Consider the following 57,671-nt stretch of genomic DNA (forward strand, 5'->3'; position numbering starts at 1 on the left):
CCTTCACCGCCGATATAGGCAATCACTTCCTGTCCTGTTGACAGACGTACCCAAGCAACCTTTCTCAACGCAGAGTTGGGTTTCTTCGGTGTTTTAGTCTTCACCTGTAAACAAACACCGCGTCTTTGCGGGCATTTGCGGAGGGCAGGAGATTTCCTTTTTTTCCTTTTCGCTTTTCGAGGATTGCGAACTAGTTGGTTAATCGTTGGCATGTATGCCTTCTCCTTAATCATTCAATTACAAGTTAATTTTCTGCGTAACACAAAAAAGTTACACAAGAGAATAGGGGTATTATAAGGAATTAAGAGGATTAATGTATAGCTTCTTCAGAGACTTTTTTTAAGAAGTAGTATTCTTTTTTTGATCTCAAGAGCCATGGCTTCTTGTGCAGATTTTTTATCCATTTCCTTGAATGTATCGGGATAGATAGGTTCTCCAAAAATGCAACACGTTTTTCCCCATAGTTTGGGAAACTTTCTTTGACGGTTCCAAATTTCAAATGTTCCTTGGATATAAACGGGAATAATCGGAACTTGGGCGCGCATGGCGAGCATGCAGATGCCCGGCTTAATCTCGGCGAGTTCTCCGTCATGGGAGCGGATTCCTTCGGGAAAAATCATCACTTTTTTGTTGTCCTTAAGGATGTTGAGCACAACTTTCATTGAAGAAAGATCTTTAATTTTTCCCGAAACAGGGTAGGCGTTTAACTTGCGGATTAGAGTGCCTAGAAAAGGTTTGCTGAAAAGAGTCTCTCTTGCCAGAAAGGCCACGGGCTCGGGACAGGAAGCGCCGACAAGAGGAGGGTCTAAAAACGAGATGTGGTTAGGAGCGATAATTGCCGGTCCTTGGACAAATTTGTCGGCGTTCAGGATGCGGTGGCGGTAAAAAATACGGAAAAAAATGCGTAGGAAAGTGTGTGTGGTTTTATAAAGAAGGCTCATTTTCGTTTAAATTCAACTTAATAGGATCTTAATTTGGTTATATTAACATTTCAATTCATAAAATTTCAACCAGGAGTATTTTCATGAATATAGATTTTTCTTATACACATGGTGCCTCGGATTGGCTTCATGAGAAAAAAGCCAATCTTTTTTATTCGATTTCTGATGGATATCCAAAAGAGCAGGATAACTCTTACGATGGATATAAGAATGTAGTAGGAACCAAATGGACTTATTTATCCGGGTTCCCTAAAGGCGCGCATTGTGCTTTGCTTTCGATAGCTGCTCGAATCACAGCTGTTGGAGAGTGCCTTATCAAAGGTGTTGGCAATGTTTTCGGATCACCCTTTTCGAAGAAATTTTCTGTATCAACAGGGGTGAAACAACTGGGAGTGGATCTTCCGTTGAGCATTTTCAAACTCATTTTTCTCATGCCTGTAGAGGTGATTGCAGATGCAGTGATCTCTCCATTTGCTGTCATGATTGATAAAAATTATGCGGAAGCAAGAGGTGACTTTGAAAGAAATTTTTTTCCTGATGCGTGGTATGATGAATCTAGCAAGAGTGAGTTTTCGGAAGATGAAGAAGACATAGATCTCAGAAAGAGCTTTTAATCATTCGGTATCACTCATCTCATTTGGAAAGAGGAATTGATTTTAGAAGCGCTGATCGTCGCCCGGTCAATTCCTTCCTTTCCATTTTTACCCCTGATTGCGACCTAATCCCCGGACAAACATCTGATAGCTGAACGTCATCTTTTTCATTTTGCTCCTCGGGAATGTAGGAACATTCCCTTCATCACAAACTAAAAAATCTGCCGTCCGTCTACAGCGTTTGTCCGGGGATTAGGTCGCAATCAGGGGGTTTATTCACAATGCTTTTTGTAAAGAAGCAAAATGGCATTGAGAACTTCATCTGGCGAAAGTTTGGATGAATCGATGATATACGCATCTGTAGCAGGCTTAAGCGGGGAGTGCGCGCGGAGAGTGTCCCGTTCATCACGTTCTTTGACCTGTTTTAAAATATCTGCATAAGAAGTTTTCTGATCGGGAAATTTTTCTTCAACTTCCCTGAATCTTCTCTTTGCACGGATTTCTGGACTAGCCGTCAGGTAAATTTTCAGTTCAGCGTTGGGAAAAACAACGGTTCCCATGTCTCTTCCTTCAAACACGGCGTCCACTCCTTCTCCAATGCTGCGCTGCAACTCGACAAGCTTGTTTCTCACGAAGGGGGAGGCAGAAATTTGAGAAACTTGCGAAGTTACTTCTTCCTGACGGATTTTTATAGTGATATCCTCATTTTCGTAATAGTAACGTTTCTGACCGTCGACCTCTTTAATTTCAAAGGTAAATGCCGGAACAAATTTTTTGAGATCGGTCACTTTGTGCTTAAGCAATGCGTAGGTTAGGCAGCGGTACATGGCGCCTGTATCAATGAATTGAAAACCGATGGTTTCGGCTACCATTTTCGCAAGAGTGCTTTTCCCTGTCCCTACGGGACCGTCTATTGTGATGATCATGCTTTTAAATACAAGTAAAGCAGCGGTGCTGTGAAAACGAGGGAATCCACAACATCCAGCATGCCGCCAAGTCCGGGGATTTTGGAGCTGTCTTTAACGCCAACATCACGTTTAAGCAGAGATTCCGCCAAATCGCCCACCTGCGCGATTGTGCCGATACACGCACCAAGGATGATGCTTTGGACAACACTTAAGCTAATGGGGGCATAAAGGGAGAAAATCAGGCTGGCGATGATCGATGCAAGCAGTCCGCCGGCAGCACCTTCCCAGGTTTTTTTGGGGCTGATCACAGGAGCCATTTTGTGCTTTCCAAAAGTCTGTCCGGCGAAAAGTCCGCACGCGTCGGTCAAGTATGTTGTGCAAAGGAGGTAAAGCACCCACCATCTACCGTCTTCGGCTGACTCAGGGGGGAAAAAATAGTTGATTTGCAGTGTGCAGCTCAATGGGATAATTAGGTAAACGATGCCGAATAGAGTAATTGCGATATTGACCAATGGGTTTTTCCCATCGAAGAAAAAAGCCGAAAAGAGAACGAACAGACCGATTGCCAAAGCATAAAGGGGAAAAGAATCTTGATGACCGGAGAGTGATCCCAAATAGATGGCAAGAATGTAGGCGAGTCCTAAGGAATAAGCGGTTTTTTCCCGCGGTTTGAATCCTTTCCGTCTTGCAATGCTGTAATACTCTTTAAGTGCTGCTCCAAAACAAACGATTGCTAAAATTGGAACGAGCAGCGATAGGTAGGGGGTAAAAGAAAAATAGAGCGCAAAAAGTAAAAAAGCAGTGGCAATGGTGCTGGCAATCACTCTTTGAAAAATTGGTGGAAAGGAGGCTAACATCTAAGAACCTCCCAGGCGCCGTTCGCGGTGTTGGAACTCGATCACAGCTTCCAAAAAATCCCGTGGGGAAAATTCAGGCCAATGTTTCTTGGTTAGGTAGATTTCTGCATAGGATAATTGCCAAAGAAGGAAGTTGCTGATGCGCGATTCACCACTTGTGCGGATGAGAAGATCTGGATCGCTCCATTCACAAGTGTCAAGATATTCACTAATCAGGTTTTCAGAGATCTCTTCTTTAGTGAATATGCGATGCTCGTAAGCGTTAAGCATTTTGATAAATGCACGTTTAATATCGTCCCTTCCTCCATAGTTCATGGCAAACACAACATTGATATTGTCGAGGTGGGCAGTTTCCTGTTCGGTACGATTGATCAGCTCGATTAAATAGGGAGGGAATTTTGATAGGTCTCCAATTGGACGGAAGCGGACTCCGTTTTCCAACATGCGCGGTTTCTGCAGAGTCAGCGATTTTTCAAGCAGTTTCATTTGCGCGTTGATTTCTTTTTTCGGTCTCAGCCAATTCTCAGTGGAAAAAATGAAAAATGTCAATGTTTCAATCCCGATCTGGTGGCCGGCTTTGATGATATTGAGCAGAGAGTCGGCGCCTAGCTTATGTCCTTGTTCGGGAAGGATGCAGTGTTTTTTTGCCCATCTTCGATTGCCGTCCGGAATCAAGGCGACATGCTTGGGAATCGGGGAAGCGTGAAGCTCCTCAAGCTCTTTATCGGAAATGACCGGGCTTTCTTTCCAGCTTTTGACAGCGTTTGCGGCGGTCATTTAAACAGACTCCTTGGATTTGAATAGATCCATCAATGTAATGGTTTGCTCCCTCTCTGGTCCGACAGAAACCATGCTGATCTCTACGCCGGTAAGCTCTCCTAAACGTTGAATGTACTGTTTTGCTTCAGAAGGAAGGGCGTCGTAGCTTGTTATCTCTGTGGTTTTTTGTTTCCATCCAGGAAGTTCTTCGTAAACGGGTTTTAATTGAGCAAATTGCTCAGCTAAATAAGGGACGCTCTCGACACGTTCGCCGTCAAGTTCATAGGCAACGCAAATTTTAATTTTATCCACTTTGTCGAAAATATCGAGCTTTGTAATCGCAATGGAGTTCAATCCGTTGATCTTAGCTGCCTTTTGAGCTAACACGGCATCGAACCAACCAATCCGCCTTTTTCTTCTTGTCGTCGTTCCGAATTCCCGTGCTGTGAAGTGGTCGAGAAATTGATCGTTTTCCTTCACTTCGGAAGGGAGAGGGCCGTGTCCAACTCTTGTCGTGTACGCTTTGATTACTCCAACAGTGTGGTCGATCTGGCTGGGACCAATTCCTGATCCGGTGCAGATTCCTCCTGAAATGGTGCTTGAAGAGGTTACATAGGGGTAGGTGCCCATTGTCGTATCAAGAAAGGTTCCTTGAGCTCCCTCAAAGAGGACGTTCTCCTGTTGCTGAAGCGCAGCCTGAATTTTGTCTTCGACATGGGAAATATGGGGAGCCAGGTATTGGCCGTATCGGGTATATTCTGAGAAAATCTCCTCAAAGGAGAGAGGATCTGAGTTGTAAAGTTTTGTGATCTCTTCGTTTTTTAATTCAAGGGCATTTTTTAGAAGAGAGGGGAAGAGATTGGGATCCATCAATTCTGCCATGCGAATCCCTAAGCGATGGGCTTTGTCCGCATAGCAAGGGCCGATACCCCTGCCGGTTGTTCCTACCGCTTGCGACCCTTTTTTCTGTTCCAGCAATAAATCGAGTTTGCGGTGATAAGGAAAGATAATGTGGGCTGCAGGAGAGATCCAAAGCCGCCCGGTGAGATCGATTCCTCTTGATTGCAAAGTATTCATCTCAAAAACCAGCACTTCAGGGTCAATGACCGTCCCCGCTCCGATGTAGCATTGCGTATGCGGATGGAGAATACCAGATGGCGTGAGATGGAGTTTGTACTCGTCTTCGCCGATAATGATTGTATGGCCTGCGTTGTTGCCTCCTTGTGCACGCACGATGTGCTTAGCTTTGGAGGTAAGGATATCGATGATTTTTCCTTTTCCTTCATCGCCCCATTGGGCGCCGACGACAATGACACCAGGCATGATTGGCTACTAGTTCCTCTTAAAATAAAGTTTTCATTCCACTTTCGGTGGAAACTTAGATGAAATTATAACTGCCATCCATTAAATTGCACGAGTAAAATTTTCTTTACAGAGTACTAGTCGGACTCAGCTTTTAAGACAGCCATAAATGCGCTTTGAGGGATATTGACCTTTCCGATCTCTTTCATCTTCTTTTTACCCTTCTTTTGCTTTTCCCAAAGTTTTCGCTTACGGGAGATGTCTCCGCCGTAACATTTAGCTGTCACGTTTTTTGATAGGGCGCGAATCGTTTCCCTGGCAACGATCTTTCCTCCGATTGCGGCTTGAATCGGGATTTTAAACAGCTGCATTGGGATGACATCTTTTAGTTTTTCGCAGATCGCTCTTCCTTTAGATTCAGCTTTGCTGCGGTGGACGAGGCAGGAAAAGGCGTCAACCGGTTCGTCATTGACGCGGATCTCGAGTTTGATGATCTCTCCTTTTTCATAGGAATCGGGCTCATAGTCAAAAGATCCATACCCTTTGGTCACTGATTTCAGCTTATCGCTAAAGTCGGTGATGATTTCGTTTAGAGGAAAACGGTATGTCAGGAGCAGGTGCTTATCGTTCATGTTTTCGGTTTTGACGCAGTTTCCCCGTTTTTCAAGTCCCAAGCTCATGATTGCTCCCAAATATTCAGAGGGTGCCATGATCATGCATTTGATCCAAGGCTCTTCAATAGTGTCGATATGGGTGGGATCGGGGTAGTGAGCAGGATTGTCGATCTCTTTGACGGTGCCGTCGTTCATGATGCAGCGGTAAATCACGCTGGGGGCAGTCGAGATGATGTCGAGGTCGAATTCCCTTTGCAACCGTTCAAAAACAATTTCCAAATGAAGCAATCCGAGAAATCCGCAGCGGAATCCAAATCCAAGAGCCAAGCTGCTTTCCTGCTCGATATGCAGTGAAGCATCGTTGAGTTGAAGTTTAACAAGAGCGTCTCTAAGGTTTTGAAAATCGGAAGAGTCGATGGGGTAGATTCCTGCAAAAACCACCGGTTTGATATGTTTGAATCCGGGTAGAGGTTCCTTAGCTGGGAATTTCTGCAAGGTGACGGTGTCTCCGATTTTGACGTCGGATGTATTCTTGATGTTGCCGATCAGGTAGCCGACTTCTCCGGCGCGCAAGGATGAAGTGGGTTTTTCCTTAGGAGAAAAGACCCCCACTTCAAGCACTTCATAAGAGCGGTTGGTCTCCATCATTTTGATTTGAGAGCCTTTTTTGATCTCGCCGCTCACAACGCGGATATAGACCATGACGCCGCGGTAGGTGTCGTAAAAAGAGTCGAAAACAAGCGCGCGCAAAAGATCGTCTTCCATTGTTTTAGGAGACGGGATATCCTGAACGATTCTTTCTAAAATCTCTTCAATTCCAACTCCAGTTTTAGCCGAACAACCGATTGCATGGCTGGCATCGAGGCCGATCACTTCTTCAATTTGTCTTTTTGCTTCCTCAGTATCAGCTGCGGGTAGGTCGATCTTGTTGAGTATGGGAAGAATTTCGCAGTCGCGGTCGATTGCCAGATGAACGTTGGCAAGGGTCTGCGCTTGAACTCCTTGGGCAGCGTCGACAACTAAAAGAGCCCCTTCGCATGCAGCTAGCGAGCGCGACACCTCATAGGTAAAATCGACGTGCCCTGGGGTATCGATCAGGTTGAGTTGATAAAACTCGCCGTTTTTTGCCTGATAGAACATGGTCACGGGATGGGATTTGATGGTGATCCCTCGTTCCCGTTCAAGTTCCATATCGTCGAGGAGCTGTTCCTGCATCTCTCTTTTTGAGACCGTTTGAGTCAATTCCATCAGCCGGTCGGCCAATGTAGATTTTCCATGATCGATATGAGCGATGATGGAAAAATTGCGGATTTTTTTAATGTCGTACGTATACATATTTATCTATTTGATGAGAAAACAAAGAAGCTCCCCTTCTTTGATTGAAAGACTAAAGGCGTCTCCTAAACAAATGTTTGAAATGCTTGCAAATGTTCCGTTAAGCGTTGCGTTTTCCAATTCCCACTTTAAACCTTTGGAAACGACCCCTTTTGCCGGTATCCCTAGTGGGAGTAGAGAAACTGTTTGACCTGGTGTACAAGGAATAGAGCAGTTTCCCTCAACAAAAAAAAGTGTTTCATAATCGGTTTCTATGGTCAATATTTCTTTGTAGCGGCTAAGCAGATGGAGATTGTAAAGGGAATGGTCGGTGCGCATCTTCAACGCGCAGAAAAGAGTGGCACGGTTAATTTTCTGCTTTTTGATTTCCAGAATTGCAAGTTCAAGATCTGTTTGGTCTTTTTCAGGGGAAAATGTTTTTTTTGGAATTTCAGGATAGGAAGCCAGCAGCTCAGAGCCTGCGGAATCCATGTCGCCGATGATAAAGTTGGGGCGCACGCCTAATTTGTGGCAAGTGTGCAGGCCGCCGTCAACTGCAATGATCGTTTTGAATCTAGCTAATTGATTCTTTAGAACCTCTCCGCTGCCGATTGGTCCATTGGCAACTAAGGCTACGGGAGCAGTAAATCTCGGAGTCATCGGTTCTTGAATTTTTCCTAAATAAATTGCGGCCAAGATGACTCGAACATCCACCGAGTTGCCTCGACTAGAACCTGAATCTAGCGCGTCTACCAATTCCGCCATGGCCGCATGATGAAGGGTTTACTATACAAGCTTTTATTAATAAAAGAAATCTTAAAATAAATTTTTTATAAATGTTGAGATAAATTAAGAAGGTCTGTATAATTTTGTATCGAAAACTACTTTAAGTTAATGATGAATCAAAACTACAGTCGCCTAAATCCTTATTTAGCTAAAATTATCGAAAGAGTTCCTCTTTGTTCAATCGATTCTGGAAAAGAGATCTATCACATCGTGATCGATATCAAAGGATCGGGAATTTCTTACGAGGTAGGAGACTGTCTGGCAATTTTGCCGTCGAATCATCCGGAAAGGGTTCAGAAGGTTTTGTCTGTACTTGGTTTGCGCGAGACCGATCGGTTAATTGATACACGTGCGAATGAAGATGTCGATGCGATTGAATTATTTAGTAAGCGGCTCAACATCAACGACTGTCCTCTTGCTTTGGTCAAAAAAGCCGCGGAATCTTCTACAGATGAGGATTTGCTGGCGATTGCTCAGGATAAACAGCAAGTCAAAGAGCTCGATCTTGTTTTATTTCTTGAGCGGTGCGGCATAGGGTCTTTAACGGCACAGGATGTGGCAGATCTTTTACGTCCGATGATGCCTAGATTTTATTCGATCGCATCGTCCATGGATGTTGTCGGAGAAGAGGTCCATTTGACTGTTGCTCTTGGGAAATGTGTGATCGACGGGATCAAAAGGCACGGTGTTTGCACCGATTATTTATGCCATCAAGCTCCTGTTGAGCGACCGGAGCTGCCTGTTTATCTCCATCCGCATCGTGGATTTACTCTACCGGAAAACCCTGAAACTCCGATCATTATGGTAGGGCCGGGAACGGGTATTGCTCCATTCCGCGGGTTCATGCAACAGAGGGAAAGGCGTGCATCGCACCACAAACATTGGCTGTTTTTTGGCGACTGGACCAAAAAGTCTCACTATTACTATAGTGATTATTGGGAAAATTTGTCGTCGAAAGGGATGTTGAAGCTTGATCTGGCTTTTTCTAGAGATCAAGAGGAGAAAATTTATGTCCAGCATCTCATGCGTCAAAACGGCAGGGAATTAGTCGACTGGTTAAGGGAAGGCGCTTACTTTTATGTCTGTGGAAATGCATCCAAGATGGCAAAAGATGTCGATCTTGCTCTCCATCAGGTATTGGAAGATCATGGAAATTTGACTGCTGAAGAGGCAAGAGCCTACGTTAAGCAGATGCGGGCAGATAAAAGATATTTGCGGGATGTTTATTGACCGGTATGGATTGGATTGCAGATCCGAACGGCTGGATCTCTTTGAGCATTTTAACGCTCTTAGAAGTTGTCCTCGGTATTGATAATATTATTTTCATCGCTATCTTAGTCGGCAGGCTCCCTGAAGAGCAGAGAAAAAGTGCTCGGATGCTTGGGTTAAGTTTGGCTATGCTTACTCGCATATTGCTGCTCTTTTCCCTAAGTTTTATCATGCGTCTAACTTCTCCTTTCGTTTCCATTTTGGATTTTTCATTTTCTGTACGCGATCTCATTTTGATTCTTGGAGGATTATTCCTGATTGCCAAGAGTACGTTGGAGATTCACCGGAAACTGGAAGATCATGAACAGCCGGCGATAGCTCCTAAGTATGGTCAATATTTTGGCGTGCTGATTCAGATTGCCATTTTGGATATTGTTTTTTCATTTGATTCTGTTATTACAGCTGTCGGGATGGCTAATGAGTTAGCGATCATGGTCATCGCTGTGATTGCGGCAGTTATTTTTATGATGTTTTTCGTCCATAGTATCAGCTGTTTTGTGGAGAGGCATCCGACGATCAAAATGCTGGCATTAAGTTTCCTGATTTTGATAGGCGTTGTTTTGGTTGGCGAAGGCCTGAGTTTCCACATTCCTAAAGGCTATATTTATTTCGCTATGGCCTATTCTATGTTAGTAGAGATGTTGAATTTGCGTATGCGCAGCAAGGATTAACTTTCAGTTGTTGTGATGATAGATAGCGCTTGAACGCCGTCTCCGCAGCCGAAGTCAGTCAGCCCCTCGCCGGAAATTGCAGTGATCCCTACCTGAGAAATGCTAAGTCCCATGATTCTGGCGATGTTTTCTCTCATTTCGAGGATTTTTTCTTCAAATCGGGGCTTTTTTGCCTCAATGGAAATGGCAACATGGGTAATTTTTTGCTGCCCCAACGTTTTCAAAGCTTCTTTTAGATAGACTTCGCTGTCGGTGATCCCGTCTTTCAAGCAAAGATCTTCCGCAATACCGCCAAGAATTTTTTCTCCGGTCAGGGATGAAATAGCGTTGCAGAGGGAGTGTAAAACGACATCGCCGTCTGAGTTTGCATTGAATCCTGGGGCATCGTCAAAGATTAAGCCTCCAATAACGCAAGGTTTGGAAGAGTCGGTTGATAAGAAGCGGTGGCTGTCTTGGCCTAGCCCCGATTTGACAGTCATTGATTTCTCCATAGATGAGTTGATACAAGCAAAAGCAAATGTTGGCATATCCCGTCATTAATCTGAAGAGGTAATTGTTGAATATTTAATCTGCAGATGTTATGAATCAATCCCTTATAAGAAGGGATGAAAGGATGTTATCGGACTTCAAGGCGACAGAGGTGATGGAAGTTGTTGGCGGGAAGCCTCTTATGGGGAAAATAAAGGCTTCCGGTGCGAAGAATGCAATGACAAAACTTCTGGTGGCTTCTCTTCTCTCTGATAAAAAATGCACGTTTTTCAACGTTCCAAATATTGGTGACGTCCAAATTACCGTTGAACTATGCCGCGAGATTGGAATGGATGTTAAATGGGACAAAGAAGCCGGTGTGATGGAGGTTCTGACAAGAACTTTACGCACCTCTTATATCCCCCAGCGTTTTTCCGGCTCCAATCGCATACCGATTCTGATGATCGGGGCGCTTCTCGGAAGGACCGATGAAGAAATTATCGTTCCGACTGTCGGTGGTTGTGTGCTTGGTCCACGGCCGGTGGATTTTCATATCAGCGCGCTTAGGCAATTGGGTGCAACGATAGAATTTCGACGGATGAAGCGTGAAGGAGCGTATTTTGCCCACGCACATGAAGGGCTTAAAGGAACAGTAATCGAGCTGCCATTCCCTTCTGTCGGAGCAACGGAGAATACTATTCTAGCCGGAGTTGCAGCCAGAGGGACGACGGAAATTCGCAATGCGGCAACCGAACCTGAAGTGGTCGATTTGATTCTGTTTTTGCAGAAATTGGGAGCAAACATCACACTTGATGTCGACCGCACGATTAGGATACAAGGAACGCGTCGTTTCTATGAGGTTGAACATACGGTAATTCCCGACCGCATTGAAGCGGCTTCATGGGGGATGGCGGCTATTGCTTCAAAAGGAAGAGTTTTTGTCGAAGGGGCCCAGCATCAACATCTTTTAACTTTTCTCAATAAAATCAGGGAGATTGGAGGCGGCTATCACGTCAGGCATGAAGGAATAGAGTTCTTTTACGACGGACCTCTTCAGGGAGGAATCCATCTTGAAACAGATGTGCACCCGGGATTTATGACCGATTGGCAGCAACCTTTTGTCGTCCTTCTTACTCAAGCGACAGGAACTTCGGTTGTTCACGAAACGGTTTATGAAAATCGTTTTGGATATACGGACACTTTAAAGGAAATGGGGGCTGAAATTACTCTCTTTAGGCAGTGCCTTGGAGGGAAAGAATGCCGCTTTTCTTCTCAAGCTTTTTCTCATAGTTTGATTGTTAAGGGGGTCTCTCCTTTGACAGGCAGGGAGATCAATATTCCGGATCTGCGAGCCGGTTTTTCTTATGTGATGGCGGCTTTGATTCCAAAAGAAAAAAGTGTGATCAAAGGGCTCTCTTTTTTGGATAGAGGCTATGAAAACCTCGATCAAAAATTGCTTTCTTTAGGAGCGGATATTTCCAGAAAATCGCTCAAAGAGAAAAATTCCAAAGCAGCCGAAGAACAGGAATTGATCTTCTCATCATTCCGTTAATCTGAAAATAAATCTTTACTGTTTCACCCTCAATGTGTTATAATGCCAGCTTCGATTACTCAATCTGTAGGCGGCTATGTATCAAACTTCAATTTCGAATCAGTGGCGACAAATCCAACGTCAGAACTTTACCAACTGGGAGAAACTTGCTGATTTTCTGGAATTAGACGAGTTTCATCGCCAAGAGATCATGAAAAATCCCCGATTTGTTCTCAATCTTCCGATTAGGCTGGCAAAAAAGATTGAAAAGGGGAATTTGAATGATCCCATTTTGAGGCAATTCCTTCCGATGGTTGCGGAAATGGTAGAAACGGCGGGTTTCGTCAGCGATCCTGTTGGCGACCATGCTTGCAGGAAAGCTTCCAAACTTTTACATAAATACAATGGCAGGGTTCTACTGGTTTCCACAAGCGCTTGCGCGATGCATTGCAGATATTGTTTTCGTCAAAATTTTGATTACGAAGTGGAAGATAAAACTTTTGATGAAGAGTTGGAAGTGATTTCGAAAGATGAGACGATCAAAGAGGTGATTCTAAGTGGAGGAGATCCTCTTTCCCTATCTAATCGCCATTTGGGTGCTTTGCTTGAAAAAATTTCGGCGATTCCCCACATTAACCGCCTCCGCTTTCACAGCAGGTTTCCTATTGGCATCCCGGAAAGAATCGATGATGAGTTCCTTGAGGCGGTCGATCGATTGCCGCATCAAGTCTGGTTTGTGATCCATTGCAACCATCCCAGGGAATTGGACAAAGATATTTTCGATCGTCTGAACACTTTGCGGAAATTAGGAGTCAATATTTTGAATCAGGCGGTTCTCTTAAGGGGAGTCAATGATGATGCGGATACTTTAGCTGAGCTTTGTGAAACATTATCTGATCATGGAATTTTTCCTTACTATCTTCATCAGCTGGACCGTGTTCAAGGCGCCTCCCATTTTGAAGTCAGTAAAGAAGAGGGATTGCAGTTGATCGATCAATTAACGCGCCGCTTGCCGGGATATGCTGTTCCTAAATATGTGCAAGAAATTGCTGGAGAACCTAGTAAAACCCCTTTGAATTGATGATGACGCAGCCGACTGGACATTTCCTCCCTCTTGAAGACCCTGATCCTAAGGAAAGGGGTGATTTTTCTGTCCACGAGCCTGCTATTGGGATCGAGAAGGTGTGCAAAATTGCTTTTCATGTGTTGACAGCCCTTGCAGTCCTTGCAACGGCTTCGGTCATCATCGCAACAGTCTTTACCGGCACATTGCCGCTTGCAGTCTTGATTGTTTCATCGACAGCTTTGGCAATCTTATTGACTGCACAAGCTGTCAATTTGGTTAAGCCATTTCTTCCTCAAAAGGTCCAGCATGGCATCAATGTGATCCAAGCGACCGTGGTCGATCTCTTTGCCCTTTTGGCATTGGCTTTCATGTTTCCAATGAAGCAAAGCTGGTTTGATCCTCAAACAGGCGATCCCGGTCAGACGCCGATTTTATTAGTGCATGGGTACCTTCATAATAGTTCAGGGTGGGTTTATCATCGGCATCACTATAAAAAAGCGGGTTTTACCAATGTATTCACAGTAGATCTTGGCCACCCTTTCCATTCGATTGAAGCGTATTCGCATGCAGTGCGGAAAAAAGTTGAAGAGATCCGGGAAAAAACAGGACGCAGCGATATTCGGTTGATCGGCCACTCGATGGGAGGGGTTGTTTCGGCGCACTACGCATTGCATCACGCAGAAGAGGATGGAGTTGAGGTGAAAGACTTAATCACGCTTGGCTCTCCTTTGATGGGAACGCGTGTGGGGCGGATTGGAGTGGGTAAATGTGCAAAGCAGATGTGTTTTGGCTCCGATTACATTTCCGACCTTAGCAATCGGTTGAAAGAAAGTACAATTCCTCATTTTCATCAGGGAAGCAAAGCTGACATCGTGATTCTGCCTCATCGTTCGTCGTTCAATGATTGCAGAGATAAAGATACTCTGGTTTACAGCGATTTAGGACATGGATCGTTCCTATTTTCCGACCGCGTCGTCCGCGCGAACATTCACAGGCTTTCGAGCGAATAGCTTGCCTGACAGCTCTCTTTTTGATAAATTGCCGGTATGATTGATCTACCGGCTGTTGCAATTCTTTCTTTTCTTTTTCTTTTGGGAGCTGTCTTTTGGAAATGGGGCAGTTCGTTTCAGGTTCCTCACCTGAAATTTTCCCAATTACAGCCTCTGATTGAAGGGCCGTTAAGCCTCAAACAAAAGTATGCAAAACTGCCCCGTTATCTGTTGATTGCAGCTGGTTTTTTCTTCTCAACGGCCTTTCTTGACCCTCATTACTTTGTAGAAAAAGCGCCGGAGGTGAAGAAAGAGACGCCTCTCCAGCAAGTCAGTATTCCCAGCGAAGGGATCGCGATCTATTTAGTGTTGGATCAGTCAGGGTCAATGTCGGAGGAAGTTAAAGTTTTCCGAAAAACAATCACTAAGATGGACCTGCTGAAAGAGGTCACTAAAGGCTTTGTCCTTGGAAATAAACAGGAAGGTTTAACCGGGCGCCCTCAGGATATGATGGGATTGGTGACTTTTGCTCGCGGGGCGCAGGTGCTAGCTCCCTTGACGCTTGACCATCAAGCGATCATCGACCAGCTGAGCAAGCTGCAGTACACAACGGATCTTGAGCAAGACGGCACTGCGATCGGATATGCTATCTACAAAACTGCCAATCTTATTGCTGCGACACGGCATTATGCGGAAGAATTAGAGGGAGCGGGAAAACCGGCATATACGATAAAAAACTCGATCATGATTTTAGTGACTGACGGATTGCAGGCGCCCAATCCTTTGGATCAGGGAAAAGAATTTAGAAATGTCGAGTTATTGGATGCAGCTGTTTACGCCAAAAAACTAGGAGTTAAGGTGTACATCATCAATGTAGAGCCTAGGATCGCTTCAGAAGAGTTTTCTGCACACCGTTTGCTGATGAAGAAAATCACAGAGCTGACAGGGGGGAGATTCTATATGGTCGACAACTCGCTCAATCTGTCAAGCATCTATTCTGAAATCGATCAGTTGGAAAAAAGTCCGCTTCCTTTGGAAACTCAATACATTTCACCTCCTAAATCGATGCAGCCGCAGCTGTATCGCAGGGTTTCTTTCTACCCGTATTTGGTTGCTGCAGGAATGCTCTGTTTTCTCCTTTCGATTGTTCTTGAAACGCGCGTATTTCGGAGGGTTCCATGATCCCTTCCGACCTTCATTTTGCTTTTCCTGAAGGACTTTATCTTTTTCCTTTGGCTTTTTTGATCACTTTTTTGCTTTGGGGGTTGATCCGCTATCGTGCAGATCTCCTTTCGACTTTTTTCCATCACACTGTCATTGAAGAGGTCAGGGTGCCGCGGTCTCAATACACCTCTTGGGGAAGAGTTGCAGCGAGTTTTCTTCTTTGGATTTTTGCAAGCTTTGCGTTCATGCAGCCTCAGGGAAATGGACGGTATCCTTTGGAAAGTGGAGTGCAGGGAGGAGAAAAGAAAGAAGAGGAAGGAGAGGCGACTGCACAAAGGAAAGCGCATGATATCATTTTTTTAGTTGATGCTTCAGCCTCGATGGGGGTCAGAGATACTCGTACAGGGGTCAGTCGACTGGAATACGCTAAAGAGACCGTAGATGAGATTGTCAGTAGACTGCGGGGAGAAAGCGTTGCACTGTACGCATTTACATCGGATACAACCCGTTTATCGCCTCCGACGATGGATTATTTGTTTGTTCGTTTGGTTTTGCGGGATATGGAAATTAATGAAGGGGATCTTGCGGGAACGAACCTTGTCGAAGCGTTGTCCGATATGCGGGATGCGTATTTTTCCGAACAGAGTCCCAAAATGAAAACACTTGTTCTGATTACTGACGGAGGGGATACTGAACTGGAGGAGATGAAGGGCGAGTCGCGAAACTCTCAGATTGAGATGCTTTTGTCTTTGATTCCAGATGCTGAAAAATATCAGCTTAGAATTTTTACGATTGGGATGGGAACGAAGAAAGGGGAAAAGATTCCGGGAGTTGAAGATAACGGGAAACCTGTTGTTTCAAGCCTCGATGAAGAGCTGCTGAAAAAACTTAGCGACAAAGGGCGGGGAGCCTATTATTTTGCCAATCAATGGACAGTTATGGATCTAGCGGGAGATTTGATGAAGAAGATAGGGGAGGAGAAACCTCCTCTCGAAGAGTTCACTGTTGCGCGTTCTTCAGGGCTTACCAAGGGAAAAAGCGACTTGGTGTATGATTTATATTTTCAATTTCCCCTTGGCATTGCGCTCTTTATGCTGCTGTGGGTACTCTTTTTCCCCGAAACCAGAGTGCGGCAGCGATGAGATGGTGCCTAGGGTTTTTCATCCTGTTGACCATGTTTCTTGGAGCTGATGAAGAGATGCAGCTAATTAGGCAAGCGGACGCTTATTTTCATGCAAAAGAGTATACGCGTGCTTTTGAGCTGTATGCTTCGCTGTTGAATGAGAACCTGGCCTCTTGGCAGCAAGCACGGCTGCGCTACAACCTAGGCACTATCTTGATGTGGAAGGGAGAGGCGGAAAAAGCTTCCCGTCAATTTTCCGAAGTGCCGTTTTCCATTAAGAGCACTCCCTATCTTGCACGCGCTTTGCAGACCAATCTTGCCATCTTAAACTTTCGCATGGCTCGAGCTGGTTTAAGCGGGGGAAAGGCTGATCTGGAAATATATTCTCAAGCGCTTCGAGAGTTGAGAACAGCGATGGAACATGTTGATAGGGCGGAAAAGGCAGAGTGTCGGCTGCAAGAGGTTAAAGGGGGAAAGAGATGCGGGTGGAAAAGCGATTTAAAGGAGCTTAGAGAAGCCATTAAGTATTGGCTAGCCGTTGTTTTAGACGATTATGGCAATGCTAAAGTGGTTGAATCGCCCTCAAAAGAAGGGATTCCTTATTTGATTACCGGAACCAATTTAGCAGAAGCCCACTTGGATTTTTTGGAATCTGTTCCTGCTGAGAATCCATTAAGAGACGCTTATCAAAAGCTGTTTACAAGAGACATGCAAGCTTGGGGTCTCTTTTGGCAGGCTCAGGAAGAGAAAATTGAAGAGCTTGCAAGCGCTCGCAGCGCGTTTGATCAAGGAACGCGTTTGATGGAGGAAGCAAAGTATGGCAAAAGCAGGCTTGCGTTTTTAGATGCGGAGGCTAAGCTGACTGAATTGATGCAGCAGCTTTTAGGGGATGATCCTTTTACTGAATTGCTAAGAAAGGTCCTGATCGACTATCAATATGCTTTGGATCAGCTTCCCGTACAACCTGCCACACTTTATCAACTTACTGTTCGTCAGAAGCAGGTCAATGAGATAGCAGAAGGCAGCAATGCAAAAATGGAATTTCTTGGGCTTTCGAATGTACAGCTTGAAATGGCTTTGGAATCTGCGAAAAGGGGACAGGAAGCGTTGTCTCGGCTGTATTTGCAAGAAGCTAGGCAATGGATGCGAAGGTTGCTGCGTGGAGAAAATCCGTCTCCGGAAGAAATATTGGAAGCCTCTTTACAGGATCAGGAACATGCCTTGGAGTTTAACTATGCGTTGGAACGTGTTGAAAATCGTGAAGAGAAGCTTGAAGCACTCTTGAAGGGAGCTCAAAGCTTGACTTTGCAGACTGCAGCTCCCTTCCTCAAGGCTGTTTTGGAGAAGGAGATCCAGGAATGGCCGAAACGTTGTCAGTGCACCCCTTGGAATCGTGTCATCCCCTTGTTTGCCAAAGGCGAGGAGGCGGCGCTTGCAGCCGAAGCCTTGTTCAAGCAGAATCATGAGAGTCCTCAAGGGATGCGCAAGCAGGAAGAGGCGGTAGACTATTGGAAGCAAGCGCTTCGCGCATTGCGCCATCCCGAGGAAGAAAAAAAAGAAGAAGAGAAGCCGCAGCAAAAGCCCCCTCCACCTCAGGAAGAAAAGGAGGAGAAACAGCCGATTGAAGAAGTGATGCGCCAGCTGCAAAAGATGCATCGCGATGATCGCAAGGCTGATCCTGGTTCCAGGCAAATACAAAAAGGAATACGTCCATGGTAAAAGCTTCGCAAGTGATCGGATTGCTGATGATGATCGTGACAACGGCTTTGGCTGCGCAGGATGTGATTGTAACTTCTGAAGTCGAGGAGAAGGGAAAGGTGGGGATGCCCTTAAAAGGGACAGTTACGATTACCCACGATCTCAAAGAGCAAGTCGATGAAAATAGTTTTATGCTGGGCGATGCACCTCTTGAAGTGGAGCATTTGAAAGAGGTGCAAGTCGCTCCCAATTCGCCTCTGACAATATCGATCTACACATTTACTCTGATGCCTGATGAAGCTGGGCTGCACGAATTGCCGCAGGTTAAAGTGACTGTTGGAGGAAAGGACTACAGATCGTTTGCAACGACCTACCGTGTAGAAGAGGTAAAAGCGACTCCGGTTACTCCCGGATCTTCTTCTTCCTCTTCTATCGTGTTGAGGATCGAACCGCTCATCGTGGGTGATACTCCCTTATATCCGGGGCAGCGCATTAAAGTTGGATACAGATATATTTTCAATTACAGCCAGGATTTGAAAAAGGAAATTGTTCCTTTGTTGGAAGCCAAGGGATTTCGCAAGGTCGGAGGAAAGACTCAGGAAACAAAGATGAGCGGCAAGTTGGTTCACTTAGATGTGTTGCAAGAGGTGGAGGCGATTGAACCCGGAGAGTATCATTTCGAGCCTGCAAAAATTCAAGGCCGAGCTTGGCGCAAAGGGCGGTTTGGGCAGAAAGATCTTGCTATCAACGACTCAGTTGCGGAAAGCGAGCCTATCTCAATTACAGTCCTTCCGTTTCCTAAACAAAACCAGCCGCCGTCGTTTAATGGGGCAATTGGGACAAAGCTCTCCTTTGATACGATTTTACTTACAGAGGATAAATTGACAGTAGGGGATAAGATGAAATTGAAGCTTGAGTTCAAAGGTACAGGAGAGCTTGCTTCCCTTCCTATCCTTGACATTTGTTGCCAACCTGGGATGAGCGGATTTTTTCGTTTGAGCGATTTGCCGCCTGAGGAGAGCTTGCAGGGGGATGCAAAGGTGTTTATTGTCGAGATGCGTCCCCTGACCGATCAAGCGAAAGAGATACCGGCGCTTGAGTTCTCCTACTTCAATCCAGAAAAGAAAAGCTACCAAACCGTTAAAAGCGATCCTATCCCTCTTGAGATTGCACCGTTGAAAGAGGGGGAAAAGATCGATGAAGAGGCATCCGATCAGAAACAGGACCTGGGAAAACCGCCTGTCATCGAGGAAAAATCTGAACTTCCGGCGATCGAAATTGAAGGCGCCAAAGGGGTGGAAGAAGCGGATCTTAAAAACCTTCCTTTCGGCTCTCCCTGGGTGATCTACTTCATTCCGTTTTTTATTGCAGGCTTATTATTTCAAAAGCATTTGCGAGAGCATCTTCTCAAAAAGCAGCAGGAAGAAAAGATCGAGACTAGCAGGGATCTTTTTTATGATGCTTTGGATGGGGGGGCGGCAGATCCGCAATTTTACCGAAAGCTTCACCGTGCATTTATTTTGCGGCTATATGAGCGAGGGCTTGTTAAAAACCTTTCGATGACAACAGATCTGCTTCCTGATGAGGGAGTTTCAGGAGATGTTAAAGCATTTCTAACTGAAATTGAAACCAAACGTTTTTCTGGAAGGGAAGAGGAGCTTGGTTTTGAAGAAATTAACCGCGCAAAGAAACTGTTTAAAGAAATTTAGGTAAAGTGCCATGAGAAATCCACTAACAGTGCTTATTCTTTTGATTTTTGCGGGAGCAGTTGTGAATCATTTTGTTTACAAGCATGAAGAAAAAATAGACCGGCTTGAAACTCTTAAAAAGGCGTATAGCGGATACGTCGAGGGGGAATCTGCTGAGAGTCTCGATGAAAGGGAGAAGGCGTTTAACCAATCTCTTAAGAACTACATAGATCTTGAGAGGGATGATCAACCCGAATACGGAAATGGAAAGCTTTACTTCGACATAGGAAATGCTTATTTTCAATTGGGGAATTATCCTTTTGCAGTGCTGTACTATTACAAGGCGCTCAAGTTGATGCCCAGAGAGGATATTGTGGGAAGAAATTTATCAACTGCGTTGAATAAATTAGGGATTGGCGAGAAGAAGAAAGAAACAGTGTTTCAAAATCTCTTTTTCTTCCATTTTTATCTTTCTGTACCGGAGAGGCTGCAGCTGTTTACTCTGTTTGCATTTGCTGCGTTTTTTCTTTTTTCCGTTTTTATCTGGTTGAGGAAAGAGCTGTTCAAAACAGTTGGGAAGATTGCAGCTTTTGCAGCGTTCCTTTTTTTTGCCAGCTTCCTCTATTCGCATTATCTTTCTCCGATAGAGGCAGTGATTGTGAAATCGAGCGACCTGTACAGGGATTCGGGGTTTCAGTATGCAAAGGTTCAAGAGGAACCCATTTTGTCAGGAAATAAAGTTGAGGTACTGGATGTGATTGATCAGGGTGCCTGGCTGAAGATCCGTTTGCAAGGGGGCGAGCTTGGTTATGTTCCGCAGGAGGCAGTCCGCATTATTTAAATCGCCTACAGGCTCTTAGAGTACGGTTGCAATTATCTTTTCGTTCCTTTTAATATATACCGAACCGACTTCAAAAACCGATTCTTGAAGTCGGTTCGGTATAGTATCTGCTCGAGATTAAGGAGAGAGTATGCAGAATTTGGTTAAACATCGCCGAAGCCACCCATGGCATGGACTGCCATTAGGGAAAAAAGCACCTGAAGAGATCAATTGTTTTATTGAAATCGTCCCTTCCGATACCATCAAATATGAACTGGATAAGGAAACCGGTCTGTTGAAGATCGACCGGCCTCAAAAATTTTCTAGTGTCTGTCCAACACTTTATGGATTTGTTCCTAGGACCTATGCCGGAAACCTTTCTGCTGCCCATTGTATGGAAAAGACAGGGTTGAAAGGGATCAAAGGAGACGGAGATCCAATAGATATCTGCGTTTTAACCGAAAAAATGATCCCCCGAGGCGATATTATGCTGCGCGCCATTCCAATTGGAGGGTTTCGCATGATCGATGGCAATGAAGCCGATGATAAATTGATCAGTGTTCTTGTTGATGACTTTGTTTATGGGGGAATGAAGGACTTGTCCGATTGCCCGCCGGCATTGATCGAACGATTGAGGCATTATTTTTTGACCTATAAAGATTATCCAGGCGCTGAGCCAAGGAAAGTTGTTATTGCACACGATTACGGTTTCCATGAAGCTATAGAAGTGATCAAGTGTGGAATTCAGGACTATTCAGACAAATTTTCAATCGATTAAAGTTGCATTTACAATGTAAAACTTTTATACTGCAACAGTTTCTTGAAGTTTAAAATCTTATAGATTTCATGGATATTGGACGACGCGCTCTTTATAATTTAATCCGCATGAATTGGATTAATGATCCTACGACTCCTTACGAAAGATGGCAGGTTGAGGATTATCGCTCCCTGTCCGATTCCCAACTTTTTCATCTATTGCAAGGTTTGGGTATTCCATGGGACAGTGAGGCGTTTCTCCTCTATGCCCAGTCCGTCGAATCTCCGGAAGAGCTTACCGATCTGCTGCTGAAAGACGCAGATCTTGAACCGGCCGAGCAGGACCGCATCTATCTTGTGCTGTTCGAAATTTGGCGGCGTTTGCTTCCGGATCGAATGAGTCTTTCCTTGTTTAGCGATGAGCTTGATCATCAGATTTTTATGTATGATAAAGGAGATGTCTCCACTGCTGAATCTATTCAGGATGCGATCGCCAATCTTCAGGATCTCATGGACGATCATGTCGATGAGGGGGAAAGCCACCAACAGATCTTTCAATTGATCAGCGAGGCTTGCGCCAATGACCTGGAAAGTTTTCTCTATGATTACATTGCCGAACAGATCGATAACGATGATTCGGGATATGCGGCGGAGCTAGTAGAGGGTCTGGATCCCTATATCGGCAAAAGCATGTGGTTTGAGCTGCTGAAGGTGCGTTTGCTAGAATTGGAAGATCCAGAAGCCTCGCAGGAGGAATTGCGCAAACTATTAGCTAAAGCAATGAGAGAAAAGGAATTGACGTTCAATTTGGAAGTGTTGGCATTTGTTTCGCAATGCGGAGAGAAGAAAGATTTCAACAAAATGGTGCGCGCGTCTATCCCCCTTCTCAATATAGAAGAGGATTTTCAGGAGCTTTTGTCTATTTGTGAAGATTATTACCGTTGCCTGGATGAAGATGGCAAAGAACAGGCAGTTCAGGAGATTCTAAATCCTCGCAGCTATTACGATCTTTCAGAAAATCTTGATCCTGATGATCCAGGCTTGAAAGAGCTTCTTGACCTCATCAAATAGTCGTGTCGAAAAAAAATCTGTTTCGTAATTAATTGGGAATCAATGTGATTCGCTTCGCTATTTTGTTAGATTTTTTTTTCACCTACTCGTTTTAAATCCAACATGTTAGAATCCCTGTCTTAGTGCTCTGTGTGAAAAGTTTTTGAAACAAATTTTCACACAGAGCACTAGCACATTTCCTAGAAAGTTTTTCAACAAATGCCGAAGTTGACTAAAATCTAGAAAAAAGTGATATCTAAACTCTGTCAAAACACAAATTGTTGTGGTTTTTTAGGGGGATAAACACAAGATATTGTGTTTACACTGATTGGTATAATTGTTGAACATTTTACAGCAAGGAAGGGAGAAGCAAGAAATGGTAAAACCTACGGCAAGAGCGATGGCAACATCATTAAGAACTTACCATCGGCCGATCAAAGAGGGTGAATCGGTATTGGAGAGTTGGGATGAAGTTGTTGGGCGTGTGATCAGCCATCAGCGGTGGTTATGGGAAAGAGCGCTTGGCAGAACGCTTAGCGAACGCGAGAGCCATGAATTGGAAGAGTGTCGGCAACTGATCACAAATCGTCAAATGGCTCCTGCCGGACGGACTCTTTGGCTTGGAGGCACAGAGCTTAGCCGTAAAAGAGAATCCAGCATGTTTAACTGCTCATTTACGTTTGTGGAGACGGTTTACGATTTAGTTGATGTTTTGTGGCTTTTACTTCAGGGGTGCGGCGTTGGATTTAAACCGATAACCGGTACCTTGAACGGCTTTAGGCGGCCCTTGCAAGAAATTAAAGTGATCCGCTCCAATCGTGCTGGAAAAGGGGGAGTTGTTCACAATGTGGAAACCTACGATCCTGAGACGCATACCTGGACGATTAAAGTGGGGGATTCCGCAATTGCTTGGGCGAAAGCGATTGGAAAGCTAGTGGCGGGAAAATTTCCTGCGAAGTCATTGATTTTGGATTTCTCTGAGATCCGCCCCGCAGGCACTCGTCTGAAAGGTTATGGATGGATTTCATCAGGAGATGAGCAGATTGCTAAAGCCTTTAAAGCGATTGCACAGATCCTCTCCGACCGCTCGGATCAACTGTTGACTCGGATGGATATTCTCGATATCGTCAATTGGCTGGGGACGATCCTTTCAAGCCGTCGGTCAGCACAAATTGCTCTTTTTGAGTACGGTCAGCCGGAATGGGAGGATTTTTCCCTTGCAAAGAAAGAGTGGTGGATCACAGGAAATGCTCATCGCCAGCAATCGAATAATAGTTTGCTGTTCCGGCAAAAGCCGACGAGAGAGGAGTTGGAAAATGTCTTTGAGATCATGTTGGACGCCGGCGGATCCGAACCAGGGATTATCAATGCCGAAGAAGCTGAGAGGCGTGCTCCTTGGTTTAAGGGATGCAATCCTTGTGTCGAAATTTTGCTTGGCAATAAGAGCTTCTGCAACTTGACGGAAGTCAATGTTCTTTCATTCAAAGGGGATAAAGTGGGGCTTGAGCGGGCGTTGTTTTTGGCAGGCCGCATGAACTATCGGCAAACGATGGTAGATCTTCGCGATGAAATTCTTCAGGAAGCGTGGCATTTGAACAATGAGTTCCTCCACCTTTGCGGCGTCGGTTTGACAGGAATCCGCGCGCGTTCCGATCTCACTGCCTATGATTACAAAAGAATGCGCAATATCACCGTAAGCGCAGCTTATAGCATGGCGAACGAGCTTGATTCTCCATTGCCCAAAAACGTCACATGCATTAAACCCAGCGGGACATTGAGCAAAATCATGGGAACAGAGGATTGGGGGGAAGTGCCTGAGGGGGTGCATATGCCTTTGGGTAAATACCTGTTCAATAATATCACCTATTCCAGGCATGATCCGTTGGTTGGCAAATTCCGCGTCGCCGGATATTCTGTTATTGAGAAGCCGTATGAACCTGAGTCGGTGCTTGTAAAATTTCCTGTGAAGTTTGAAAGCGTTCCATTTGCCCGCAAGACTGTAACGAGGAAAAATGGAAAGGTAGAAGAGGTAGATGTCAATGCAGATACAGCAGTAGAACAATTGGAGTGGTATAAGCTTTTGCAGGAAACCTGGTGCGAGCAAAACGTGTCCAATACAATTTCATACGATCCTTCTGAAGTGCCTCAGATCATTGATTGGTTTATGGAAAATTGGGACTCTTATGTGGGAGCTTCTTTTATTTTCCGCAATGATCCAACTAAAAATGCGGAAGATTTGGGATATGCGTACCTGCCGCAGGAAGTGGTGACTAAGGAGGCTTATGAGGAATATGTCTCTCAACTTAAAGAAATTGATTATAGCGGCTTAGAGATGCGCGATGAGGAGCTTCAAGAAGAGATGTGTCTCAATGGTGCTTGTCCAGTCCGATAGCTTTTTTTCATGACATAGGCGAAAGCTTACGCAGCTTTCGCCTTGTTTTTTGCCCTCTCTTCTTCTCTGAGAACCCTGCGCAGGATTTTTCCCACAGGAGTTTTAGGGAGTTCGTCTCGAAAGTCAATGTAATGGGGCACCTTGTAGGGAGTTAGCTGCTTCCGGCAAAAAGTGATGACGTCTTCAAATGTCAGACTGGGATCTTTTCGTACGATGACTGCCTTGACAGCTTCGCCTGTCCACTCAACATTCTCAACTCCAATCACAGCAGCTTCCAGAATTTGGGGGTGAGACATGAGCACTTCCTCAACTTCATTTGGATAAACATTGAATCCGGAGACTAGGATCATGTCTTTTTTTCTGTCGACCAGAAAGATCAACCCCTCGTTGTTGACCCTCACGATGTCTCCTGTGCGGAACCACCCATCTTTAAAGAATGCATGAGCAGTTTCTTCAGGCATGTTCCAATATTCCGACATCACTTGAGGACCTCTGACACACAGCTCTCCAACTTCCCCAATGGGAACAGAATTGCCGTTCTCGTCTTTGACATCGATCTCAGTGCTTGGAATCGGATATCCGATTCCTCCTGTAAAAGCCCTTTTTTCAAACGAATTGATGGTGACAACAGGGCTTGTTTCTGTTAGTCCATAGCCTTCCGTAATAGCGACACCGGTCACCTCTTCCCATTGATCAGCGACATTTTTCGTTGTAGGCATCCCTCCAGTGATGCAGCATTTCAATTTGGAAAAATCAACGGACTTAAATTCTTCGTTGTGCAACAGAGCGTTACACAAGGTGTTAATGCTGATCATAAAGGTGAATGGCGTGTGTTTGAGCTCTTTAATAAATCCTGGGATGTCTCGCGGATTGGTGATCAGCACGCATTCAGCTCCAAGTCCAATCATGACAAAACAGCTGATGGTCAGCGAAAATATATGGTAAAGCGGCAGAGGTGAAATCGTCACTTCTTTCCCTTCGGTTAATTGAAATTTCGCCCATTCAAGACATTGCAAGGTGTTAGCGACAATGTTTCTATGAGAAAGAACAGCTCCTTTTGCCACTCCTGTCGTTCCTCCGGTATATTGCAGGAATGCGGTGTCGCTTCCGGAAAGTTCGACTGATTGAAAAACTTTATTGGAGCCTTCCGATAAAACGGTATTGAACTCAATTGCATTAGGTAGAAAGAAAGAGGGGATCATCCGTTTGAAGTATTTAACAACGATATTGACGATATGCCCTTTAAGAAAGCCGTGCATGTCTCCCAATTGCGTCACGATGATGTTTTTAACAGGTGTATTCGGAAGAGATTCTTCCAGAGTATGGCCGAAGTTAGCCATGACAACGATAGATTCTGCGCCGGAATCTGAAAGCTGGTTTGTTAGTTCTTTCGGAGTATACAGAGGATTGACATTGACCACGATCAGCCCTGCCCTGAGCGCTCCGAATAGCGCTAAGTAATACTGCAAACAGTTGGGCATCATGATTGCTAACCGGTCGCCTTTTTTCAGGTGTAGGCAATGTTGTAGATAAGCTGCAAAGTGGCGTGTTTTTTCTTCGAGCTCTCGGTAAGTCAACGATGTACCCATATTGGAAACGGCTTTTAGGTCGGCAAACTTTTCGCAGTTCTTCTTGAAGAAATCGGCAATGGAACTGTATTGGTCAGGATCGATTTCCTGATGAATTCCTTCGGTATAAGATTTGTACCACACTTTTTCCATGGACGACCTCCTATTTGCCTCTAGTTATAGATATAAATTATTTTAAAATAAAATGCAAATAGGGAATGCTAAAAAAATAATTGATTTTTTATGTTGGAAGTCTTTTCCGTATAAAAATAGTTCCAACAAGATTAACGATAGAAGAGAGGGTATCTGGTTTTCTTTCTATTTTTAGCTCTTGAAGTTTCTGTTTGATGAAGTGTCGATTGACAATTTTTGGGTGTATGATCCCTATTATCGACACAGGGATAGAGCCTGCATGCACAATTGCTTCATAGCTATTTTCGTAAAAACATTTTTTAAATTTAGGAGCAAAGCCCATTGTAGCGGTTACTGCTATGGCTGAAAAAATAGTCATGGCCACGTTGTATATAAGAAATTCGAGGCCATCAAAAACAGCGCTAACAAAATCCATTCTTGTGCATAACGAGGTTTTAACGATCAATTCGTTTGGATCTTCTTTTTTGATGATACCAGCAGTGTGGTAGTAAAAGTAAAAATTTTTTATTTCAGAAATAATTCCGTTCATTGATATTTTTTAATTTAAAAAGGGATTATTTTAATAAAAATAAATTAAAAAATCAATAAATTTTAAGAGGTTGGAAATCAAGGTAATCACACGAAGTCAATGCATAGTTAACACCGTTTTTTTCTCCAAAGAGGGAAACTCCCTTTTTCAAACTATGCAGGTGGCCAAATACACAAGTTTGAATTCCATATTTTTCAAGAAGGCGTGATGCCCTGGAATCGGCAAGGCTTGCGCTGAGTGGAGGATAATGGGTCATACAGAGGCGATGAGAGGCATGATCTCTTAACTCTTTTAAGCTAAGTTCGAGGCGGATGAGCTCCTTAGCATAGATTTTCCCGTTTTTTTCATCCTCCGCTTCATAGGCGGCAAGCTTTTTGGCCGGGGTACCCTCTTTGACGTCGATGAAGGCGTTGAAATTGAATTCAGCAGTATCCCACAACCGAGCTCCTGCGATCGCGACTCCCTGAAAATTGAAGACGTTATTTTGAATGATGTGCAGCGAAGAGGGGAGTATACTTTCCACTTTGCTTTTGGACGACCACCAATAATCGTGATTGCCGCGTATCATCACTTTTGTTCCCGGAAGCTTATCTATCCATTCCAGATCTGGAATGGCATCCTCTAAGTGGGTTGCCCAGGAAATGTCTCCAGGAAGAAGCACTAGGTCTTGCGGTTTGATAGAGGAGATCCAATTGGATTTCAATCTTTCTGTCCAATTGCTCCACGTTTCCCCAAAAGCTTCCATCCCTTTATTGGGAACACCGAAAGAAAGGTGTAAATCGCCGATGGCCCAGATGTTAAAATTCATCGTTTGGCTTTCCATCCCTCTTTTCGGTAACGCTCAGCTTCTTTTGAAGGATCTTTGGCCTCTGTGATTCCACGTCCAACAATCATGATATCTGAGCCGTTGATACTCAGGATTTTTTCCGGGGTATTGTATTGTTGCCCTAAAGAGTCGGAACCTTCGGAGAGCTTGATTCCAGGAGTCATGTGGATGAAGCGGGGATCTTCTGTCAGTTTTTCCTGACAAATGAATCCGATCACAAAATCAGAATACTCTTTAGCTAAGCAGACAGCTTGGCTCGTGTAATCGCCTTGAGCAAGCGATCCCTTGGAACTCATTTGAGCAAGAAGCAACAGCCCGTTGCCTTTGGGAAGTCCAGTTTCCCGCAAGCCTTCGATGATGCCGGGGCCGGGGATGATGTGGCAATTTGTCAGGCTTGCCCAATCAGCGATTCGGTAGATTCCTTTTTCATACTGCTGCTTGGAGATAGTTCCGATATCGGCAAACTTTCGATCTTCGAAGATGAGAAACTGGTGGCGTTCAGCCAGCTGAGTGAGTTTTTGCGTAATAGAGGGGGTAAAATCTTCTAATAGATCAATGTGTGTTTTTAAGACGCAGATATGCGGGCCGACCTGTTCGATAAAATCGAGCAGCTGAGCTGAATGCGCCCCGTCGCAGTTAACTGCGAGATTCGTTTGCTTCTGCTCCATGAGTGTGAAAAGTTTTTTAGAGGCGGGATTTGAGCAAAGTGCGGCTCGATCGCCATATGATAGAATCGTTGTCATGTGATGCTGAAATGGTTTTGTTTGATGAATTGCTGCACATTTTGAACGATATCGCCCGTAACTACCCCTTGCGATTCAAGAGAAGTCAGCAAATCTGTGATCGTTAGGACGGAGTGGAGGCGATATCCCTCTTTCTCAAGCTTTTCTTTTGCCCCCTGCTGCCTGTCGAGAAGCACCGCTATGTCGCAGACCTCGATCCCTTCTGCTTGAAGGGGACGGATGGTTTCAAAAACACTTGCTCCGCTAGTCACCAGATCTTCGATAATCAAGCATCTCTGACCAGCCTTGTACAGTCCTTCGATTGCCTGTTTTGTCCCATACTCTTTTTTTTCTTTGCGCCTCATGACCATGGGAATTTGATGCTTAAGCGAAATGGCTGTCGCCATTGGAAGGACTGTGTAGGGAACGCCGCATAAGAGATCTTTAGGAAGAGAGTTGATCCTATTCCATATGGCGTCTGCAATGCAGCTGAGAAGGGAAGGAACAGAAATGATTAGGCGTAAGTCGATGTAGATCGGGGAGGTGATACCGCTTTTAAGCGTAAAGGTGCCGAACTTAATGGCGCCGATATTGTATAGGTCTCTCATCAGCGAATCATTAGGCATATTGGTGTCCTTGATGATATTTTGATGCCAGATAAGGATCCCACATCATTCCTGTAGCAGTCATTGCAATTGAGGCGCCGGCGTCTAGCATTTGCTTCAGGTGTTCTGGTTGAGTCGCGCCTCCGGTAGCCATAAGCTCTAAGCCAAGCTTCTCTTTGTCGATGACTTCCCGCGCCTCACGAGTGAATGCAAGGGCAGCTTTGAAAATGGGAGCGCCGCAAATGCCGCAGGTCTGCCGGCTGTGGGATAACGGAGGATGAACTGCCATGCTGATCGTATTGATGCCGCAGACTGCCCGAGCTCCAGCTCTTGCAGCTGCTGTGAGTACTTTTTGCAGTCGCCGTTGATCAGGAATCGCTCCCAGTTTGATCACAAGGGGAGTGTCGCCGATCACGCCGACTAGCTTGCGTGAAAGCTCCTCTACCGCTTCTGGATTTGCAAATAGGTTGCCCTCTTTTTTTGAGACATTGGGACAAGAAAGATTTGCTTCGATGACAGGCGATCCGCAAAGGCTTGCAAGCCTTGCACAATCTAAATATTCCTCTTCTGTTGTTCCAAAAATGGAGACGATCAGCAGCTGACCCGGATGCAGCTTTTCTATAGCGAGAGGGATATCCTTTTTTAAATAGTCGGGGGAGCGGGAGGGGTTGCCAAACGAGTTGGTGATCGCTAGCTGGTCGATGGAGGTTGGCGGCAGGTTTTGTCTTTTGATGCGATCCGGAAGATTTGCCGGGTCAAGCTGATCGGGAGCATCGATAAATGCGATGTTTGGGAGAGGATGGCTAGGATGCTCATAGCTGCGTATTGTTTTGTAGGTTAAGACATCGTAGCCGAGATCTGCTGCCAGGCTGATCCAATTAGCGTTTAAAAGGGGGCCTGCGGGCACTCCAATGGGAGATGCAATGTTGAATCCCAGAAACTCCTTCCATGAAAAGGGAGGTCTAACAGGGATGGTCCCTTTGAAAAAAGGTCCGTCGGCCAAATTTTCCAAATAGGTTTTTTCAGGATTATAGAGGGGTTGCATCTTCTGCCTTAAAAGGGTTGCCGTTTAAGATTGTATAGACGGGCCACCCTTTCAAAGTCATGCCTGAATAGGGGGACCATCCGCATTTGGTCAGCATATCAATGTCGCTGACTGTTTTTTCCATTTCCATATCCACAAGGACAGCGTCTGAGCTGCGGCAGAGATTGTAAATGTGTTCGAGATTGATGCGCATCAGTTTGACAACCTGTTCTAAAGAGATTTTCCCTTCGTTGCACGCGTTCAACAAAAGGGGAAGCGTTGTTTCTATCCCGGGGATGCCGGAAGGCGCTTTTCCAAAGGGGAGTTTTTTTTCGTCCAATGTATGCGGCGCATGATCGGAACCGATCGAGTCAATCGTTTCGTCATGGATCGCTTCCCAAAGCGCTTCCTGATCTTTTTTGGTGCGTAAAGGAGGATTGACTTGCACTTTTGTTCCCCATTTTTCGTATGCTTCCTCATTGAGGAAAAGGTGATGGGGGGTGGTTTCCGCAAAGACGAGGATCTGCTGCTTTCTTGCTTGCCTCACCAGGCTCAACTCCTCTTTTGTGCTGAGATGCAGAATGTAGACACGGGTGTTGTATTTGTCGGCTAGTGCGATCGCTAATTCCGTTGCTTTGATCGCTGCGGAGCGGTCTCTGATTTTTGAGTGGATAGCGGGATTTTTTTCATTGGCAAATTTTTTTTGACGCTCTTTAAGAATCTTTTCATCTTCCGCGTGGACAGCTACCATGAGATTGTGCTGGGCTGCCAGTTCAAATGCCCTGTCGATCGACTCCAGGTCTTCCATGACCAGTCCGCCGGTGGAAGATCCCATAAAGATTTTTATTCCAATCACTTCGCTGCTGATTTGTCCGACAGAGAGGATACGGTCTTTATCGGCGCCAAAAAACAGTTTGTAGTTCAAGGGAATCCCGCACTCTTTCAATTGCTTGTCGATCAGGAGCTTTTTTTGTTGAAAACTTTCCGGGTCGACACAAGGAGGCTGATTGTTGGGCATGTCGAAGACTGTTGTGATTCCGCCGCGGATGGCGGCTTTTGCCCCTGAGATCCAATTTTCCTTGTGTTCAGATCCCGGTGTGCGGAAATGTACGTGAGCGTCAATCAATCCTGGCAGGCGCACCAGCCTTTTTTCGCAGTCGATTGCCATCTCCTTTTCCGAACGGACAAGGAGGTCTTCGACTCCGTTTCCAAGCGTCATCACATTTTTCAATCGGATCATGAGTCTATCCGCATTAGATGTCCTGGTGTGAAAATTGTTTGCGGCAATAGTGGCATTGCAGCTGAATATTCCCTTTCCATCGCTCTTTGACAAGGATGATGGAGTCGACTTTTTCCTGACTAGAGATGCACAAAGTGTTCGGACAAGAAATCACGCTTTGAATTTTTTTGGGAAGCGAAACTTGAAATTTTTCCTGCACTTCGTAATTGTTAATGATGTTGACTGTGGCTAGCGGTGCAAGGATAGCGGTTTTAGACGCCGATTCAGAGGAAAGGACAAAGCCCTCTATTTTGATCAAATCTTTCAACCCGAGAATGCCGCTCGGCAGATTTAAACCCAGTGTAGTCTGGAGGCGTTCGGTCGATAGATTGAGCAATTTGACGATTTTCAAGGCTTTCCCCGCAGGGATATGGTCGATGACGGTGCCGTTTTGAATGGCAGATACCGGAAGTGTCTTTTCAAGCGTTGGCATCCTTAAATTTCTCCCAAAAGAGTTAATGCAAGCAGTGCCTGCCTTGTACAGAGTCCATTGCCTGCTTGCTGAAAATAATATGCCTTTGGTGAGTTGTCAACCTGTGGATCGATTTCCTGCATCCTTGGAAGGGGATGCAGCACCTTTAAGTTGGGCCGGCTCTGCTCCAATAGCTGAAGAGTTGCTTTGATCGATTGATTCACTGTTTGTAACTGTTTGCGGTCTTGAAAACGCTCTTCTTGTATCCGCGTCATATATAGGATATCTAGTTTAGGCATCACTTCTTCAAGAGATCTGTGAAAGGAAAATTTGATCCCGTTTTCTTTGAGGTGGTCGCAGAGCGGTTTCGGCATTTCCAAAGATTCCGGTGCGATAAAGTACAGGCGGCATTGAAAGGAAATCAATGCTTCCGCCAGCGAATGGACAGTGCGGCCGTGTTTCAGGTCTCCGGCAAGAGCGATGGAGAGACTCTCAAGCCTGCCTTGCGTCTCTCGTATGGTGAAGAGATCGAGAAATGTTTGCGTTGGGTGTTGATTTGAACCATCTCCGGCGTTGATCACGGGAATTTCGATGCTGTCGGCAGCTAATTGCGCCGAGCCTTCCAGAGGATGGCGGATCACGGCGATGTCCGCGTAATAATCGAGCATTTTCATGGAATCGCGAAGGGTTTCTCCCTTGCGTGTCGAGATATTGGAAGCATTATCGAAGCCGATGACAGATCCTCCTAAACGGTGCATTGCAGATTCAAAAGAGAGCCGCGTACGTGTAGAAGGTTCAAAAAAACAACTTCCGAGAATTTTTCCCCTTAATAGGTCGGATTGGGGCGACCGTTTAAGTTTTTCTGCAGTATCAAGAATGTGCAGGATTTCATCTCTTGAGAAATCTGCTATGTGAATGATATCGCGACTCTTATAGGCCATGCTCAAGGATGATGATGCGGGCCGGGTTATTTTTCAATAGGTTTTCAAGCTAAAAATAAATTTTCGACTCGATCAGCAAAATGTTGAGGGTATGGGCCCATCCTGTGGCCATGTTGATGTGCTGCATGAGATACAAACACCGGACCTTATTGCCTGTTTTCGATAAGGAAAGCTGGATACCTGCTCCAAAGCGATTTTCGAAAAATTTCTGCAGATTTCTAAAAAAAAATTCATTAGAAAAATAGAGGTCTCCTTTTTTACAATAAGGAATGATTGGATAGGCTAGTGAGATTCTATTTCGGTAGACCCAGTGATTTCCGTAATAGTGGATCACGAATCGATGGCGATTACTGATGTTGATTTCTCCAACATTCCATTTTCCACTAAAATCGATAAGCTGCTCAGGGTAGGTGGCCCAGCCATGATCGCTATTTCTGACTTTATGCCTGTAGTAAACATGGATGTTCCAATGGTCGTTAAATGTGTAGGCGATTCCTATGTCGTTTTGGTGTCTGACGAGGTTGCTATAGACGCCTTTCCATCTTTCTTCTGTTTGGAAAACAAACGACCATTTGTCTGTAATTTTTTGATTAAAGTAAGCAATTTGCCAGTATTGAAACTCAGTTCCTAAGCAGAATGCAGGTAAGAAAAAAAGAAAAAAAATACGGCTCATTTAAGTAAATATGAGCCGTGTTTCCCGTTATTGTCAATCTGCTTGTTGTTCTAGATAATACAGATACAACTCTTCGGCATTTCGCGGCATACGATCTGTTAAAATGACAGAAACCGTCTGGTAAAATTGATCGCGCAAGAGCCAATTCTCAAATCCTTTTAGGTCATAAGTGTCGGGAAGTGACTTAATCCAATCTCTAATGTTCTCAGCTTGATCTTCAAAAACGGTGTTCAAAGCAGTGCTTAACGCATCATATTCGGTTTTCATTTTGATTTTGAGCTCGATATCCAATGAAAAGGTTTTATTGATTCGTTCAATAGTCTCTTTGAGATCGCGATTAAGCTTTGCGTCTTCTTCGTTACTTAAATCAAATTCGACGTGTTGCAAGGGGTCGTGAATGTTTTCGGCCGCCTTCTCAACAAGCACTCTTAATTGGATATGGAAGTATTTCTGGTAGGGAGTGGTGATAGCGGCTTCTCCAAGAACGTCTAGAGCTGTGTTGACCAAGTTAACAAAATTTGGTAAATCGTTGCCGATAGATTCAAATAACTGCGCCTTTTTAAAGGCTGATAGACAACGAACAATGGATTTATTTCCTTCAAAATACTTGAAGAGTTCTTCAACTTTTGATCGATCTAAACGGACTTTTAAGAGATTTACTAATATCTTTTCTCTTAATTCATCGTCTAATGTCATGACGAGCGGTTCAAGGATGTTAATTTTTTCCTTTAAAGAGTCGTTTTCTGTATCGGTTGTTTCAAAAACTGCCAAGAATGTTTGATGGTATTTCTCTGCGATCTCCTGCTGTTTTTTGAGGAACTCTTCCGGCTTATCCGGCAGTGTTTTAACAAGCTTTGCCAGCGGAAGATACTGTTCTTCAAATTCTTCAAGAGGGTCGATCTTAAGTGCTGAAGCTTTTCTATTCAATTCATCAGCAATTGCGCCTTTAATGGAGTCAACAGCGTCAAAACGCTCAAATGCATCAGGGGAACTTTCCTCTATTGCCTGCTCTACCAATTGTTGCGCGGCATATTGAAGAATAGTCGGATTTTGAAGCCTTTCTAAAGGGAATCGATTCGCTTGTTGTTGCACAGCTTGCTTTTTTTCCTGAAGCCAGGTATTGAAGTCTCCACTTTGATAAGAATCGATGATGTGCTCAGCTAGTGCTCGCATACATTTGTTTACGACTCTGGCGATATTTGGGCTCTTTTCTTTATCTTCTTCGATTACCTCTGCTATTCTTTGCTCAAGCGTTGGAGGTGCTTTAACTTCAGGTTCATCAATCTCTTCAACTTTGTCAATCACGCTGTCAGAATCCGGATTGATCGGATCGGGAAAAGGATTTTCATGCTCTTCAGGTTTTTCAGATTCTTGCGATAAAAAGTCGGATCTGCTGTTCTCTAAGGGGTTTTCAATGGGAACAAAGTTCAGTAACTGAGCCATCAACGGACGTCCGTAAAATAGATTCTCAATATGAAAATAGGCCCGCATCGCATCATAAGGTTTGAAAAGTCCGATCAAAGAGACAATTTCCAAGGCGATGAAAGCAAATGGTTGAGCAACAGCGCGCAGAGCGTCTTTGCCGGTTTCTATTGCGCGAGCTTTGAAGTTGTAGCCATTCTCTTCTTTGTCTGTTTTCCAAAAGTGGTAGCCTGAGATGACTCGTAAAACACGAAAGCCAATGTTAGCGGTTGATAGTGCTAGATGTGTCAGAGGAGTGGAGATGGCTAATACGCCTGATTTCGCCCTCATGTCGCTTTTTTCAATAAGAGGATATGCTTGATTTGTTGTTTGATCGATAAGAAAACCATTGTGATTTGTCCATGTTCCTGAGATGTTGAATGACATGATATTTATCAAAGCCTTTACGATTTTTATTAAAAATACTATTTTAGTTTATTTGTATTAAGGCTTTATTAATTTTTTAATAGAATTTTTTTGTTTTTAACGAAATCTTGCCAAGAATGTGTCGGCAGTTGATCCACATCCAATTTTGTCAAACATTCCAAAAAAAATTTAGCAATATGCACGTTGGTGATCAAAGGAATGTGATGATCGATGGCTAAGCGCCTGATTAAGTACCCATCGGAATTATGGGTGCCGGTAGGAGTGGAACGTGGGATATTGATGATAAGGTCCACTTGCTTTTCGGAAAGAGCAGTGATCACATTTGGTTCAATGTCTTCAGATCCCTTATAAAGAAAGTGGGAGGCAACTCCATGCCGCGTCAGATAGTGATGGGTATTTTCAGTCGAGTAGATTTCCCAGCCCATCTCTTCGAGTTTTTTTAATTCTCCAAAAAGGCGCCCTTTTTTATCTCCTCCGATACTGGCCAGTATTCGTTTGCCATTGATCGTTTGCTCCGTTGCCAGCCAAGAGAGATAGAATGCTTTTTGAAGATCTTCTGCCAGGCAGGCAACTTCGCCTGTAGAGGCCATTTCGACATGTGCGACAGGATTGGCTCCTTTTAGCCTGTTATAGGAAAATTGCGGCGTCTTTACTCCGACATACTCCAGTTCCAATGTTTCGTAGTGTTTAGGAGTGTGCTTGCCGAGAATCGCTTGAGTTGCGATTTCAATGAAGTGATGATTGGTCACTTTTGAAACAAAAGGAAATGAACGAGCGGCTCGTAGATTGCATTCAATCACTTTGATTGCATTATCTTTGGCTATAAATTGAATATTGAAAGGGCCGGTGATGTTAAGTGCGCGTACAATATCCTTCGTCATTTTTTTCACTTGACGGATGGTTTCCAGGTAGAGTCTTTGAGGGGGAATAACGATTGTCGCATCACCGGAGTGGATGCCTGCATTTTCGATATGTTCGGAAATTGCTTCGATCACAACTTCGCCTTGACTTGCGACGCCATCTAATTCGAGCTCTTTGGCGTTCGTAATAAATTCCGAGATCACGACTGGATGATCGGGGCAGATCACGGTTGCCTGCTCGAGGTATTCCTTAAGCTCTTGATCAGAAAAGATGGTGTTCATCGCTGCGCCTGACAGCACATAAGAAGGGCGGACGAGGACAGGGTAGCCCACAGTTTTTGCGAACGCGCGGGCATTTTCAAAAGTGGTGACCTCTTCCCAGGCGGGTTGATCAATTCCCAGCTGATTAAGGAGAGAGGAAAACAACTTCCTGTTTTCCGCTTGGTCGATGGACGCAGCAGATGTTCCCAGAAGAGGGTATCCTTCTTGATGCAAAGGGAGGGCAAGATTATTGGCAATTTGTCCCCCTACGGAGACAATGATCCCTTTGCTTTTTTCAAAATCTGCGATATCCGATACCCTTTCCAGGGTGATCTCTTCAAAGTAGAGGCGGTCCGATTCGTCGTAGTCGGTAGAGACTGTTTCCGGATTTGAATTGATGATAATGGACTCTTCTTCAAGATTTTTGAGAGTTTTTACTGTGTTGACAGCGCACCAATCGAACTCGACGGAAGAACCGATGCAGTAAGGGCCGGAACCTAAAACGATAATGGGAGCTTTCTTGGCTGGCTGGATATCGTGGGTTGTTCCGTGATAGGTGAGATAGAGATAGTTCGTTTCAGCCTCAAATTCGCCGGCAAGAGTGTCTATCTGTTTAATCACAGGAACTACCCCTTTCTCTATCCTTTCCCGCCGCAATCGTGCAGGCGTTTTACTTTGCCGCTTGGCGATCGCGCGATCTGAAAAACCCATTTGTTTAGCGTTGAGAAGAAGCTCTTGTGTGAGAGGGTCTTGCTTAAGCCTGCTTTCCATCGCAGTCATTTCAGCGATCTGATTGAGAAACCAGGAGTCGATTCTTGAGAGCTCTTTCACCTCTTCCAACCTGCCCCCGTTTTGGAGAAAGCGGGCGATCGCAAACAACCTGCGGTCGGTTGCGTGTTCAATTTCTTTTTCGGGCTTATCGATTTCGTGCGGGTGGTCAAAAAGACCATCAGCGCCGATATTGAGCATGCGGATCGCTTTCTGCAAAGCCTCTGGAAATGAACGTCCGATCGCCATCACTTCGCCTACGCTTTTCATTTCGGTGCCGATCGTTCTTTCTGCCGCCTTGAGCTTTTGGATATCCCAACGGGGAATTTTGACAACGAGGTAGTCAAGAGCAGGTTCAAAAAAGGCGGACGTTTTTTTTGTGATCGAATTAGGGATCTCATGCAGCTTTTTTCCGAGTGCCAGCTTCGTTGAAACAAAGGCCAGAGGGTAGCCGGTCGCTTTTGATGCCAATGCACTGGAGCGGGAGAGGCGCGCGTTCATCTCAATGACGCGATAATCGCCGTTTTTTGGATTGAGGGCATATTGAATATTGCATTCGCCAATGATATTCATCCGCCTTGCCGAGCGGATCGCTATTTCCCGCAACAGATGGAACTCTTTGTTGCTCAACGTTTGGGACGGGGCAACGACAATGCTTTCCCCAGTGTGGATTCCCATGGGGTCGAAATTTTCCATGTTGCAGACGGTGATGGCATTGTCATCGGAGTCGCGGACAATTTCATACTCGATCTCCTTCCAGCCGAAAAGGCTTTCCTCAATCAAAATTTGAGGGACTTGGCTGAGAGCTTCTTGCGCCCTTTTCTTAAGCTGAAAAGGGGTGGCGACAACGCCTGACCCTAAGCCGCCTAAGGAGTAGGCGGAGCGCATCATCAAGGGGTAGCCGATTGTTTCCGCTGCCTTCAATGCATCCACAACACTTGTTACAGAAAGGCTGCGGGCTGTTTTGACATCGATGCTCTTAAGCGCTTCTTTAAACAGCTCTCTATCTTCTGTTAAGCGGATAGAGTCTGTCGGCGTCCCCAACACTTGGATGTGATTGTCCTTGAGAATGCCTGCATCTTCCAGCGCCAGGCCAAGGTTCAAAGCTGTCTGCCCTCCGACACTTAGCAAGATGCCATCCGGCTTTTCCCTCTCAATAATTTTTTTAACTGAGGAGACGTTCAAAGGCTGCAAGTACACCTGGTCAGCCATCTCCGCATCGGTTTGAACGGTTGCGATATTAGGATTCACGAGGACAGTCTGAATTCCCTCCTCTTTCAGCGCTTTAATGGCTTGGGAGCCGGAGTAGTCGAACTCGCCAGCCTGGCCGATGCGCAATCCACCCGAACCGAGTATCATGACCTTACGCTGAAATGAACGCAAACTTTCAAATTTTGTGTTCATTTCAGTAGAAACATGCAGCTTTCCTTCAATCAGCTGATGAAACCTTTGGAAGAGCCAAACGGTGTCGGTAGGTCCGGGAGCTGCTTCCGGATGGAATTGCACGGAAAAAAACGGCTTGCTTTTGTGAGCGATCCCTTCCACTGACTGGTCATTAAGATTTCTGAATGTCACTTCCCAATTTTCGGGAAGGGAGTGTTCGTCTATAGCATAACCGTGGTTCTGGCTGGTGATGTAACATTTTCCACTCTTTAAGTCCATGCAGGGCTGATTGTGGCCGCGGTGCCCGAAAGGGAGTTTGTATGTGGTTGCGCCTGCTGCAATTGCCATCAGCTGCGCTCCCAGGCAGATTCCAAAAATTGGCTTGTTCCCTTCCATGGCTTTTTTCAGCCGAGGAATGATCTCTGGGCATTGAGAGGGATCTCCCGGACCGTTTGAAATAAAAATTCCGTCGTAGGCGTCATGGGTAAAATCGTAGTTATAGGGAACTCTTTTGATCGTATAGGGGAGTTTTGACAGTTCCCTTAGGAGATTTTCCTTCATTCCGCAATCGATGGCGATGATTGTTTTTTCCCGTTTGTTATAGGTGCGTATGTCCGGACAAGCTGCGAGGGAAACAAAAGGCTTCTGATTTGGATTTTCAAACGGATTTTCCCATTTATCGCTTGAAGTAATGATGCCCGGCATTGATCCGTGCGCGCGTAAATTTTTTGTCAGGGCGCGTGTATCCATTCCCATGATACAGCCCACGCCTTGAACCTCGAGCCACTCAAGTAAAGAGTGGATCCCTTCGTAATGGCTCCAGCCGCTTGTCGTTTGAGAGATCACAACTCCACTGGCGTGGATCTTTTTCGATTCCCATTGATCTGGAGAGGGGATGCCGTAATTGCCGATCAATGGATAGGTAAATGCGAGGATCTGTCCTGTATAGGAGGGATCGGTTAAAGATTCGGGATACCCTGTCATGCCTGTTGTGAAAACCACTTCCCCTTTGACGGGAGTTTTTTGCCAAAGAGGGCAACGGCCGGAAAAAGACTCTCCATTCTGCAATCTCAGTTGTGCAGATTTGGTGTGAGACTGAAATAAATTCAAACATTGACTTTTGATATTGTCCAAATACATTTTCCAATAATGATCGGTATATTCATAACACGCTGTCTTGGGAAATATAGTTGAGAGTGCCGAATGTATCGCGAGTTTTGCAAATCAACACATCTTTTGGTTCCAGCATCTCTCCGTTGATCGAAGAGAACACTTTCATTTGAGCAAGCTCCACCCGCATTCCCTTGTCAGCGGGAAGGATGACTGGCGCGTTAGGAGCGTTAGTGTGATTTTTGCGGAACTCTTTCCGCATTTTTTTCATGATCTCCAGCCTGACATCTCCTTGCTTTCCGTCGAAACCGGTGATTAAATGCAATACAGGTTTCACCTCTTCCATCAATGTATAGGTACCGAAATAGCCGAGCTCATTTTCTTGATAATTGAGCTTGCCGTAATCATTCGGTTCGGTAGATCCGAAGCCGGAGAGCATCAAATCGATCCGGCTGAAATGGCTGCCAAGAGCAGGAGACCATCCGGCGCCTGAGACATACCCGATCCGTTTGACTTCAGCTCCCTTGTTCATTTCCAGCCAGATTGCAAGGGAGTAGGCTTTGTCATTTCCGGAGATGCTGCTTCGCGTTCCGGTAGAAAAATAGTGCAAAGAGACATCATTAGAAAGGGATTCTTTTTCAATATCTGGAGAGTCAAGAAAAAGCTCCAAGCTGTGGACGGTATTGCGCTCTTGTTTGAAATTGGGCTTCAACGTATGCGAAAGTCTTTGATGGGCGTTGTGGTTGAGGTAGTAACGGATGATATGCAGATCCGTTCTCACTTTGTTCAGTTCATAATTGAGATCGTAGATTTTTTGGATGTCTGCGTGTGCATCAGTATGCGGTTCAGTAACGATGACTGAATCGATCATGTTGAGGTGCAGCCCTGCCTTGTGGAATCGGTCGAGAAACGAGGTTCCGGGATTGATGGCAATGCCGTGTCCGTTCCAGCGGAGGAAAATGCCTCCGCTCTTTGGTGGAAGATGGGGAATCACGTCTCCTGAGCGCGGCTGATCCCATCCGCAGAGGACATGCAAGATATTTTCCTCTGTCTTTGGAGGTTTGGGAGCTTGCTCCAGATAGCTGCGGATAGAGGCTTTCGTTTTTTCACGGTGTGAATGGATTCTGCTTTCAAGCTCTTGTTCCGCTTCCACGTCAACTCCCAATTTAGAAGCAATAAAATCGCTGGAGGGTTCTGCCGGTACTTTCGGAGCAGGGGGCGTTTCAGGAGCTGTTTCTTCAACTTCATTAAGCGGTTCCCGATCGGCCTGCAGTTCGTGCTTTAAATCAAGACAGGATGGATCCTCAGGTTTCAGGGAAAGCGCTTTATCGAGAAAGTTTGCTGCTTTTTCCAGGTTTTTTCTCATAAATGAAACAAAGGCAGTCGCACGGTAGCAATAAAATTCAAATTCTTTGACCTGCCTTGCGCGCATGTAGTGGACGAGAGCTTTTTCGTAATTTTTCGAATAGAAGGCGTGCTCTCCTTTAAAAAACGTTTCCATCTCTGAAACGCCGGCGTACTTTGCTTGGTTTTCTTCGATGAGCTTAAGAATGGAATCTGTCTTATTTATTGGGTTAAGTTCTTTAATCTGAGTTTGATACTCTTCGATTGTTTTAGGTTCGAAAACCGATGTCATGGGTACCCCCGGATACGCGTTTACATTCATTTTTACGGAAATTCTTCATTGACTTCAAGTGGGAATTCCGATCATCATATTGTCTCGATGAATAAGAAAACATTTCTTCCATACGGCAGGCAGTCGATCTCAGACGACGATGTGCAATTTGTTGCTGACGCTCTCCGCAGTGATTGGATCACAAGGGGATCGAAGGTTCAAGAATTTGAAGAGGCGGTTGCCGAGTATTGCGGCGCTCGCTATGCAGTGGCTTTTTCGAGCGGAACGAGCGCTTTGCACGCTGCTGCACATGCTGCAAAGATCAGCCCTTATGACCGGGTGATGACGACGCCTAATACATTTGTTGCGTCGATTGGACCGTCGATTTTGAAGGGAGCGACCCCCGTCTTTGTCGATATCGACAGAGACACAGGAAATCTAAGTTTGGAACAGTTGAAGTATACCTTGGAAGTTCCCTTTACCAGGGGGCAGCAAGTGGTCATTCCTGTGCATTTTGGCGGAATCGCAGTCGACATGGAGACGTTGAGCAAGGCTCTTGTCCATCCGGATTCGCTGGTGATTGAAGATGCAGCTCATGCTTTGGGATCATCTTATCCGGATGGAAGCAAAGTGGGGTGCTGCGCCTATAGCGCGATGACGGTTTTCAGTTTCCATCCAGTAAAAGCGATTACTACGGGTGAGGGGGGGATGGTCACGACCAACGACTTTGAATGCTATCAGGCATTGAAGCAGTACCGCAATAATGGGATCGTGAAGCCGGAAAATTATCCGCAGCCTTGGTATTACGAGGTGGAGGAGTTGACAGGCAATCATCATTTGACCGATTTTCAGGCAGCGCTTGGTTTAAGCCAGCTTGGCAGACTTGACGCGTTTGCAGAGAAAAGGCGCGTGCTTGTCAAGAGGTACCGGCAGCAGTTGAAAGGATTGCCTTATCTCTCCCTTTTTACTGACTGTGCTGATGAGGATACTTGTTTTCACTTGATGGTGGTTCAGATCGATTTTGAAGCTTTAGGGAAGACTCGCGAAGGGTTGGTAGAGGCCTTGGAGCAGAAGGGGATAGGAACGCAAGTGCACTATATCCCGATCTATCGGCATCCGTTTTTCAAAAAGAAAATAAAGGATGTCAGCGCCTATTTCCCCAATATGGAAGCTTATTATTCTCGAGCGCTCTCTTTACCTCTGTTTGCAGAGATGGAAGAGAGCGATGTCGATTGCGTCGTTTCAGAAATTCAACGTTATCTATGCTAGTTTGAGGTGAAGTTGAGATCCCCAACTTTTTGCAAAATCATCGATATTTTCTGCAAAACGGCCTCTGTATATTTGAATATCGCGAGGCATTCTGGTAATGAGCCAGTAGAATCCTGTTTCAAGAGTTCCAAGAAGTAGCTTAGGCGGGCCGCTGTGGATGCCTTGTGCAATTGCGGATATGCCAAGTGCGCATTCTCTCAGTCCAGAGACAATTCCTGTGGTTCCACTTAATAGAGTCGCTGTCTCGGCATCCACGATACGCAAAGGGATAACGATGATTAAAGATCCTAATAAATTTAACGGAGAAGGTAGCAACACGGAAGCGGCGACGAGAGAAATCGCTGCCAGCGCTGCAATTGTTACCCTAATTGCTCCGGCGACAAGTTTTTGGCATTGTTCTTTAGTCGCATTCCCTTTGGCAAGATGATAAACTCCAGTGCCGATGTCGCGTGCGCTTGCAGGAAAAGTATAGTGGGCAATTGTTTGTAAATCCATGGGTTTCCTTTATTATTAATTTGATAAAATGTTTAATAATAAAGAAATTGTTTTTTTATTTCAATTTTAAAAATAAGAAAGTTTTATTGTTTAGCTAATTTGAAAATGATCTCTTATTCGTAGGCAAGGATGAGAGCTTTAGCCATATTGGAAATGGTGGGGTTTGGTTCCTTTTTGAGGATTTTTGCTAATTTCAATGCTTCTTCTTTGCGATTAAGCATGAGGAGGGCTTTTGTTAAATTAAGCAGGGTTGGAGCGTGATCTGCTTCCAGTTTGAGGGCTCTGTCAAGAAACTTTAGGGCTTCCGTCGGTTTGCCCAATTGGAGGTAAAGGGCGCCTAATTGTTGAAGATCGTAAGAGCTGGTTGGATCAAGAACGGTTAACGCTTCAAAAAACGGGAGCGCAATATCATACTTTCCTTGGCGGATGTAAGAATATCCAGCTAAACGCAAGTCTTCGATGTGATCTTCATTCCAACCGAGTTCTTTTAGCCAGTCAATGCGGCTCATAGGGCGTTAACCTTGTAAGAATTGTCCTACACGCCCTACTATAAAGCTCATCCAATTATTTATCTTGTCAATTTGATCAAGCAGAGCTAAAATCGCCCCTTTTTCCTTCTCTTCCTCAGGAGAATTGGTGCTTACCGACATCGCTTTCTCTTCATGTTCAGTGTGTTCCTCCAGAGAGCCCAGGCTTGGAACAATGCGGAAAAAAGCAAAGGGGGAGCGCCGGATGAAACGGTAGCGCTTAGGGGGATAGAAATAAGCCCAGGGAGTGACAACCGGCGCGACACCCAATAAGATGTCTAGCTCGGTCATTTTGGGCATTGTATCGATCAACTGCGTTTGTGGGGGAATGGAGCCTGCTTCCCCCAAACGCAAGTCCTGATTGATCTGTTCCATCATCCGGGTGCGGATGGCGTAAAGATTGTAGATGCTGATGTCCAATTGGTCGATTGTCGCCATTTTTTTCTTCCTCCAATAGATACTGCCGTTTTAGTATACTTAAATCCTATTGGGTGCAAGATGCATGTTTACCTACATTTGTGGCACACCCTAATAATAGATTAACATTTATAGTAATTTTTTGTAAATTAGGGCCTTATGATACCTCATTTATCTGTATTATTGGAAGAAGTCGCTGAAAGTTTCTCCGATGTCGATCTTAAGCGTTTTGTCGACGGGACTTTAGGAGCCGGCGGCCACTCTGCTGAAATCTTAAGCGCTCATCCGGAAATTCAGAGGTTTCTCGGCATCGATCAAGATCCGGATGCATTGGAAATCGCACGGGAAAGATTGTCGAAATGGTCTGAAAAAGTTATGTTTCAGAGAGGAAATTTTTCCGACTTAAAAGAACATCTTGCGCAAAACGGACTGGAAAAAGTGGATGGCATCCTTCTTGATCTTGGAGTTTCTTCAATGCAGTTTGACCGGCCTGAAAGAGGTTTTAGCCTTCAGCAGGACGGACCGCTCGATATGCGGATGAATCCGGAAGAACCGCTGACAGCTGCAGAGATCGTCAATACTTGGCCGGAAGCGGAATTAGGCGATCTGTTTAAGAAGTATGGGGAAGAAAAGAGGTGGCGGGCGGCTGCGCGGGCGGTTGCCGCTGCGCGGCCGATCTCCCGTACATTAGAGCTTGTGGAAGTTTTGACTTCCGTTCTAGGGAGGCCGAGAAAAGGGAAAATCCATCCTGCAACGCTTATCTTCCAGGCGTTGCGGCTTGCGGTAAACAGAGAAATCGAGCGGATCGAGGAAGTGATCCCACAGGCAATCGGCTGCTTGAATCCTGGAGGCAGATTGGCAGTGATCAGCTTCCACAGTCTCGAAGACCGCATTGTGAAGCGGCAGTTCCGCTATTTAGCCGATGATAAGGAAAGCACTAGAGGGGTTGGAGGCGTATTCATTTCAAAAGAGCCTGTCGTTAATCTAATTACCAGGAAACCCATTGTTCCAGGAAAAGCGGAAGTCGAAAGAAACCCTCGCTCAAGGAGTTCCAAATTGCGAGTGGTGGAAAAACGATGACGCAGCAAACCAAATTTTTGATTCGCATTTTAATCTGCATCGCAGTTGCGGCGATCACTCTCTACACAAATATCAATACAATCAACGATCTGACACTTTTACGCCTTGCGATTCCTGCATTGGAAAAAGAGTTGAAAGCTTTGCAAAGGGAAAATGAGAGGCTGCAGTATGAGATTGACTGCTTTGAGAGCCCTATCCATTTGATGGAATTGGCTCGCAAACCCGAATACGGCCACCTGAGGTATCCTAGGTTGGATGAGGTGATCGATATTAAAATCGATGAGGGGGAGAAATGAGGGATAAGGGACGCCGGCGGCTGGTTGCGATCTCCCTTGGAGTCTATTTCCTTTTTTCCTTGCTGATTTTTCAATTTTTCAAGTTGCAGATTGCTGAACATGAAAAATGGAGTGAAACTGCGCGTAAACAGCACTTTTTTGTCGTGAAAGAGCCATTTAGAAGGGGGACTTTTTGGTCGAACACAGCGATTAAAAAAAAACACCCGGAAGAGCCGCAGAAACTTGTTTTCGATATCCAGAAACATCACTTGTACATCGATCCGATGTCGATTTCGGAAGAGCACAGAGATGTCATCGCCGATGAAATTGCTCGAACACTTTCTCTTTCCGCCGATGAAAGGAAGAATATCCGCGACGCATTCGATCGGCGCAGTCGCAGCCGAAAGCTAGCCATGTGGCTGGATCAAGAAGAAAAAGATCAACTTTTGAACTGGTGGTCTCCGTTTGCCAGAAGACGTAAAATTCCCAGCAACGCACTGTATTTTGTCGCCGACTACAAGCGTTCGTACCCTTTTGGAAAGCTTTTAGGGCAGGTTTTGCATACTGTGCAGAATCAGCGGGATGAAACAACCAAGCAGGTCGTGCCGACGGGTGGATTGGAGCTTGCTTTCAATAAGGAGTTGCGCGGCAAAGAAGGGAGCCGTTTGCTGAAGCGTTCGCCCAAACACCGCTTTGAAACCGGGCAAGTGATGCATCCTTCTGTCAATGGCCAAGATATTCATTTGACGATCAATCACATTTTACAAGCGATTGCGGAAGAGGAGGTGGAAAAAGGGGTGAAGCGTTGTGGAGCGAAAAAAGGCTGGGCCGCTATGATGGATCCAGGAACCGGCGCTATACTTGCTTTGGCTCAATACCCGTTTTTCTATCCGGAAAGGTATCCGGAGTATTTCAATGATCCTGAAAAGGTGGGAGATACCAAGGTCAATGCGATTACCGATGCCTATGAACCGGGTTCCACGATGAAGCCGATTACCGTTGCCATTTCTCTTCAGGCTAACGATGAGTTGCGAAAAAGAGGAGAGCCTCCTCTATTTGATCCTGAGGAAATGATGCCTACACTCGATGGCCGCTTTCCCGGCAGGCAGAAGGTGATTTCGGATACTCGGGCCCACTCCTACCTGAATCTCAATATGGCCTTGCAGAAATCCTCCAACATTTATCCTGCCCGTTTGGTTGAAAGGATTATTAAGCGCTTAGGTAATGAATGGTATCGCTCTGCATTGACCGATACTTTTGGCTTTGGAAAACCTACAGGAATCGAACTTCCTTCCGAAAGTTGGGGTGTGGTTCCTCGCCCGGGAAAATTGCACCCTAATGGTGCTTTAGAGTGGTCAGCATCGACACCATTCTCTCTAGCTATGGGCTATAATCTTCAGGCCACCAGCTTGCAGATTTTAAGGGCTTGGGCAGTGATTGCAAACGGAGGCTATTGGATAACGCCGCATCTTGTCGCAGGGGGTGGAAATCTTCCTTCATTTCGGGTGTTGGATCAAGCTGTTATCGATCGGACGGTTGAAGCAATGAAGTATGTCACCAAAACAGGCGGAAGCGGAAGGCGGGCTGATATTTGGGGATTTACTGAGGTAGGCAAAACGGGGACTGCCGAAAAGATTGTAAACGGCAGATATTCAAAAAAACAAACAGTTGCCAGCTTCGTTGGCTTTGCTCCTGTCAAAGATCCAGTTTTTGTCTTGATTGTTGTCATGGATGAACCGGAATGCCGCTTTATCCCTGGAGTAGGGAGCAATCTTAATGGCAGCATTGCCGCAGCGCCTGTATTCAAAGAGATCGGACGAAGAACGCTTGAGTACCTAGGTATTCCTCCGGATGATCCAGGAGGTTATCCTTACGGAGATCCCCGCAGCGATCCTGAAAACGCGGATTGGGTAAAGGAAACACGCCAGTTGCAAGAAATCTATGAAAAATGGAATAAATGATATTCCATGAAGCTAAAACGACTCATCAAAGATCTTCCAAACGCAGAAATCAAAGGCTCGAAAGAGATTGAAATCACCGGAATTTGTGCGCATTCCAAGCAGGTAGCGCCCGGGAATCTGTTCATTGCCAAGAAGGGGAGAACGTTCGACGGTTCGCAGTACATCGCTGAAGCTGTAGAGACCGGAGCTGCCGCCGTACTCAATGATATCTTCGACCCATCATTGAAAGTGAGCCAGATTATTCATCCGAATGTAGCTGTTGTGGAAGGCAAGCTCGTCTCGGCGTTTTATCATCGCCCAGGAGAGGAGCTGCTGATGGTCGGGGTGACAGGAACAAACGGAAAAACAACAGTTTCTTATCTTATCAAGCATCTTTTTGATTCTTTGGAAATGCGCCCTGGATTGATCGGAACGATTGAATATCTGATTGGAGACCACGCCGCTCCGGCAACCCACACGACTCCGGACGTTGCCACCAATCACAAGCTGCTCAGGGAAATGGTCAATCAAAGATCTCAAGCTGCAGTAATGGAAGTGACCTCTCATGCATTGCATCAGGGAAGAGTGAGTGAAATCTCCTTTGATGTGGGGATTTTCACCAACTTATCTCAGGATCACCTCGATTATCACAAAACGATGGATGCCTATTGTGAAGAGAAGCGGAAGCTTTTTTTGTCTCTTGATCCGGAAGCTAAAAAAAGGAAAAATTATCCCAAAGCTGCTGTTGTTAATATCGACGATCCTTGGTTTGAAAAAATTATTGACGGCTGCCGGGTGCCGATCATTACGTATGGGATTGCCAATCATGCAGATCTGAGAGCAGAGGAAATACAGCTGGGTGCGGAAGGGATTGTGTATACGTTGGTGCATCAAGGAAAACGCTATCCTGTTTCTCTTCCGTTGATCGGCCGATTTAACGTTTTAAACAGCCTTGCGACGATCGGATGCGGAATATCTCTGGGAGTTCCTTTGAACAAAGTGTTGGACGCCGTGAAGAGCTTTCCTCCTGTGCCGGGCCGCTTGGAATATGTGCCCAACAAGCGCGGATTGAAGCTTTTCGTTGATTTTGCTCATACACCGGATGCGTTAAAAAATGTTTTAAATTGTTTAAAAGAGCTGACTCAAGGGAAGTTGATCGTTGTATTTGGCTGCGGCGGGGATCGCGATCCTTATAAGCGTTCGCAAATGGGGAGGATTGCCGAGGAATTTTCTGATTTGGCCATCATCACTTCCGATAATCCTCGTTCGGAAAATCCCGCAAACATCATGGATCAAATTGTTGCGGGCTTTAATGATCCTTCCTGTTTCATCAAGATTGAAGACAGGCGAAAGGCCATCGAGGAGGCAATTCATCGCGCGACACCGGAAGATGTGGTGCTGATTGCGGGCAGAGGGCATGAACCTTATCAAATATTTGCGCATCAAACAATAGAATTTAAAGATCGCGAAGTTGTAGAGGATATATTACATTCATGAGGAGAAGCAATCGCAGGGAATTCTTAAAAAATAGTGAGATAGGTTCATGATTAAGCGATGGATCAAAAACGTCTGGGTTGGATTGATCGCAGTTGTTTTTGCCGGCTGTGCGTCAAAATCTCCAGAGTGGGAACGTTCGGATCATGAGGTTGCGGCGGTGCGAGTCAGGCGTGAGGCGGTAAGGCCTGTGATTGTGATCGACGCAGGCCATGGAGGGAAAGATCTCGGAGCAAAATGTCCGGATCCACAAACTGAGGAGAAAGCCCTTAATTTGCAAACAGCCTTGCTGCTCAATCAGTTTTTGCAACAAAAAGGGTATCAGACCATATTAACCCGAGGCGAAGATTTTTTTGTCCCTTTGAAGATGCGTGCAGATTTTGCCAACAGCAACCGTGCGACCCTTTTTGTCAGTGTCCACTACAACTCTGCGCCTAATAAGGCTGCGGAAGGAGTCGAGGTTTATTATTATGATAATCAGGATGACCTTGTTCGAACTTCCCGTTCTAAAATTCTTGCTCAGAAGGTATTGGATCGCGTCATTGCTTCGACCAAAATGAAATCCAGGGGGATTAAAAACGGAAACTTTGCCGTGATCAGAGAAACGCGAATGCCGGCAATCTTGATTGAGGGAGGATTCATGACCAATGAAAAGGAGCTTGCCCGGCTGCGTGATCCTGCTCATATCCAGCGGATAGCGGAAAGCATTGCAAATGGTGTGCAGGATTATTTAAGATCTTGATGGATCATCATTGTCCCCGGCGCGATTCGAACGCACGACCTATTGCTTAGGAGGCAATCGCTCTATCCAACTGAGCTACGAGGACATATGCTTTAGCTTAACGAAAGCTTCTTTTTACATCAAGACGATTCTTGCATCCAATGGGAAGGTTAGTCCATGATGAAAATAGAATAACTATTGGGGAAAAAATGATGGTGGATAAAGCAGACATTGGTTTAGTCGGTCTGGCCGTTATGGGCCAAAACCTTGTTTTAAATATGAATGACAATGGCTACAAGGTCGCGGTATTTAACCGTACGGTATCAAAAGTCGATGATTTTCTTGAAGGGCCGGCAAAAGGAACTGAAATTGTTGGTGCTCATAGCCTTGAAGAGTTGGTTGGCTTGCTTAAAAGGCCGCGGAAGGTCATGTTGATGGTAAAGGCTGGCAAGCCGGTGGATGCCTTTATTGATCTGCTGCTTCCCTATTTGGAAGAAGGAGATATTGTGATCGACGGAGGGAATAGCCGCTTTGATGACACGACAAGGCGCACCTGCGATTTGAAAGAAAAAGGGATCTTATACGTTGGAACGGGAATTTCCGGAGGAGAAGAGGGTGCCCGCCATGGACCTTCGATCATGCCCGGAGGAAATCCGGAGGCTTGGCCGCATGTGAAAGAGATTTTTCAGGCGATTGCAGCCAAGGTGAAAACAGGGGAGCCATGTTGCGATTGGGTTGGCGAAGAAGGTGCCGGCCATTACGTCAAAATGGTGCATAACGGCATAGAGTATGGCGATATGCAGCTGATTTGCGAGGCATACCAGCTGATGAAAGTTGGGTTGGGCTTCTCAAGCAAACAGCTGCATGATGTGTTTCACCATTGGAACGAGGGGGAACTCAACAGCTACTTGATCGAAATCACCTCCGATATTTTTTCCTATCAGGAGAATGGCGAGCCGCTTGTGGAGAAAATTCTCGACGTGGCGGGGCAAAAGGGAACGGGTAAATGGACGGCAATCAATGCTCTTGATTTCGGCATGCCTGTCACCTTAATTGCCGAGGCGGTTTTTGCGCGCTGCTTATCCGCTATCAAGGATGAACGGGTGTCAGCAAGCAAGGTGCTGCATGGTCCGGAAGCGATTTTCAAAGGGGATGCCGAAGATTTTGTCGATGCTGTCAAATCAGCTCTTTATGCATCAAAAATTGTGAGTTATGCCCAAGGCTTTATGCTGATGCGGGAAGCAGCCAAAGAATTTGGTTGGACTCTTAATTATGGCGGAATCGCTTTGATGTGGAGAGAGGGGTGCATTATCCGCAGCCGCTTTTTGGGTGATATTAAAAAAGCTTATGACAAAAATCCAGCCATTCAAAATTTGCTTCTCGACGATTTTTTCAAATCAGAAGTCGGGAAAGCGCAATCAGGCTGGCGGCAAGTGGTTGCAGCTGCTGCTCAACTAGGAATCCCTTGTCCCTGCTTTAGTTCGGCATTAGCGTTTTACGATGGTTATCGCACAGCCAGGCTGCCGGCCAATTTGTTGCAGGCGCAAAGGGATTATTTCGGAGCGCACACTTATGAACGTGTCGATAGGCCTCGAGGCGAGTCCTTTCACACCAACTGGACAGGAACAGGAGGAAAGGTCAGCTCTTCCACCTATAATGCATGAACCCTGGGGCGTGTCCATCATCTAATTGAGGACGCTCCCTAATCTTTTCTGGCAAATAGTGCGTTTATCTGTTATGATCTCAACTTTGCAAAGATGATGTCCATTTATTTGTTTGGAGAAAAGCGCGAATGTTTGCGAATTTAATTTATATAGTACTTGCAATTCTTGGTTTAAGTTTTCTGATCTTCATCCATGAGCTGGGCCATTATTGGATGGCGCGCCGTGTCGGCATGCGGGTGGAGACTTTCGCTATCGGATTTGGCAGACCTATTTATTCCTGGATGAGGGATGGGGTCAAGTGGCAGATCGGATGGCTCCTTTTCGGAGGATTTGTTAAAATCGCCGGTACAGATACAGATAGCACTGTCGATCCTTACGCGGTCAAAGACGGATTTTTTGGCAAAGGTCCCTGGAATAGAATTAAAGTGGCATTTATGGGGCCGTTCGTCAATCTCGTGTTTGCCCTGTTAGTGTTTGCTTTGCTGTGGGCGATCGGTGGCCGTACTAAGTCTTTTGCGGAGTATACGTCAAAAATTGGATGGGTAGATCCCAACTCTGAGTTATACGCTCTAGGCGTTCGTCCCGGGGATGAAGTCGATTCTTATGACGAGCATCCGTTTTCCAGTTATAAGGATCATTTGTATGCCTCTTTGCTAGGAGATGAGGAGATCAAGATCAAAGGGACGAAAATCGACTACGAAACAGGAGAGAGATTTCCTTTTGAATACACTGTCGCTTCTTATCCCAATCCCGCTTTTGCCGATAAAAAGATGAAAACAACAGGAATTCTTTCTTCAGCAAGCTATATCATTTACGACCGTTTGCATAATGGTCGTGAAAATCCGTTGCCTGAGGGCTCTCCATTGCAAAACAGCGGCATTCAATATGGCGATCGCATTCTTTGGGTGGATGGAGAGACGGTTTTCTCAAACGCGCAATTGAGCGAATTGCTTAACGATGGTCGCGTTCTAATGACAATTAAACGGGGAAATGACATCATTCATCGGCGTGTGCCTCGTGTCAGGGCGCAGGAACTTAGGCCCGACGTTGAGTTTAGGGAAGAGATGATCGATTGGATGTATGAAGCAGGGCTCAATTCCCGCCGCTTTCAAGATTTGTACGCGATCCCTTATAACCTGACTCATGACGGCGTTGTTGAGGAAGAGCTTCGTTTTATCGATAAAGCAGATCAGAAAAAAGCATTTCCCGTTCATCTGTTTTCCGATCTTGAAGAGCCTCTTCGTCCAGGAGATCGGATCATTGCAGTTCAGGGGCAACAGGTCAAGAGATCTTATGAGATTCTCCGCGGGCTTCAAACAAAGCAAGTACAGATCATTGTTGCGAGGGACTCTGCTGAAACGGCTGTTATCCCTTACCAAAAAGCGAATGTTTCATTTAATCAAAATATCGAGTGGATGCATTTGCACCAAATCGCAGATAGCATAGGAACTAATGCGTTAAAAGCACGTGCGGGAAACTTGGTTCTTTTAGCGCCTGTGACTCCTATGGCACGCAAGAATTTTCCGATGTCGGAAGAAACAAAGGCGTGGTATGCCGCAGAATTGCTTGAGAAGAAGCAGGAAATTGAAAAAATCGAAGATCCGGAGAGGCGTGCGCAGCTGCTTGGCCAGTTAAAAGAAAGTCAGGAACTTCTTGTGTTGGGCATTCCCAATCCTCAGGATCGTCAGGTGGTTTACAACCCAAATCCAGTGACTGTATTTTCAAATGTTGCCAAGGAGATCGGCCGTACAATGCAGGCTTTATTTTCAGGAACCCTCAGTCCAAAATATATTGCTGGACCTGTAGGCATTGTTCATATGGTGCAGACGACATCATCGCAAAGTTTGATGGAAGCGCTATTTTGGATTGGAGCGATTAGTTTGAACTTGGGTGTTTTGAATTTGCTGCCGGTGCCGATTTTAGATGGAGGAACGATTGTTTTTGCATTTATTGAGATGGTCACAGGGCGGCGCATGAAGCCGAAGACATTGGAAAAAGTGGTGATTGTTTTCGCTATTCTTTTGATCAGTTTTTTCCTCTTTCTAACGTATAATGATATTTCAAGGGTGTTTGGCTAGCGAGATGATTGGAGTTCTTTCCTTGGGAAAATGTGAAGGTTATTCTCCCAAGGAAAATTTATCCTTCTTCGCCGAAAGGCCCCTTCCTTTAGGTAGGGGATGCAAGGCGAAAAATCAGGGCTAACGTAAGCTGGGCGACCAAAACTTCCTCTTCCAATAAGATTGCTTAATTTCAAGGGATTCTTGATGTAGGCGCTTGGACGAAACGCCTTTTAAGCTGTTAACTTTTTAGTCTAAAGGCTTTGGACCGGTAAATTCTGCCTTTTTCTTGATCTCGTCGAGATGGATGTGCTCTTTTTTCTGAGGCACTCCCCAAGCATTAAACAGAATCGTATTGACCATTGTGTTGTGCTCATCGAGATTGGCAAGCAATTCCTCAAATCTTGCGTATGTAGCCTTAGTGAGTTTGCTATCCCTATCTGTCGTAATGACAGAAACATTTTCAATCACAGGAGTTATTTGTTTTGTGTTTAGATATTTTCCTCGCATGGTGATATATCCGTCTTTAGAACGCATATCTGCGTGAGCTGCCTTTCTAATGCAATCGTGCAGAAGGTAGTCGGATTCTGTAGATGAAATTCTTGTACTTGTTCTTCCTTTGATCAGCTGCAGCGTTTCTATTCCTTCTTGTAATGCTCGATAAGCAGCTATTTCGACTCTATCGTGCAGCTGTTTAACAATAACAGCATTGTAGATCTCTTCCGGAGTAAAGCCGTCATTGATTCTTTGCTGCACTTCATCAGTTTTGTAGCCGGCATCTGTAAGAAATTCTGCTTGAGCTTCACTAAATCCTAACTTAATGAACGAAGCGGATTGTTGATCAACAGGTGAATCACTTAACTGAAAAAATTGAGAGATTGAGGTAATTGGATAAAAAGACATAACTAATATATTCCTTATATTTTTTTTGAAAGATATTGGATTATATATATTTAAGTTTGTTTATTTCTATTAAAAAATTTTATTTTTTTAAAGTTCTGATTTTCAAGAATTATAAGAATATTTTTTTTATTTTTAAATTAATTAATTAACATTAAGTGTATTGAGAATGATGTTTTCTGATTAATGTTACTTTGTTATATGGGATGAATGAGGAAAACTTCATGGGAGGAGGAGATAATGAGCAGTTTGGCTTCATGCACGCAAACCGTTGGACATTCAGGTTGTTGCGGCATTATTCCGGAATACATGTTGAGAAAACTCGCTGAAAAGGAAGGCGATAATCAGATCAAAGAAATTGCCTTGAACACTCTGGGTAAGGATGATCGTGTGCGCAAAGAAAGGTGTCAGGTCCAGAAAGAATTTCATCGAAGGACTTTTGTTCCTTATAATCTCTCGGAAATTTCGGATTCTCAGACATCTGTTATCAAAATCTACGATGCAAAACGGTCGACACAGCTTCCCGGAACAAAAATTGTATCCCCTGATCTTTCGACAGATAAAGCAGTAGTGGATATTTATCGATGGGCCGTGAAGACAGATGAATTTTTCAGGAACATTTTTGAAAGGAACTCTATCGATAACAACGGAATGGAAGTCGTTTCTACAGTGCACTATGACAGAAACTATGCAAACGCGTTTTGGAATGGAAGTCAGATGGTATTTGGCGATGGAGATGGTAAGTACATTGCTTCTTTTACGATCGACAGTGATATTTACGCGCATGAATACATGCATGGAGTTTCGCAATTTGATACCAATTTACGCTATCAGGACCAGGCTGGAGCGTTGAATGAATCGATATCGGATGTCTTTGGCATCATGGCCAAGCAATCGATTCAGAAGGAAACTGTTGACAGCTCGAATTGGTTGATTGGAGAACATCTGTTGGTTGGCGGGAAGTATGCATTGCGTTCGATGAAAAATCCTGGGACAGCTTATCGCGATCATCCTGTATTTGGAGACGACCCGCAGACTGCAAGTATGGATGCTTACGACGACACTTTGGATGATAATGGAGGAGTGCACATCAATTCAGGAATTCCGAATAAAGCTTTTTATTTGGCTTCTACAAAATTGAGGGATTACGATCATGAGCGCTATGCTTATACTTGGAACGGAACGGGAAGAGTTTGGTATGAGGCTAGGCAAAGGGTAGGTAGCCATCCGACATTTTCCGACTTTGCGTCTAAGACAGTAGAGGTTGCCCAAGAGCTTTTTGGCAGAGAAAGCAACGTAGAAAAAGCATGTCGATATGCTTGGGGTGATGTCAAGGTAGAGCTGGGATCAACGCCTTCTCCAGCTCCAAAACCGATTGAGTGGTGCAATTTGCTATAGGCCTTCCTGGAAAATTATCCTGATTCCGGTTATGGTATGCCATTAAAAACCCAGCTCTAAAGAGCTGGGTTTTACGCTGTAATTAAGGATAAAATGGAAAAAAGCTTGTTTGAATCCTTGAAAAAGGTTCTTTGGCAATATAAAGAAAAATTTTTTCTTGGATTCCTGATGTTGCTAGTTTCAAATGGCCTTTTGATTTTCAATCCCCTTGTTTTCAGGCAGGCAGTCATCGCTGTCGACCCAAATTCTCCAGTTGAAGAGGGAATACTGCATGACTTTTTTTGGTGGCTATGGGGTGCTCAGGTAGGAAATATTTGGGTATGGGCACCCTCTTTGCTCTTGATTGCAATTCTTTCCGCCTATTTAAAATATCAGATGCGCGTTACATTCATTACGGTCAGCCGGGATGTGGAGGTGGAGATTCGGTCAAAGTTGTTTAGCAGGATTCAAAGCCAATCAATGGCGTTTTTCGATAATCACGGGATTGGCGAATTGCTGAGCCGCTTGACCAACGACATATCAGCTTATCGCGATGTCCTGGGGCCTGGGATCATGTATCCGTTGTTTTTTCTCACTTTAGTTATTCCGGGGCTTGCTGCTCTTTTTTTCATTTCTACGAAGCTTGCAGTGATTTCGATGATTCCTATGATCCTCATTCCGATCGTCAATTTTGCTATACGGGGACGTCTTTACGAACTCTCTAAAAGAGTGCAGAAAAGTCTTGCAGACTTAAGTAATATGGCTCAAGAGCATTACTCGGCAATTCGGACGATCAAGAGTTATGTGATCGAAAATACGCTTTTTAAATATTTTCTAGCTCTTTGCAATTCGCTGGTTTCTATGAATCTTCGGTTAGCAACCCTGCAAGGAGCTCTATTTCCTTTTTTCACTTTTTTGACAAAGGTGACTACCGTTGTTCTCGTGCTTTTTTCGGGTTTCGTCATCTTGAAAGGTTGGGGAGAGTTGAGCGCGGCCGATTTTGTGTCCTTCATGTGGATCCAATCCTATATCTTTTTCCCTGTTTTAATGCTTGCTTGGCTGATCCCTGTATTTGAACGGGGACGCGCAGCTTATGATCGGCTGCTGGAAATTTATGAGGAGCCGATCGAAGTGGTGGATCATCTGGTGTCGGAGTTGAAAATTCCGGCTGGGGCAAGGCTTGCCTTTAGAAATCTGACGTTTCGCTATCCTTCTCAGCAGATCCCTGCCTTATCGAATTTTAATCTAGAGATTGAAGGAGGGGCGTTTGTTGGGATCACAGGGCCGGTGGGTGCAGGAAAAAGCACACTGTTCAAGCTGCTTAATCGGGAGTATGAAATTCCGGAGGGGATGATTGAAATTGGAGGAAGAGATATCCATAAGTATCCTTTGAGCGCCTTTCATATGGAGGTTGTCACAGTAGAGCAGGTTCCTTTTCTTTTTTCAAAAAGCATTGAAGAGAATGTTAAATTTGGTAAACGGGAAGCAACTAAACAGGAGATTGAGGAGGTTTCCCGTTTTGCCGATTTTCATGAAACAGTTCTCGACTTTCCTGAACAGTATCATACATTGGTAGGAGAAAGGGGGGTGACACTATCGGGAGGGCAAAAGCAGCGCCTTGCCATGGCGCGCGCATTTCTGGTTAATCGTTCGATTTTACTATTGGACGACATCTTTTCAGCTGTTGATTCCGATACGGAGGCGCGCATTTTCCAATCGATGAGGAGGAATTTCAAAGGGAAAACAGTTTTGCTGATCACGCATCGTATGTCGATTTTGGAGCAGATGGACCGCGTCATCTATCTGTCAGGCGGCCAAGTTTCAGAAGAAGGCACTCCAAAAGAGTTAATGCAGTTGGGCGGTCAGTATGCAGCGTTGGTGGAATTGCAAAGGATAGACAGACATGAAAAAACTTGACCGTGAGCTTATGCACAAGCTATGGAAGTATTTGCTCCCCTATCGCACGATGGTTTTTTCCGCTGTGGCAATTTTATTAGTTTCTAAAGGAGTTGAATCCTATGTGCCCGTGTATATTGGCCAGGTGACAGATTCGATTTTAAAGGGGGACAGCAGCCAGCTGACAGCTATTGTCCGGCAATCGCTTATCATCATTGGAATG

General features: G+C 45.1%; 51 protein-coding genes, 2 tRNA genes and 1 pseudogene (2 of these 54 cut by a window edge). 25 read left to right on the forward strand and 29 right to left on the reverse strand.

Annotated elements, in window-relative coordinates; genetic code table 11:
- Positions 1 to 212, reverse strand: the 5' portion of a protein-coding gene (rpsL, locus tag WCW_RS01480; protein ID WP_013181411.1) for a 30S ribosomal protein S12. Its footprint begins 160 nt before the window's first position; only the first 212 of its 372 coding nucleotides appear in the window; its start codon is at positions 210 to 212; its stop codon lies beyond the left edge, outside the window.
- Between the two features lie 114 nt (positions 213 to 326).
- On the reverse strand, positions 327 to 941 hold the full coding sequence (locus WCW_RS01485) for a lysophospholipid acyltransferase family protein (protein WP_013181412.1): 615 nt from the start codon (positions 939 to 941) through the stop codon (positions 327 to 329).
- Positions 942 to 1,024: 83 nt separating this feature from the next.
- Between WCW_RS01485 and WCW_RS01490 the strand changes: the two genes are divergently transcribed.
- Positions 1,025 to 1,555 (forward strand): hypothetical protein, encoded by a 531-nt coding sequence (locus WCW_RS01490; protein WP_013181413.1) that lies wholly within the window; start codon positions 1,025 to 1,027, stop codon positions 1,553 to 1,555.
- A 251-nt stretch (positions 1,556 to 1,806) separates the two neighbouring features.
- Here the strand turns inward: WCW_RS01490 and cmk are convergent, their stop codons facing one another.
- The 7 genes from cmk to WCW_RS01525 form a co-directional block, all read right to left on the reverse strand.
- Positions 1,807 to 2,460 (reverse strand): (d)CMP kinase, encoded by a 654-nt coding sequence (cmk, locus tag WCW_RS01495; RefSeq protein ID WP_013181415.1) that lies wholly within the window; start codon positions 2,458 to 2,460, stop codon positions 1,807 to 1,809.
- Complete coding sequence (locus WCW_RS09645; RefSeq protein ID WP_013181416.1) at positions 2,457 to 3,299, reverse strand: phosphatidate cytidylyltransferase; 843 nt, start codon at positions 3,297 to 3,299, stop codon at positions 2,457 to 2,459. Before WCW_RS09645 ends, cmk begins: the two co-directional genes overlap by 4 nt.
- A complete protein-coding gene (uppS, locus tag WCW_RS01505; RefSeq protein ID WP_013181417.1) occupies positions 3,300 to 4,076 on the reverse strand; it encodes a polyprenyl diphosphate synthase in 777 nt (258 codons plus the stop codon). It abuts the gene before it with no gap.
- The gene (locus tag WCW_RS01510; RefSeq protein WP_013181418.1) at positions 4,077 to 5,381 is read right to left on the reverse strand and encodes an adenylosuccinate synthase; all 1,305 of its coding nucleotides are present in this window, start codon (positions 5,379 to 5,381) and stop codon (positions 4,077 to 4,079) included.
- Between the two features lie 116 nt (positions 5,382 to 5,497).
- Complete coding sequence (gene lepA / locus WCW_RS01515) at positions 5,498 to 7,309, reverse strand: translation elongation factor 4 (RefSeq protein ID WP_013181419.1); 1,812 nt, start codon at positions 7,307 to 7,309, stop codon at positions 5,498 to 5,500.
- 6 nt (positions 7,310 to 7,315) lie between these two features.
- Positions 7,316 to 8,002 carry a thiamine diphosphokinase gene (locus tag WCW_RS09885; protein ID WP_079891147.1) on the reverse strand — a complete coding sequence of 229 codons (687 nt, stop codon included), beginning with the start codon at positions 8,000 to 8,002 and terminating at the stop codon, positions 7,316 to 7,318.
- Positions 7,976 to 8,059 (reverse strand) — tRNA-Leu (locus WCW_RS01525). The genes WCW_RS09885 and WCW_RS01525 overlap by 27 nt, the downstream gene beginning before the upstream one ends.
- Before the next feature lie 123 nt (positions 8,060 to 8,182).
- Between WCW_RS01525 and WCW_RS01530 the strand changes: the two genes are divergently transcribed.
- Entirely contained in the window at positions 8,183 to 9,304 is a 1,122-nt protein-coding gene (locus tag WCW_RS01530; RefSeq protein WP_013181421.1) for a diflavin oxidoreductase, read from the forward strand.
- Positions 9,305 to 9,309: 5 nt separating this feature from the next.
- The gene (locus tag WCW_RS01535; RefSeq protein ID WP_013181422.1) at positions 9,310 to 10,014 is read left to right on the forward strand and encodes a TerC family protein; all 705 of its coding nucleotides are present in this window, start codon (positions 9,310 to 9,312) and stop codon (positions 10,012 to 10,014) included.
- Here the strand turns inward: WCW_RS01535 and ispF are convergent.
- The gene (gene ispF, locus WCW_RS01540) at positions 10,011 to 10,493 is read right to left on the reverse strand and encodes a 2-C-methyl-D-erythritol 2,4-cyclodiphosphate synthase (RefSeq protein ID WP_013181423.1); all 483 of its coding nucleotides are present in this window, start codon (positions 10,491 to 10,493) and stop codon (positions 10,011 to 10,013) included. The two genes, WCW_RS01535 and ispF, sit on opposite strands and share 4 nt — an antisense overlap.
- A gap of 134 nt (positions 10,494 to 10,627) precedes the next feature.
- Between ispF and murA the strand changes: the two genes are divergently transcribed.
- The 11 genes from murA to nrdJ all read left to right on the forward strand — a co-directional run bounded on the left by murA (position 10,628) and on the right by nrdJ (position 24,759).
- Positions 10,628 to 12,034 (forward strand): UDP-N-acetylglucosamine 1-carboxyvinyltransferase, encoded by a 1,407-nt coding sequence (gene murA, locus WCW_RS01545; protein ID WP_013181424.1) that lies wholly within the window; start codon positions 10,628 to 10,630, stop codon positions 12,032 to 12,034.
- Between the two features lie 76 nt (positions 12,035 to 12,110).
- Complete coding sequence (gene epmB / locus WCW_RS01550) at positions 12,111 to 13,094, forward strand: EF-P beta-lysylation protein EpmB (RefSeq protein WP_013181425.1); 984 nt, start codon at positions 12,111 to 12,113, stop codon at positions 13,092 to 13,094.
- A 2-nt stretch (positions 13,095 to 13,096) separates the two neighbouring features.
- On the forward strand, positions 13,097 to 14,089 hold the full coding sequence (locus tag WCW_RS01555) for an esterase/lipase family protein (RefSeq protein ID WP_169302727.1): 993 nt from the start codon (positions 13,097 to 13,099) through the stop codon (positions 14,087 to 14,089).
- A gap of 36 nt (positions 14,090 to 14,125) precedes the next feature.
- Complete coding sequence (locus tag WCW_RS01560) at positions 14,126 to 15,250, forward strand: vWA domain-containing protein (protein WP_013181427.1); 1,125 nt, start codon at positions 14,126 to 14,128, stop codon at positions 15,248 to 15,250.
- Positions 15,247 to 16,374 carry a vWA domain-containing protein gene (locus tag WCW_RS01565; protein WP_013181428.1) on the forward strand — a complete coding sequence of 376 codons (1,128 nt, stop codon included), beginning with the start codon at positions 15,247 to 15,249 and terminating at the stop codon, positions 16,372 to 16,374. Before WCW_RS01560 ends, WCW_RS01565 begins: the two co-directional genes overlap by 4 nt.
- The gene (locus WCW_RS01570; RefSeq protein WP_013181429.1) at positions 16,371 to 18,074 is read left to right on the forward strand and encodes a hypothetical protein; all 1,704 of its coding nucleotides are present in this window, start codon (positions 16,371 to 16,373) and stop codon (positions 18,072 to 18,074) included. The genes WCW_RS01565 and WCW_RS01570 overlap by 4 nt, the downstream gene beginning before the upstream one ends.
- A complete protein-coding gene (locus tag WCW_RS01575) occupies positions 18,068 to 19,762 on the forward strand; it encodes a BatD family protein (RefSeq protein WP_013181430.1) in 1,695 nt (564 codons plus the stop codon). The genes WCW_RS01570 and WCW_RS01575 overlap by 7 nt, the downstream gene beginning before the upstream one ends.
- A 10-nt stretch (positions 19,763 to 19,772) precedes the next feature.
- The gene (locus WCW_RS01580) at positions 19,773 to 20,582 is read left to right on the forward strand and encodes a hypothetical protein (RefSeq protein WP_013181431.1); all 810 of its coding nucleotides are present in this window, start codon (positions 19,773 to 19,775) and stop codon (positions 20,580 to 20,582) included.
- 130 nt (positions 20,583 to 20,712) lie between these two features.
- Entirely contained in the window at positions 20,713 to 21,339 is a 627-nt protein-coding gene (locus tag WCW_RS01585; RefSeq protein WP_013181432.1) for an inorganic pyrophosphatase, read from the forward strand.
- Positions 21,340 to 21,407: 68 nt separating this feature from the next.
- Positions 21,408 to 22,388, forward strand: coding sequence for a hypothetical protein (locus WCW_RS01590; protein WP_013181433.1), 981 nt, complete (start codon positions 21,408 to 21,410; stop codon positions 22,386 to 22,388).
- A 355-nt stretch (positions 22,389 to 22,743) separates the two neighbouring features.
- The gene (gene nrdJ, locus WCW_RS01595) at positions 22,744 to 24,759 is read left to right on the forward strand and encodes a ribonucleoside-triphosphate reductase, adenosylcobalamin-dependent (protein WP_013181434.1); all 2,016 of its coding nucleotides are present in this window, start codon (positions 22,744 to 22,746) and stop codon (positions 24,757 to 24,759) included.
- Positions 24,760 to 24,785: 26 nt separating this feature from the next.
- On the opposite strand, the gene WCW_RS01600 is transcribed toward nrdJ, so the two are convergent.
- From WCW_RS01600 to WCW_RS01660, 13 genes are all read right to left on the reverse strand, one after another.
- Positions 24,786 to 26,480 (reverse strand): AMP-binding protein, encoded by a 1,695-nt coding sequence (locus tag WCW_RS01600; RefSeq protein ID WP_013181435.1) that lies wholly within the window; start codon positions 26,478 to 26,480, stop codon positions 24,786 to 24,788.
- Between the two features lie 88 nt (positions 26,481 to 26,568).
- On the reverse strand, positions 26,569 to 27,009 hold the full coding sequence (locus tag WCW_RS01605; RefSeq protein ID WP_013181436.1) for a hypothetical protein: 441 nt from the start codon (positions 27,007 to 27,009) through the stop codon (positions 26,569 to 26,571).
- A 52-nt stretch (positions 27,010 to 27,061) separates the two neighbouring features.
- Positions 27,062 to 27,817, reverse strand: a complete 756-nt coding sequence (locus WCW_RS01610; RefSeq protein WP_041941462.1) for a metallophosphoesterase — start codon at positions 27,815 to 27,817, stop codon at positions 27,062 to 27,064.
- Positions 27,814 to 28,578: an orotidine-5'-phosphate decarboxylase gene (pyrF, locus tag WCW_RS01615; RefSeq protein ID WP_013181438.1), complete on the reverse strand. Its 765-nt coding sequence runs from the start codon at positions 28,576 to 28,578 to the stop codon at positions 27,814 to 27,816. Before pyrF ends, WCW_RS01610 begins: the two co-directional genes overlap by 4 nt.
- Positions 28,575 to 29,183: an orotate phosphoribosyltransferase gene (locus tag WCW_RS01620; RefSeq protein WP_013181439.1), complete on the reverse strand. Its 609-nt coding sequence runs from the start codon at positions 29,181 to 29,183 to the stop codon at positions 28,575 to 28,577. The genes pyrF and WCW_RS01620 overlap by 4 nt, the downstream gene beginning before the upstream one ends.
- Entirely contained in the window at positions 29,176 to 30,207 is a 1,032-nt protein-coding gene (locus WCW_RS01625; RefSeq protein ID WP_013181440.1) for a beta/alpha barrel domain-containing protein, read from the reverse strand. The genes WCW_RS01620 and WCW_RS01625 overlap by 8 nt, the downstream gene beginning before the upstream one ends.
- Positions 30,191 to 31,426 carry a dihydroorotase gene (locus WCW_RS01630; RefSeq protein WP_013181441.1) on the reverse strand — a complete coding sequence of 412 codons (1,236 nt, stop codon included), beginning with the start codon at positions 31,424 to 31,426 and terminating at the stop codon, positions 30,191 to 30,193. Before WCW_RS01630 ends, WCW_RS01625 begins: the two co-directional genes overlap by 17 nt.
- 13 nt (positions 31,427 to 31,439) lie before the next feature.
- A complete protein-coding gene (gene pyrI, locus WCW_RS01635) occupies positions 31,440 to 31,898 on the reverse strand; it encodes an aspartate carbamoyltransferase regulatory subunit (protein WP_013181442.1) in 459 nt (152 codons plus the stop codon).
- A 2-nt stretch (positions 31,899 to 31,900) separates the two neighbouring features.
- Positions 31,901 to 32,818 (reverse strand): aspartate carbamoyltransferase, encoded by a 918-nt coding sequence (pyrB, locus tag WCW_RS01640; protein WP_013181443.1) that lies wholly within the window; start codon positions 32,816 to 32,818, stop codon positions 31,901 to 31,903.
- Positions 32,819 to 32,867: 49 nt separating this feature from the next.
- Complete coding sequence (locus WCW_RS01645) at positions 32,868 to 33,491, reverse strand: DUF2490 domain-containing protein (protein WP_013181444.1); 624 nt, start codon at positions 33,489 to 33,491, stop codon at positions 32,868 to 32,870.
- 33 nt (positions 33,492 to 33,524) lie between these two features.
- The gene (locus tag WCW_RS01650; RefSeq protein WP_013181445.1) at positions 33,525 to 35,339 is read right to left on the reverse strand and encodes a hypothetical protein; all 1,815 of its coding nucleotides are present in this window, start codon (positions 35,337 to 35,339) and stop codon (positions 33,525 to 33,527) included.
- A 68-nt stretch (positions 35,340 to 35,407) separates the two neighbouring features.
- Positions 35,408 to 39,751 (reverse strand): carbamoyl-phosphate synthase (glutamine-hydrolyzing) large subunit, encoded by a 4,344-nt coding sequence (carB, locus tag WCW_RS01655; protein WP_013181446.1) that lies wholly within the window; start codon positions 39,749 to 39,751, stop codon positions 35,408 to 35,410.
- A 22-nt stretch (positions 39,752 to 39,773) separates the two neighbouring features.
- Positions 39,774 to 41,357 (reverse strand): tetratricopeptide repeat protein, encoded by a 1,584-nt coding sequence (locus WCW_RS01660; RefSeq protein WP_013181447.1) that lies wholly within the window; start codon positions 41,355 to 41,357, stop codon positions 39,774 to 39,776.
- An 87-nt stretch (positions 41,358 to 41,444) separates the two neighbouring features.
- Here WCW_RS01660 and pseC point away from each other — a divergent pair, with 87 nt between their 5' ends.
- Positions 41,445 to 42,605: a UDP-4-amino-4,6-dideoxy-N-acetyl-beta-L-altrosamine transaminase gene (gene pseC, locus WCW_RS01665; RefSeq protein ID WP_013181448.1), complete on the forward strand. Its 1,161-nt coding sequence runs from the start codon at positions 41,445 to 41,447 to the stop codon at positions 42,603 to 42,605.
- On the opposite strand, the gene WCW_RS01670 is transcribed toward pseC, so the two are convergent.
- The 3 genes from WCW_RS01670 to WCW_RS01680 all read right to left on the reverse strand — a co-directional run bounded on the left by WCW_RS01670 (position 42,597) and on the right by WCW_RS01680 (position 44,065).
- Positions 42,597 to 43,100 carry a hypothetical protein gene (locus WCW_RS01670; RefSeq protein WP_013181449.1) on the reverse strand — a complete coding sequence of 168 codons (504 nt, stop codon included), beginning with the start codon at positions 43,098 to 43,100 and terminating at the stop codon, positions 42,597 to 42,599. The two genes, pseC and WCW_RS01670, sit on opposite strands and share 9 nt — an antisense overlap.
- 113 nt (positions 43,101 to 43,213) lie before the next feature.
- Entirely contained in the window at positions 43,214 to 43,609 is a 396-nt protein-coding gene (locus WCW_RS01675) for a tetratricopeptide repeat protein (RefSeq protein WP_013181450.1), read from the reverse strand.
- A 6-nt stretch (positions 43,610 to 43,615) separates the two neighbouring features.
- On the reverse strand, positions 43,616 to 44,065 hold the full coding sequence (locus tag WCW_RS01680; protein ID WP_013181451.1) for a DUF5399 domain-containing protein: 450 nt from the start codon (positions 44,063 to 44,065) through the stop codon (positions 43,616 to 43,618).
- A 138-nt stretch (positions 44,066 to 44,203) separates the two neighbouring features.
- Between WCW_RS01680 and rsmH the strand changes: the two genes are divergently transcribed.
- Genes rsmH through WCW_RS01705 form a run of 5 tightly spaced genes read left to right on the forward strand, consistent with a single transcriptional unit; the run spans position 44,204 to position 49,575 of the window.
- Positions 44,204 to 45,124 (forward strand): 16S rRNA (cytosine(1402)-N(4))-methyltransferase RsmH, encoded by a 921-nt coding sequence (gene rsmH / locus WCW_RS01685; protein WP_013181452.1) that lies wholly within the window; start codon positions 44,204 to 44,206, stop codon positions 45,122 to 45,124.
- Complete coding sequence (locus WCW_RS01690) at positions 45,121 to 45,420, forward strand: cell division protein FtsL (RefSeq protein WP_013181453.1); 300 nt, start codon at positions 45,121 to 45,123, stop codon at positions 45,418 to 45,420. The genes rsmH and WCW_RS01690 overlap by 4 nt, the downstream gene beginning before the upstream one ends.
- Positions 45,417 to 47,360, forward strand: coding sequence for a peptidoglycan D,D-transpeptidase FtsI family protein (locus WCW_RS01695; protein ID WP_013181454.1), 1,944 nt, complete (start codon positions 45,417 to 45,419; stop codon positions 47,358 to 47,360). Before WCW_RS01690 ends, WCW_RS01695 begins: the two co-directional genes overlap by 4 nt.
- A gap of 6 nt (positions 47,361 to 47,366) precedes the next feature.
- The gene (locus tag WCW_RS01700; protein WP_013181455.1) at positions 47,367 to 48,836 is read left to right on the forward strand and encodes a UDP-N-acetylmuramoyl-L-alanyl-D-glutamate--2,6-diaminopimelate ligase; all 1,470 of its coding nucleotides are present in this window, start codon (positions 47,367 to 47,369) and stop codon (positions 48,834 to 48,836) included.
- Positions 48,837 to 48,882: 46 nt separating this feature from the next.
- Positions 48,883 to 49,575 (forward strand): N-acetylmuramoyl-L-alanine amidase family protein, encoded by a 693-nt coding sequence (locus WCW_RS01705; protein WP_013181456.1) that lies wholly within the window; start codon positions 48,883 to 48,885, stop codon positions 49,573 to 49,575.
- Between the two features lie 11 nt (positions 49,576 to 49,586).
- Here WCW_RS01705 and WCW_RS01710 read toward each other — a convergent pair.
- Positions 49,587 to 49,660: transfer RNA gene (locus WCW_RS01710), tRNA-Arg, on the reverse strand.
- Between the two features lie 103 nt (positions 49,661 to 49,763).
- Between WCW_RS01710 and gnd the strand changes: the two genes are divergently transcribed.
- Both gnd and WCW_RS01720 read left to right on the forward strand, forming a co-directional pair.
- Complete coding sequence (gene gnd / locus WCW_RS01715; protein WP_013181457.1) at positions 49,764 to 51,218, forward strand: decarboxylating NADP(+)-dependent phosphogluconate dehydrogenase; 1,455 nt, start codon at positions 49,764 to 49,766, stop codon at positions 51,216 to 51,218.
- 128 nt (positions 51,219 to 51,346) lie between these two features.
- Complete coding sequence (locus tag WCW_RS01720) at positions 51,347 to 53,296, forward strand: M50 family metallopeptidase (RefSeq protein ID WP_013181458.1); 1,950 nt, start codon at positions 51,347 to 51,349, stop codon at positions 53,294 to 53,296.
- 120 nt (positions 53,297 to 53,416) lie between these two features.
- On the opposite strand, the pseudogene WCW_RS10490 reads toward WCW_RS01720, so the two are convergent.
- Positions 53,417 to 53,509, reverse strand: a pseudogene (locus WCW_RS10490) (IS200/IS605 family transposase); the annotation flags it as partial.
- A gap of 15 nt (positions 53,510 to 53,524) precedes the next feature.
- Entirely contained in the window at positions 53,525 to 54,178 is a 654-nt protein-coding gene (locus tag WCW_RS01725) for a hypothetical protein (protein WP_013181460.1), read from the reverse strand.
- A gap of 237 nt (positions 54,179 to 54,415) precedes the next feature.
- On the opposite strand from WCW_RS01725, the gene WCW_RS01730 reads away from it, so the two are divergent.
- The 3 genes from WCW_RS01730 to WCW_RS01740 form a co-directional block, all read left to right on the forward strand.
- The gene (locus tag WCW_RS01730) at positions 54,416 to 55,573 is read left to right on the forward strand and encodes a M4 family metallopeptidase (protein WP_013181461.1); all 1,158 of its coding nucleotides are present in this window, start codon (positions 54,416 to 54,418) and stop codon (positions 55,571 to 55,573) included.
- A 93-nt stretch (positions 55,574 to 55,666) separates the two neighbouring features.
- Entirely contained in the window at positions 55,667 to 57,469 is a 1,803-nt protein-coding gene (locus WCW_RS01735; protein WP_013181462.1) for an ABC transporter ATP-binding protein, read from the forward strand.
- Positions 57,456 to 57,671 carry the 5' portion of an ABC transporter ATP-binding protein gene (locus WCW_RS01740; RefSeq protein ID WP_013181463.1) on the forward strand. It continues 1,521 nt past the right edge of the window, so only the first 216 of its 1,737 coding nucleotides appear in the window; the start codon lies at positions 57,456 to 57,458; its stop codon lies off the right edge, out of view. The genes WCW_RS01735 and WCW_RS01740 overlap by 14 nt, the downstream gene beginning before the upstream one ends.

The sequence above is a fragment of the Waddlia chondrophila WSU 86-1044 genome, from assembly GCF_000092785.1.
Lineage (GTDB): Bacteria > Chlamydiota > Chlamydiia > Chlamydiales > Waddliaceae > Waddlia > Waddlia chondrophila.

Bases quoted from the DNA above. Each gene is read 5' to 3' on its own strand.
- WCW_RS01485 (WP_013181412.1), bottom strand. From the start codon at position 941: ATGAGCCTTCTTTATAAAACCACACACACTTTCCTACGCATTTTTTTC.
- WCW_RS01490 (WP_013181413.1), top strand. From the start codon at position 1,025: ATGAATATAGATTTTTCTTATACACATGGTGCCTCGGATTGGCTTCAT.
- cmk (WP_013181415.1), bottom strand. From the start codon at position 2,460: ATGATCATCACAATAGACGGTCCCGTAGGGACAGGGAAAAGCACTCTT.
- WCW_RS09645 (WP_013181416.1), bottom strand. From the start codon at position 3,299: ATGTTAGCCTCCTTTCCACCAATTTTTCAAAGAGTGATTGCCAGCACC.
- uppS (WP_013181417.1), bottom strand. From the start codon at position 4,076: ATGACCGCCGCAAACGCTGTCAAAAGCTGGAAAGAAAGCCCGGTCATT.
- WCW_RS01510 (WP_013181418.1), bottom strand. From the start codon at position 5,381: ATGCCTGGTGTCATTGTCGTCGGCGCCCAATGGGGCGATGAAGGAAAA.
- lepA (WP_013181419.1), bottom strand. From the start codon at position 7,309: ATGTATACGTACGACATTAAAAAAATCCGCAATTTTTCCATCATCGCT.
- WCW_RS01530 (WP_013181421.1), top strand. From the start codon at position 8,183: ATGATGAATCAAAACTACAGTCGCCTAAATCCTTATTTAGCTAAAATT.
- WCW_RS01535 (WP_013181422.1), top strand. From the start codon at position 9,310: ATGGATTGGATTGCAGATCCGAACGGCTGGATCTCTTTGAGCATTTTA.
- ispF (WP_013181423.1), bottom strand. From the start codon at position 10,493: ATGACTGTCAAATCGGGGCTAGGCCAAGACAGCCACCGCTTCTTATCA.
- murA (WP_013181424.1), top strand. From the start codon at position 10,628: ATGTTATCGGACTTCAAGGCGACAGAGGTGATGGAAGTTGTTGGCGGG.
- epmB (WP_013181425.1), top strand. From the start codon at position 12,111: ATGTATCAAACTTCAATTTCGAATCAGTGGCGACAAATCCAACGTCAG.
- WCW_RS01555 (WP_169302727.1), top strand. From the start codon at position 13,097: ATGACGCAGCCGACTGGACATTTCCTCCCTCTTGAAGACCCTGATCCT.
- WCW_RS01560 (WP_013181427.1), top strand. From the start codon at position 14,126: ATGATTGATCTACCGGCTGTTGCAATTCTTTCTTTTCTTTTTCTTTTG.
- WCW_RS01565 (WP_013181428.1), top strand. From the start codon at position 15,247: ATGATCCCTTCCGACCTTCATTTTGCTTTTCCTGAAGGACTTTATCTT.
- WCW_RS01570 (WP_013181429.1), top strand. From the start codon at position 16,371: ATGAGATGGTGCCTAGGGTTTTTCATCCTGTTGACCATGTTTCTTGGA.
- WCW_RS01575 (WP_013181430.1), top strand. From the start codon at position 18,068: ATGGTAAAAGCTTCGCAAGTGATCGGATTGCTGATGATGATCGTGACA.
- WCW_RS01580 (WP_013181431.1), top strand. From the start codon at position 19,773: ATGAGAAATCCACTAACAGTGCTTATTCTTTTGATTTTTGCGGGAGCA.
- WCW_RS01585 (WP_013181432.1), top strand. From the start codon at position 20,713: ATGCAGAATTTGGTTAAACATCGCCGAAGCCACCCATGGCATGGACTG.
- WCW_RS01590 (WP_013181433.1), top strand. From the start codon at position 21,408: ATGGATATTGGACGACGCGCTCTTTATAATTTAATCCGCATGAATTGG.
- nrdJ (WP_013181434.1), top strand. From the start codon at position 22,744: ATGGTAAAACCTACGGCAAGAGCGATGGCAACATCATTAAGAACTTAC.
- WCW_RS01600 (WP_013181435.1), bottom strand. From the start codon at position 26,480: ATGGAAAAAGTGTGGTACAAATCTTATACCGAAGGAATTCATCAGGAA.
- WCW_RS01605 (WP_013181436.1), bottom strand. From the start codon at position 27,009: ATGAACGGAATTATTTCTGAAATAAAAAATTTTTACTTTTACTACCAC.
- WCW_RS01610 (WP_041941462.1), bottom strand. From the start codon at position 27,817: ATGAATTTTAACATCTGGGCCATCGGCGATTTACACCTTTCTTTCGGT.
- pyrF (WP_013181438.1), bottom strand. From the start codon at position 28,578: ATGACAACGATTCTATCATATGGCGATCGAGCCGCACTTTGCTCAAAT.
- WCW_RS01620 (WP_013181439.1), bottom strand. From the start codon at position 29,183: ATGCCTAATGATTCGCTGATGAGAGACCTATACAATATCGGCGCCATT.
- WCW_RS01625 (WP_013181440.1), bottom strand. From the start codon at position 30,207: ATGCAACCCCTCTATAATCCTGAAAAAACCTATTTGGAAAATTTGGCC.
- WCW_RS01630 (WP_013181441.1), bottom strand. From the start codon at position 31,426: ATGATCCGATTGAAAAATGTGATGACGCTTGGAAACGGAGTCGAAGAC.
- pyrI (WP_013181442.1), bottom strand. From the start codon at position 31,898: ATGCCAACGCTTGAAAAGACACTTCCGGTATCTGCCATTCAAAACGGC.
- pyrB (WP_013181443.1), bottom strand. From the start codon at position 32,818: ATGGCCTATAAGAGTCGCGATATCATTCACATAGCAGATTTCTCAAGA.
- WCW_RS01645 (WP_013181444.1), bottom strand. From the start codon at position 33,491: ATGAGCCGTATTTTTTTTCTTTTTTTCTTACCTGCATTCTGCTTAGGA.
- WCW_RS01650 (WP_013181445.1), bottom strand. From the start codon at position 35,339: ATGTCATTCAACATCTCAGGAACATGGACAAATCACAATGGTTTTCTT.
- carB (WP_013181446.1), bottom strand. From the start codon at position 39,751: ATGTATTTGGACAATATCAAAAGTCAATGTTTGAATTTATTTCAGTCT.
- WCW_RS01660 (WP_013181447.1), bottom strand. From the start codon at position 41,357: ATGACATCGGTTTTCGAACCTAAAACAATCGAAGAGTATCAAACTCAG.
- pseC (WP_013181448.1), top strand. From the start codon at position 41,445: ATGAATAAGAAAACATTTCTTCCATACGGCAGGCAGTCGATCTCAGAC.
- WCW_RS01670 (WP_013181449.1), bottom strand. From the start codon at position 43,100: ATGGATTTACAAACAATTGCCCACTATACTTTTCCTGCAAGCGCACGC.
- WCW_RS01675 (WP_013181450.1), bottom strand. From the start codon at position 43,609: ATGAGCCGCATTGACTGGCTAAAAGAACTCGGTTGGAATGAAGATCAC.
- WCW_RS01680 (WP_013181451.1), bottom strand. From the start codon at position 44,065: ATGGCGACAATCGACCAATTGGACATCAGCATCTACAATCTTTACGCC.
- rsmH (WP_013181452.1), top strand. From the start codon at position 44,204: ATGATACCTCATTTATCTGTATTATTGGAAGAAGTCGCTGAAAGTTTC.
- WCW_RS01690 (WP_013181453.1), top strand. From the start codon at position 45,121: ATGACGCAGCAAACCAAATTTTTGATTCGCATTTTAATCTGCATCGCA.
- WCW_RS01695 (WP_013181454.1), top strand. From the start codon at position 45,417: ATGAGGGATAAGGGACGCCGGCGGCTGGTTGCGATCTCCCTTGGAGTC.
- WCW_RS01700 (WP_013181455.1), top strand. From the start codon at position 47,367: ATGAAGCTAAAACGACTCATCAAAGATCTTCCAAACGCAGAAATCAAA.
- WCW_RS01705 (WP_013181456.1), top strand. From the start codon at position 48,883: ATGATTAAGCGATGGATCAAAAACGTCTGGGTTGGATTGATCGCAGTT.
- gnd (WP_013181457.1), top strand. From the start codon at position 49,764: ATGATGGTGGATAAAGCAGACATTGGTTTAGTCGGTCTGGCCGTTATG.
- WCW_RS01720 (WP_013181458.1), top strand. From the start codon at position 51,347: ATGTTTGCGAATTTAATTTATATAGTACTTGCAATTCTTGGTTTAAGT.
- WCW_RS01725 (WP_013181460.1), bottom strand. From the start codon at position 54,178: ATGTCTTTTTATCCAATTACCTCAATCTCTCAATTTTTTCAGTTAAGT.
- WCW_RS01730 (WP_013181461.1), top strand. From the start codon at position 54,416: ATGAGCAGTTTGGCTTCATGCACGCAAACCGTTGGACATTCAGGTTGT.
- WCW_RS01735 (WP_013181462.1), top strand. From the start codon at position 55,667: ATGGAAAAAAGCTTGTTTGAATCCTTGAAAAAGGTTCTTTGGCAATAT.